Source organism: Thermus composti (genome assembly GCF_014647535.1).
GTDB classification, from domain to species: domain Bacteria; phylum Deinococcota; class Deinococci; order Deinococcales; family Thermaceae; genus Thermus; species Thermus composti.
The window spans coordinates 1-53,805 of the sequence record NZ_BMPJ01000002.1 but is presented as its reverse complement, the minus strand read 5'-3'; the positions used below and the strand labels follow the sequence as shown (position 1 = coordinate 53,805).

Below are 53,805 nucleotides of genomic sequence, written 5' to 3'. Positions count from 1 at the left end.
ACGAGCGGGGTGATGGTGGGGGAGGTGGAGGGCGAGGTCCAGTTCACCCCCCTCAAGGAGGCGGTGGAGCGGCGCAAGGACATCAACCGCGGTTTGCTGGAGCTACTTCGGGTGCTCGCCCTCTAGGCGGAGGGCCTTCCTGAGCCAGGGGGTGTTCCAGGCGATCCGGAAGGCCTCCCGGGCGAAGGGGCTCTGGGCCACCCCCTCGTAGACCGGGGTGGGGAGGTAGAGGGAGGGGTAGCGGAGCGTCCCCGCTCCCACCCGCTCCCAGGGGTAGCCGGTCCAGAGGATGAGGGCCAGGAAAAGGCCCAGAAGCCCCCCGCCAAGCCCTCCCAAGAAGGCCTCGAGGCCCCGGGAAGGGGTGGGCAGGGGAAGGCTTTTGCCCAAGAATCCCACCCCAAGCCCGATCCCCAGGGCCCAGGGCCACCCGGAAAACCCGAGCTGGGCCAAAAGGAGGTAGAGGAGCACCCCAACCCCCACGAACGCCCCAAGAAGCCCCGCCCTGAGGCCCCAGGCGATGCCCAAGGCCAGGCTGAAGAGGGCCAGGAGGTCCACCCAGGTGAGCATGGGTCCAGCTTACCCCCTTATGCTCCAGCCCCGCCCCCGCACCGCTTGGAAGACCCGCTCCATGGCCTCGTCCACCTCCTCGTCGGTGAGGGTGCGGCCCGGGTGGCGGAAGCGAAGGTGGAAGGCGAGGCTTTTCTCCCCGGGCTTCAAGGGGGGGCCTTGGTAGAGGTCAAAGAGGCTGAGGGCCTCCAGGTAGGCCCCCGCCGCCTCCCGGATGACCCCTTCCACCTCGGCGTAGGGGGTGGCCTCGGGGACCACCACCGCCAGGTCCCGGAGGGCCTGGGGGTAGCGGGAGGGGTCCTGGAAGCGGAAGGGCTTTTCCGGGAAGGGTAGGGTTAGCTCAAAGACCCAGGCCTTGGGGAGCTCCAAGGCCCTGAGCACCTCGGGATGGACCTCCCCTAAGAACCCCAGCGCCCTTCCTTCCACCAAGGCCTGGGCCGAGACCCCGGGGTGGAGGAAGGGGTAGGGGTGGGCCTCGGCCTGGAAGGCGAGGCCAAGCCGCTGGAAGAAGGCCTCCAGGAGCCCCTTAAGCAGGGGGTAGCCGGAAAGCTTCTCCCCGTGGGGAAGCCCCACCCCCTCCCCGAAGAGGAGGCCCGCCAGGTGGGTCTCCTCCTCCACCAAGGAGCCTTCCAGGCGGTAGGCCCTTCCCACCTCAAAGAGGAGGGCCCTTTGGGGGCGGTCTAGGGCCAGGTTTTCCCGGAGGACCTTGAGGAGGCCGGGGAAGAGGTGGGTGCGGAGGGCGGCCTTCTCGGGGCTTAGGGGGTTTAGGAGGCGCAAGGGGGGCGGGGAGAGGCGGAAGTGGGGGGCCTCCTCGGGGTCCGTGAAGCTATAGGTGTAGACCTCCTGGAAGCCAAGCCCCGCCAGGACCTCCTTAAGGCGCCCCTCCTTCTCGTAGGCCCGCCCCACCCCCCGGTTGTCGGGGGCGGGGAAGAAGGCGGGGAGGTCCAAGGGGATGGTCTCGTAGCCTTGGATGCGGGCCACCTCCTCCACCAGGTCCTCCTCCAGCCTGAGGTCCAGCCGCCGGCTCGGGGGAATGACCCGGTAGGGGCCTTCCCCCTCCACCCGGCAACCAAGCCGCTTGAGGATGGCGATCTGCTCCGCCTCCGGGTATTGGGTGCCCAGGAGGCGGTTGGCGTACTCGGGGCGGAAGGGGATGGGGGAGGGGGGCTTGGGGTTTCCCGCCTCGAGGATCCCCTCCGCCACCCTTGCCCCCGCCAGGGCCTGGAGGAGGCTTAGGGCCCGCCTTTGGGCGGGGATCTGGCCCAAGGGGTCCACCCCCCGCTCAAAGCGGTAGCTGGCCTCGGTGCGGAGGCCGTGGCGGCGGGCGGTCTTGCGGATGGAGACGGGGTCAAAGCAGGCCACCTCCAAGGCGATGGCCTCCGTGTCGCCCCTGACCTCGCTTTCCGCCCCGCCCATGACCCCGGCAAGGCCTACGGGGAAGCTCTCCTCCCCCCGCCACCCGGCGATCACCAGGTCCTCCTGGGAGAGGGTCCTTTCCACCCCGTCCAGGGTCTTGAGCCTTTCCCCTGGCCGCGCCCGCCGCACCAGGATCCCTTCCCCGATAAAGCGCAGGTCAAAGGCGTGCATGGGCTGGGCCCTTTCCAGCATCACGTAGTTGGTCACGTCCACCACGTTGCTGATGGGCCGCATCCCCGCGGCGAAGAGGGCCCTTTGCATCCAAAGGGGGCTTGGCCCCACCTTAAGCCCAAAGGCGTAGCCCAGGGTGAAGTGGGGGGCCCCTAGGGGGTCTTCCACCTTGAGGCCAAAGGGGAGGGGGACGGCTTCCGTGGCTAGGGGAGCCTCGGGCTCCTTAAGGGCATAGCCCAAGGCGTGGAGGTCGTAGGCGAGGCCCAGGATCCCCAGGGCGTCGGGCCGGTTCGGGGTGACCTCCAGGTCCAGGACCACCTCCTCGGGCCAGGCCTCCGCCAGGGGGGTGCCGGGGGGGAGGGCGTCCTCGGGGAACTCCAGAAGCCCCCCGCCGTACTCCCCCACCCCGAGCTCCTTGGGGGAGAGGGCCATGCCGAAGGAGACCACCCCCTGGATGACCCTTTCCCCCACCTTTTGGCCGTTGAGCTCCGTTCCCGGGAGGGCTAAGGCCACCCCGATCCCCTCCCGGGCGTTTTCCGCCCCCGAGACCACCTCTACCGCCCGGCCCATGTCCAGGACCAGGCGCTTAAGCTTGGTGCCGGGGATGGGGCTTGCCTCCAGGACCCGGGCGAAGACCACCCCTTGGGGGATCCGGAAGACCCGCTCTATCCGGTCCGTCTCAAACCCTAAGCCCGCCAGGCGCTCCTCCAGGACCTCGGGGCTTTCCAGCTCGGGCACGTACTGCTTGAGCCAGGAGAAGGGCACCCTCATAGAATCCCCCGGAATTGCTCCAAGAACTTAAGCCTGCCCCCGAAGAAGTAGCGGATGTCGGGGATGCCGTAGCGGAGCATGGCGAGGCGCTCCACCCCGAGGCCGAAGGCGAAGCCCGTGACCCCCTGGTAGGCGGGGGGAAGGCCGAGCCTTTGGCGGTAGGCGTCCACCGCCTGGAAGACCTTGGGGTGGACCATCCCCGCCCCGCCCAGCTCCAGCCACTTACCCCCCTCGGGCCACCAGAGGGCGAACTGGGCCCCGGGCTCCACGAAGGGGAAGTAGACGGGCTGGAAGCGCACCTTGGAGTCGGGGCCGAAGAGGGCCTGGGCCAGCTCGTAGATGGCCCCCTTGAGGTGGGCCATGGTGATCCCCTCCCCCACCACGAGGCCTTCCAGCTGGTGGAAGACCGCCTCGTGGGTGGCGTCCGTCTGCTCAAAGCGGAAGACCCGCCCTGGGACCACGATGCGGAAAGGGGGGGTGTGGGCCACCATGTAGCGCACCTGCATGGGGGAGGTGTGGGTGCGCAAAAGGAGCCTCCCCTCCGCCTCCTCCCCCAAGGGCCCCCGCACCCGGGCTTTGCCTTCCAGCCAGAAGGTGTCCCACATGTCCCGCGCCGGGTGGTGCTCGGGGATGTTCAGGGCGTCAAAGTTGAAGAACTCGCTTTCCACCTCGGGGCCCTCCACCGCCTCGTAGCCCAGGGCGCGGAAGATCCCCACCAGCTCCCGCTCCATCAGGGTGATGGGGTGGAGCCCCCCGGCGAAAAGGGCCACCCCGGGCAGGGAGACGTCCAGGCGCTCCTTTTCCAGGGCCCGCCTTAGGGCTTCCTCTTCCAGCTCGGCTTCCCGCCGGGCCAAGGCCTTCTCGAGGGCCTCCTTCCAGGCGTTGAGGCGCTGGCCCCGTTCCTTGCGGGCTTCCAGGGGGAGCTGGGACAGGGCCTTCATCTCCTGGGTCAGAAGGCCCTTCTTCCCCAGGTAGCGGGCCCTTAGGGCTTTTAGGGCCTCGAGGTCCGGGGCCTTGCGGATGGCTTCCAGGGCTTCCTCCAGCATCCCCTAGAGCATACAAAAAAACGCCCTCCCCAAGGAGGGCGCCTTGGCCTTGGGCTTTAGGGCTTCTCTTTGAGGAGGTCCCGGATCTCCCGGGTGTTCTCCGCCACCCTTAGGAGGGCGACGGTGGCCTCGAGGGCCACCCGCACCGCCACCGCGTAAAGGAAAAGGCCCAAGGGGGCGAGGATGAGCAGGGTGAGCACGCCGAACCCCGGCGAGGTCTCAAAGGCCCCCACCACGGCGATGAGGGCGTAGACCACCCCCGCCGCCAGGGCCAGGGCGTAGATCACCCCCACGAGCCGCACCGTGACGAAGTGCTCAAAGGAAAAGTCCAAAAGCGCCTGGAAGAACCCTTTGGCGTCCATGCTTTCCCCTCCTCCTTCAGGCTAGCACGTTTCCGCCTAAAGGGCCCGGGCCAGGAGGCGGAAGGGCTCCGGGGGCGGGGGGGCCTCGCCCCCGTCCTTCCAGGAAAACCGGAGGTCCTTTAGGGGGCCTTCCCCCACCCCCATCCCCCGGGGGAAGCGGGGCCTCAGGTCCAAGGGCTCCACCGCCTCCCCCAAGAAGCTTTCCCGGAAGCGGGCCACCTCCTTCTTCGGGCCGTAGTGGTAGGCGTAAAGCCACCAGGCCCCGCCCTCCTCGAGGGCGAAGAGGAAGCGGGGCCTTGGGGCGAGCTCGGGGAAGGTCCCGGTAAAGGGCTTCCTGAGGAAGGCGGAGGCCTGCCCGGGCCTGAGGCGCAGGACCGCCTCCAAGGGCTCCCCCAAAAGGCCAAAGCTCCCCACGAAGGGGCGCACCAGGTCGTACCCCTGGACGTTCTTCACCACCACCCCCCCGGCCCGCACCACCCGGCCCTTGGGGGTGCGGAAGGTGACCCCGAGGACCTCGGAGGGGAAGAAAAAGGTCTGGGCGAAGCCGCCCCTGAGGAGAAGCCCCCCCACCCCCCCGGGAAGCTCCACCGGGGGAAAGGGGGGGTAAAGGCCGCTTCCCTCCAGGGCCCGATAGACCTCCAGGAGGCCGGCCTCCGCCGGGGCCACCAGGTACTGGTCGGCGGCGTGGAGCCTCATGGACCCATGCTACCTAACCCCACCGCGGCTTTCGCCGCGGCGGGGACCCCAAAAGGAGCTTCCCGAGCCTCATTTCGGGCACCCCGTGTTGCGAAACCACCGTGCGGCCCCTTAGCGCACGGGGGCGAGGAGGAAGGCGAGGAGCGCAAGGCCTAGCCCAAGCCCCACCGCCAGGGGGAAGCTGTGGAGGAAAAAGGGGTAGAGGAGGCCCGCCAGGGTGCCCCCCAGGTAGAAGCTGGCCACGTAGGTCCCGCTCACCCCGGGGCCCTTCCTGCCCGCTGCCCCCGAGGCCAGGCTTTGGGCGGTGAAGAGGGCGGCCATCATCAGGACGAAGCCCCCCACCAAAAAGGGCGGGGGAAGGAGGAGAAGGCCCTCCCCCAGAAGGACCAGGGCGAAGCTTAGGCGGAAGGTGGCCACCGCCCCAAGCCTTCGGGCGAGGAACCCGGAAAGGGCGCTTCCCGGGATGCCGAAGAGGTAGGCCAGGTAGACGAGCCCCACCTGCCCCGGGCTAAAGCCCCACGCCAACAGGCGGTAGGGGAGGAGGTTGGCCAGGAAGAGGTTGAGGAAAAGGAGAATCCCCCCCACCAAATAGAGGGGAAGGGCGGAAAGGGTGTACCGAGGGGGGGCCAGGGCGGGAAGCCCTTTGGGGGAGCGGAAGACCAAAAGCCCAAGGGCCAAAGCGGGAAGGGAGAGGACCAAGAGGGCTTCCCGCACCCCAAGCCCCTCGGCCAAAAGCCCCGCCAGGACCCGGCCAAGCCCTCCTCCCAGGACGTTCCCCGCCATGTACACCCCCGCCATCTCCAAAGCCCTTTGGGGGAAGAGGCTGGGGATGAGGGCGATGGCCAAGGCGGGCACCAGGGCGGCCCCCACCCCTTGGAGGAGGCGGGAAAGGGTCCATAGAAAAAGGCTCGGGCTCAAGGCCCCCAAGACCCCTCCCGCCCCCACCAGAAGGAGGCCCACCCCCAGGACCTTTCCCGGGGGGAAGGGAAGCCTTGGGACCAGGGGGGAGAGGAGGACCAAAAGGAAGAGGGGAAGCCCCATCCCCGGCCCCGCCGCGCCGGGTGGGGCCTGGTGGAGCCTTTCCAGGAGGGGCAGGAGGGGGACCACGGCGTAAAGGGCGCTGTAGAGGGCCACGCCGGAGAGGAGGACGGCCAGGCGCATCCCCCTTATGCTAGGCCCATATGCGGGTCTTGGAGGTGGCCCTGCCCCTGCCCCTACCCCCCCTCACCTACCTGGCCCCCCTGGGGCAGGAGGCGGTGGACCCCGTGGGCCTCCGGGTGGCGGTCCCCTTCCGGGGGGAGGTGCGGCTTGGGGTGGTGGTGGGGGAGGGCGGGAGGCCTTCGCCCCACCTCCGCCACGCCATCGCCTACCTGGACGAGGCCCCTTACCTCCGCCTCGAGGAAATCCTCTTTTTGGAAGAGGCCGCCCGCTTCCTCTTCGCCCCCTTGGGCCAGGTCCTGGCCGACCTCCTCCCGCCCTTTCCCCCCTTGCGCCACCGGGTGCGCCTCTACCCGGGGGCCGACCCCAAGGTCCTCCCCCCGGGCCTTCAGGCCCTCGCCACCTGGCAGGAGGCCCGGGGGTTTGATCCGAAGCTTCTGGACCTCCTGCGGGAAGCGGGGGTGCTGGAGGAGGAGGTGGCCTTTAAGGAGGGCAAGAGGGTCCTTCTCCCCCTCCGGGAGCGCCACCCCGACCCGGCCCTGGACGGGGTTTTGCAGACCCTGAGGGCCCTAGGCCAGGCGGAAAGCCTTGCCGCCTTGGCCCGGGCCGCCGGGGTGGGGGTGGGCCGGGTGAAGCGGCTTTTGGAGGAGGGCTATGTGGGCTACGGCAGGCCCCGCCCTAGGCCCCGCCCGGCCCAAGCTCTCCCTCCCCTTCCGCCCCCCCAGGGGGTGGAGCGGGTGAACGGCGGGCGTTTCCTGGAGCGGGTGCGCCTCCTCCGGGGCCTCGTGGCCGAGGGGGAGCATCTGGTCCTCTTTCCCGAGGTGAGCCTTCTAGAGCGCTTCCTGGCCTACTTTCCCGAGGCCAGGGCCTACCACGGGGGGCTTTCCTGGGAGGAGCGGGAGGAGGTCTTCCGAAAGCCCAAGGGCCTGGTCTTCGCCACCTACGGGGGGCTTCTCCTCCCCTTCACCCCGAGGCGGCTCGTGGTGGTGGAGGAGGGAAGCGAAAGCTACAAGCTCCCTTCGGGAAGCCGGGCCTTCGTGCCCCTTTTGGCCGAGCTCCGGGCGAGGCTCCTTGGGGTGCCCTTGGTCTACCTCTCCCTGGTGCCGGCGGTGGAGGTGGTGGACCGGCCGGGGAAGGTCTTTCCCGTGCCCAAGCCCAGGGCGGTGGTGGTGGACCTGGGGGCGGAGAAGGGCTACCCCCTCTCGGGCCGGGCCTGGGCCCTTCTCCGCCAGGTGGAGGAGCGGGGCCGCCAGGCCTTGGTCCTCTCGGCCCGCAGGAGCTATAGCGCCTTTCTCCTTTGCGCCGACTGCCGCTTTAAGCCCACCTGCCCGGACTGCGCCCTCCCCCTTCGCTACCACAAGGAGGAGGGGGTCCTCCGCTGCCACCAGTGCGGCCACCAGGAGACCCCGCCTCCCCTTTGCCCCCGGTGCGCCTCGCCCCTTTTGGAGCCTCGGGGCCCCGGGCTTGGCTGGCTTCAGGAGGAGCTTAAGAAGGGGCTTTCCCTGCCTGTCCTCCGCTACGCCAAGGACGCCAAGGACGACCTAGGCCCCCTCCTCGAGGGGGCGCCCGGGGTGGTGGTGGCCACCACCGCCATCCTCCGGGGGCCGGTTTTGCCGGAGCTCGCCCTGGTGGTGGTGCCCTACGCCGAGGGCTTTTTCCTGGAGAGCGACTTCCGGGCGGCGGAGCGCTACCACCGCCTCCTTTGGGCCCTCACCGAGCTCAGGCCGGGCCGGAGGCCCCTCCTCCTCCTCCAGACCTACCACCCCCACCACCCCGCCCACCGGGCCCTTTTGCAGGCGGACGTGGAGGCCTTCGTGCGGGAGGAAAGGGACCTGAGGGAGCGCCACCGCTACCCCCCCGCCCTCAGGATGGTGAAGCTAGAGGTGGCCCACCGCCGGGAGGAAAAGGCCCTGGAGCAGGCCTTCGCCCTCCTGGAGGCCCTTCAGGGGGTGGCCGGGCCCGAGGAGGTCCTGGGCCCGGCCCCCGCCCCCGTGCCCCGGGTGAAGGGGCTTTACGTCTACCACCTCCTCCTTCGGGGAAGCACCGAGCGGCTTCGGGAGCTCCTCGCCCCCTTGGACCGCCGCCGCTTCAAGCTGGACCCGGACCCCCACCGCTTCGTGGGGCTTCTGGAGGACTAGGCTGGCCCCGGCGCCCCTGCAGAAACCCCCGCACGTAGATTTCCAGGTCCACGGGGGGAACTTGAGGTGGGCAAGCTCTCCCACCAGGAACTGGGCTAAAAGGGGACCCACGAAGCTTAGGGCCAGGCGCTCCGGGGACTCCTCCCTCCAAAGCCGCCCCGCCTCCTGGTGAGCCTTGAAGAGGGCGATGACCTTAGGATAGGAAGGTGGAGGAGCGGGCCTGGATGGAGGTGGACCTCTCCGCCCTCGAGGCCAACCTGCGCCTTCTCCAAGAGAGGGCCAAGGGGGAGGTGATCCCCGTCCTCAAGGCGGACGCCTACGGCCACGGGGCCCTTCCCCTGGCCCGCTTCCTCTTCCAGAAGGGGGCGCGGCGGGTGGCGGTGGCCACCTTGGGGGAGGGGAGGGTTTTGAGGGAAGGGGGGGTTAAGGGGGAGGTGCTCCTTTTGGGAAGCCTCCACCCCCTGGAGGCGGAGGAGGCCCTAAAGTGGGGGCTTACGCCAAGCCTTTCCACCCTCGAGGCGGCGGAGGCCCTGGCCCAGAGGGCCAAGGCCCTAGGCCTCGCCCCCAGGGCCCACCTCAAGGTGGACACGGGGATGAACCGGGTGGGCTTTCCCTGGGAGGAGGCGGTTTCGGCCCTTAGGGCGGTGGAGGCCCTAGGGGTGAGGGTGGAGGGGGTCTACAGCCACCTGGCCACCGCCGGGGAGGACGCGGCCTTCGTGGAGGTGCAAAGGCGCCGCTTCCAGGAGGTGCGAAGGGCCTTGGGGGAGGGGTATTTCTACCACCTGGAAAACTCCCTGGGCCTCCTCCTCCACGGGGGGGAGAACGTCCGGGTGGGGCTTGCCCTTTGCGGCCTCGTCCCCGGCATTGGCCTTAGGCCCATCCTTCGGATTCTCGCCCGGCCCACCCTGGTGAAGCGCCTGAAGGCGGGGGACCGGGTGGGCTACGGGGGGGAGTACGTGGCTCGGGGCGGAGAGTGGCTCGCCACCCTGCCCGTGGGCTACGCCGACGGGCTTCCCCGGGGGGCGGTGCGCTGGGTGCGGGGGCCGGACGGGGCTTTGCTCCCCGTGGCCGGGCGGCTTTCCATGGACCAGACCACGGTGCGGCTAAGGGGCCCCGTGGACCTGGGGGCGGTCTTTGAGATCCTCTCCCCGGACTTCGGCCCCACGGGGCTCCTCGCCTGGGCTGAGGCCCGGGGCACCATCCCCTACGAGGTGGCGGTGCACCTTTCCCGGAGGCTTCCGAGGCTTTACCTCTGGGAAGGAGAGGTCTTCGCCCGGGTAGGCTAGGGGCGTGGAGGCCATCCGGCTTTTCCAGGGCTACCTCTGGCACCCCAAGGAGGCCCCTTGGGACCTCAAGGCCCTTTTGCCTCAGGAGGTCCTCGGGGCGAGGCTTCTTCTGGACGAGGTCCCGCCCCCCACCCCCTTCTTTGAGGACGGCACCCCCACCCACACCCAGCGCTTTTTTCAGCTCACCCTCCTCCTCCTCACGGAAGAACCCCCGGAGGCCCTAAAGCCCCTGGCCGAGGAGGCGGCGAAGGCCCTCGAGGAGGTTTTAGAGGGCCTTCCCCCAGGGGTGGGCTGGCTCCTCTTGGAGGACCTCCGCCCCCTTTAAGTACCCCGCCGCGGCCAAAAGGAGCTTCCCAGGCCGCCCCCCTGTTGGGGCCCCTTAGCGCCGGAGGAGAAAGGCCAGAAGCAGGGAGACCCCGCCCAGGGCGAAGGCCAGAAGGCTTTCCCGGCGAAGGGCGAACCCTTTCCTTGCCGGCTGGAGGACGCCGGTCTCGTAGGCCCGCACCTGGTCTGAAGGCTTTTCCGCCAGGAGGTCCACCACGGGGGGGCTTCCCGGGGGGGCGGCCAGGGTCCAGGGCCCCCCCTCGGGGCTCGAGGGCCTCAGGTAGAGGGGGGCGAAGGGGTCAAAGAGGCCCACTGCCCCGTAAAGCCCGTATCGCCCCGGGGGAAGCCCCGTGTCCAAAACCACCCACTCCCCTTCCCGGAAGGCCCGCACGGGGGTCTTTTCCCCTTTTGGGGTGCGCCTTTCCGCCCCGAAGCCCGTGAGGAGGAAGGCTTCTTCCCAGCCCTGGCCCTCCGGGGTCCTTAGGCCTGGGAGGAGGGTTTCCTCGCCCCCTTCCGCCGTGTCCAGCCAGAGGAGCACCGTGGCCAGGCTGAAGCCCAAGGGGCCCTCGAGGGGGTTGGGGTAGCGGGCGAGGCGCACCTTGAGGAAAAGCCGCCCCTCCCGCGCCTCCCCCGCCACCGCCAATAGGTCGGCGTACCCCTCCCCCGCCTCCCGGTAGAGGGCCGCCTGGGGGTAGAGGTAGGCGAGGCCGTGGTCGTCGCCCAAGGGGTCTTGGAAGAGGAAGAGCACGCCCACCTTTATACCAGGCCGAGGAGGGCCTGGACCACCTTCTTGGGGTCGTGCTGGGCCAAGGGCCCCTCCTCCCGGAAGTCCCCGGTGAGGACCCGGACCCCGTCTACGGCGAAGGGCCTGGGGTCAAAGGCCACGGGGTAGCGCCCCTCCTCGGCGTAGCGCCTTCGCACCGCCTCGGGGATGGGGGCGGTGTGGACCAGGACCACGTCGGGCCTCCGCCCCAGGTGGTAGGCCACCGCCTTGTAGTGCTCGTAGGCGGTGTACCCGTCCGTCTCCCCGGGCTCGGTCATGAGGTTCACCACGTAGACCAAAGGGGCCCGGCTCTTAAGGATGGCCTCCCGCAGGGGCTTAGGAAGGAAGCTGGGGATCACGCTGGTGTAGAGGCTTCCCGGCCCCAACACCAAAAGCTCCGCCCGGCTAATGGCCAGCAGGGCCTCCGCCATCACCTCCTTGGGCTCGGGGACCAGAAAGACCTCCCGGACCCTCCCCCCCTTGGCCCTTAGCGCCTCCTCCCCTTCCACCTCGCTCCCGTCCTGGAAACGGGCCCTAAGCCGCACCGCCTCGGGGGTGGCGGGGAGGACCTGGCCCCTCAGGTTCAGGATGGCGTTGGCCTGGCGGAGGGCCTCGGCGAAGCTTCCCGCCGCCTCGTGGAGGGTGAGGAGGAAGAGGTTGCCGAAGGTGTGGCCCCCGAACTCCCCTCGGCGGAAGCGGTAGGCCAGAAGCTCGGGGAGGGCGGGATGGTCGGAGAGGGCGGCGAGGCAGTCCACCAGGTCCCCCACCGCGGGAAGGCCGTAGGCGGTCCTGAGCTTCCCGGTGGAACCCCCGTCGTCGGTGACCGCCACGATGGCGGTGAGGTTGGCGGTGTGCTCCTTAAACCCCTTAAGGACCCGGGAAAGCCCTGTTCCCCCGCCGAAGGCCACCACCCTGGGCCCCCGTTCCAGCCGGCGGCGCACGTAGACCCTTTCGGGCACCTCCTCGGGCTCGGTGAGGACGGCCAGGATGCTCCGGTTCATGCTCCTCAGGGCCAGGACCCCAAGAAGGCCTCCCCCGAGGAAAAGGCCCCACGCCAGGCCTGGGGGGAGGTCCAAGGGGGGAAGGAGGCCCGCAAGGCCCACCGCTCCCGTGAGGAACCCCAAAGCGGCGGCCAGGGCGTAGCGCTTCACCCGCATTCCCGGGTAGAGCCAACGGAGGGCCTTAGGCTTCCCGTTCCACATCCCGGTGGCTCACCTCCACGGTAAACCGGCCCGAAAGGTCCTCGGCAAGCCGCTCCGCCACGGCCACGCTCCGGTGCCTTCCCCCGGTGCAGCCGATGGCGATGGTGTAGAAGGCCCGGCCCTCCTTCCTCGCCCCCTCGGCGGAAAGCCCCGCCAGGGTGAGGAGGGCCCGGTAGTGGGCCTCGGTCTCCCCCTGGAAGACGTAGGCCCGGACCTCGGGGTCCAGCCCGGTCTTGGGGCGGAGCTCGGGGTCGTAGTGAGGGTTGGGGAGGGCCCGCACGTCCAGGACCAGGTCCGCCTCCTGGGGCGGGCCCCATTTGAAGCCGAAGGAGAGGAGGCGCACCCGGAACCCCGCCTCCTCCCCGAGAAGCCGGGCCAGGGCCTCTCTAAGGGCCCGTGGGGAGAGGTCCGAGGTGTCCAGGATCAGGTGGGCCTTCTCCCGCAAGGGGCTTAGGGCCTGCCGCTCCCGTTGGATCTCCCGGGTGAGGTTGCCCGTGCCCAAGGGGTGAAGGCGGCGGGTGAGGTTGTAGCGCCGCAGGAGGATCTCGGGGCGGGCCTCCAGGAAGACCACCACCGGGTGGAGTTCCTTGAGGGCCGCCTCGAGGTCCCCGAAGAAGTCCAGGGCCCGGGCGTCCAGCACCACCCCGGCCCGGTCCTTGCCGTGGGCCGCGAGTTCCTCCAGGAGGGGTTTCCAGAGCCTTGGGGGGAGGTTGTCCACCATGAAGTAGCCCAGGTCCTCCAAAAACCCCTTGGCCGTGGTCTTGCCCGCCCCGGAAAGCCCAGAGAGCACCAGGAAGCGCATCCCTCCTGACTATACCCGCCGCCTAAGCCAGAGGTTGAAGAGGGCCATGAGGAAAAGCCCGGGAAGCCCCACCACCCCCACGAGGAAGTCGTGGGTCCTTTCCACCGCCAAAAGGGACACCCCGGCCACGGCGTTCAGGGTGCCGTGGAGGAGGGCGGCCGCCAGGATGGACCCTCCTTTTTCCCGGGCGTAGAGGAGGGCGGGGGTTAAGAGGAGGGTGAAGAGGACCATCATGGGCACCCCCAGGAAGGGTTCCCGGGGGTAGTTGTGGCCGGCCAAGACCAAAGGGGCGTGCCAGAGGCCCCACCAGAACCCGATCTCCAAGCTGGCGGGCCAAAAGCCCCGTTCCCTAAGCTTTTCCCAAAGGTACCCCCGCCACAAAAGCTCTTCCCCCAAGGCGGCCAAAAGGTTCACCGTGGCCCCCGCCCAAAGCCCCTGGAGGAGGAGAAGGAGCCAAAGGACCCCCTCGGGAAGCGCCGGGGCCTCCGGGGGAAGGAGGTCCTTTAGGCCCTTCCAGACTCCGAAGGGAAGGCTTAAGGGGATGGAAAGGAGGGTAAGGGCCACGGGGAAGAGCCAGGCGAAAAGCCAGTACCGGTTGGGCCTAAGGGAAAGGGGAAGCCTAAGGCCCTCTTTCCGGGCGAAGAAGAGGGCCACGAGCCCGGGGACCCACATGTAGAGGACGCCGAAGAGGAGGCTTCCCCAAGAGGGGCTTCCCCACTTTCCCCCAAGGAGGTAGTAAAGGAGGAAAAGCCCAAAGGAGAGCCCCAGGGTCCAAAGGAGGGCCCCCGTGAGCCCCTTAGCCTTCCCCTCGTTCTTCATCCTTCCACCTCCCCGCCTTCTTGGCCGCCTCCTTGAGGAGGAATTCTATCTGGGCGTTGACGCTTCTCAGCTCGTCTTGGGCCCACTTCTCCAGGACCCGGTAAAGCCTCGGGTCCAGCCTCAGCAGAAAGCGTTTTTTTTCCTCCTTCTTCACGCTTGGCCTTTAGGTGTAGAGGGTGCCCACGTTCACCACCGGCTGGGCCTCCTTTTCGGAGACCAGGGCCACCATGAGGTTGTTGATCATGGCCGCCTTGCGCTCCTCGTCCAGGGCGAGGCCCCGCGCCTCGAGGCCCCTAAGGGCCTCCTCCACCATCCCCACCGCCGCCTCCACGATGAGGCGGCGGGCCGCCACCACCGCCAGGGCCTGCTGGCGGCGGAGCATGGCCTGGGCCACCTCGGGGGCGTAGGCCAGATGGGTGAGGCGGGCCTCGAGGACCTCCACCCCCGCCACCTTGAGCCTTTCCTGGACCTCGGCTCTGAGCTCCTCGGCGATCTCCTCGGGGCTTCCCCGCAGGGACTTCCCCTCGGCGTCGTAGGGGTAGCGGCTCGCCAGGGCCCGGAGGGCGGCCTCCGACTGGATGGCCACGAAGGTCTGGTGGTTTTCCACCTGGAAGAGGGCCTTGGCGGTGTCCACCACCCGCCAAACCACCACGGCGGCGATCTCAATGGGGTTGCCGTGGGCGTCGTTCACCTTGAGCTTGTCCGAGGTGAAGTTGTGCACCCGCAAGGAGACCTTTTTCCGCTGGGCCAGGGGGTTGGCGAAGTGGAAGCCCTCCTCCCGCACGCTCCCCGCGTACCTCCTGAAGAAGACCAGGACCGCGGCCTCGTTGGGTTGCACCGTGAAAAGCCCCGCCGCCAAAAGCCCGGAGGCGAGGAGGGCCGGGAGGAGGTGCCAGAGGTAGAGGGCTTCCCGCTCCCGGAGGAGGCTGTACCCCGCCCACCCCAGCCAGGCTAGGGCGAGAAGGAGGAGGAAGAGGGCCAAAAAGCCGCTGATCCGCCACGCCAAAAACTCTTTTACCTCGCGCATACCCGCTCCTTTCCTAGTTCCGGAAGACCACCTCTTCCCGGGCGAAGACCCGCACCGCCCCGAGGAGGGCCAGGAGGGCGTAAAGCAGGGTGGACCCCCAGGTGAAAAGGGCCATAGATGGGGTGGCGGTGCCCTTGAAGAGGGCGTCCATCAGAAGGGCCACGTTGACGATGGGGAGGAGACTGGTCCAGGAGGGCACCTCCACGAGGCCCCGGAACTGCAAAAAAAGGAGGGGAAGGATGGCGAGAAGTTGCAAGGGGGCCAGGTAGCTTTGCGCCTCCTTGAAGCTCCGGGCGTAAAGGCCCAAGGCCACCATCACCGCTCCCATGAGGAGGGCGAGGAGGAACGCGGAAAGGAAAAGCCCTAGAAGGCTCCCCCCGTCCACGACCACTTGGCCTCCCAGGGCGGCGCCTCCCTGGGCCAGGAGGTCGGGGGCGAAGCGGCGGGCCCAGGCCCCACCCAGGGCCAGCCCCGAAAGCCCCGCTACCCCCGAGAGAAGGGCCATGGCCACCGCCGCTAAGGTCTTGCCCAACGCCAGGTGGAAAAGGGGCACCGGGGCTGTGAGGAGGGCCTCGAGGGTTCCCTTCTCCTTCTCCCCCGCCGTGGCGTCCACCGCCACCACCTGCCCCCCGGAGAGGATGAAGATCACCAGAAAGAAAGGCAGGAGAAAGCCCAGAAGCCCCGAGGCCTTTTCCCGCTCCGTGGCGGTGTCCACCGCCTCCACCCGGAAGGGGCTTAGGACCTCCAGGGGCACCCCCCTTTGGGCCAGGGCCTCGGCCACCTTCCTTTCCTTAAGGGACTGCAGGGCGTTTTGCACCTTGCCCGCCACCACCTGGCCCTCGGTGATCCCCCCGGAAAGGCGGGCGTAGACCCGGTAGACCCCGTCCTGGTAGGCGATGCCCGCAGGGTACCTCCCTTCCCGCACCAAAGCCTCAGGGTCCTGGACGGGGACCGGGACCAGATGGGCTTCCTCTAAGGCCTTTAGGGCCTCCTCCGGCACCCCGGCCACCGCCACTTCCTGGCGCTTTTCCGCCGTCTTTTGGACCACCCGCTCCAGAAGCAGGGTGGGCCCGAACATCAAAACCGGCATGAGCAGGACGGGCAGAATCAGGGTGGAGAAGACCAGCTTCCGGTCCCTAAAGACCTGGACCAACTCCTTCCACGAGACGCGAAGAACCGAGTCCATCGGAATCCTCCTAGGCGGCTTCCCGTATGGTCCGAACGAAGGCCCGCTCTAGGCTCCCCTCGCCCAAGGCCAAAGCCTCCTCCTTGGAGGCCTCGTAGACCAGCCGCCCCCGGTGCAAAAAGCCCACCCGGTCCGCCACCTCCTCGGCCTCGCTCATCACGTGGGTGGAGTAGAGGATGGCGTTCCCCAGGTCCCGGTAGGCCTTCACGAAGTCCAGAAGCGCCCTGCGGGCGAAAATGTCCAGCCCCGCCGTGGCCTCGTCCAGGAGGAGGACCGGGGGGCGGTGGAGGATGGCCCGGGCGATGACGATCTTCTGCCGCATGCCCGTGGACATCTCCATGACCCTTTTGTCCAGGGTCTCCTCCAGGGAAAGGAACCCCGCCACCCAGTCCAGGGCTTCCTGGAAGGCCTTTCCCTTGAGGCCGTAAAACCCGGCGAAGAACTCCAGCACCTCCCGCCCCGTGAGGCGGTCGTAGACCCGCATGCCGCCATTCACCAGGCCCAGCTTGCGGCGCACCCTTATGGGTTCCCGTCCCACGTCCAGCCCACCCACCCGCGCGGTGCCCGCCGTGGGCCGCACCAGGGTGGCGAGGACCCGGAGCGTGGTGGTCTTGCCCGCCCCGTTGGGTCCCAGGAGGGCATAGACCTCCCCCGGGTTCACCTGGAAGGAAAGGTCCTGCACCGCCTTCTGGGTGCGGTAGACCTTCGTCAGCCCCACGACTTCAATCATATAGCATTATGATATCATACCTCCCTCCCCCGTCAACCCCCATAATGGGAACATGAAAGCCCTGACCTTCTGGGTGCGGCCTCGAGGCTCCCTCGAGGCCCTCCCCGAGGCCAAGGATCTGGTCCAGGACCTCCTGGAGCTTTTCTACGAGTACTTCCCCGAGTACGAGGGCTGCTTGGGCTTTTCCCAGTCGCCTAGAAGGCCCCGCTACCTCTTCCTCTACATGGAAGGCCCCTGCGGAGGCCTTCTGCCCTCGGCCACCGCCTTCTTGAGGGAACTCCTGGAGACCGCCTTCCCGGAGGCGGAGGTGCGGGTTTACGGCAAGCCCTGGCCCTAGCGCCTTTTCTTCACCAGCCAGCCCTCCTCCTTCACCCCTTCCCGGGCGTTCACCACCCGGGCCAGGACGAAGAGGAGGTCGGAAAGGCGGTTGAGGTAGCGGAGGACCTCGGGGTTTACCGGCTCCTCCCGGCTTAGGGCCACCGCCTTGCGCTCGGCCCGGCGCACCACGGTGCGGGCCAGGTGAAGCGCGGCCGCCGCCGGGTGCCCCCCGGGAAGGACGAAGCCCCGAAAGGGGGGGCTTTCCTCGGCGTAGCGGTCAATGGCCTTCTCCAGGGTCTCCACGTCCTCGGCGTCTATGCGGGCGATGTTCTTCTCGTAGGGGCTTCCCAGGCGGGTGGCCAGGTCCGCCCCCAGGTCAAAGAGGGCGTTTTGCAGGCGTTCTAGGAGGTTGTGGAGGTCTATATGCTCCTTGGGGAGGAGGCTTCGCGCCAGGCCCAGGGCGCTATTGGCCTCGTCCACGGTGCCGTAGGCCTCCACCCGGGGGTGGGCCTTCACCACCCGCTCGGCCCCGTAGAGGCCGGTCTCCCCGGCGTCTCCCGTCTTGGTGTAGATCTTCATGGCCCCATTCTATGGGGTAAAGCAAAGCCCCCTGGGAGAACCCCAGGGGGATCCGGCCTTTGGCGGGCCCGGGAGGACTCGAACCCCCGACCTGCTGATCCGTAGTCAGCCGCTCTATCCAGCTGAGCTACGGGCCCAAGCCGAAGCTTAGGGTATCATGGTGGGGTAGGCTTGTCAAGCATGAAGCCGGGGCAAAAACGCCGTCTGGAAGCCCAAGTTTTGGCCCTGCTCCGCACGCCCATGTCCTTGGAGGAACTCCACGATAAGCTCGCCCCCTTCCACCCAGGGCTGCGCAAGGCCACCCTCTTCGCCCTTCTGGTGCGGCTTCGCCGGGAGGGGAAGGTGGTGTACCGAGAGGGTAGGTTCCTAGCGGGGGCGGTGGAGGAGGAGAACGTTTAGCCCGTCCATGAGTTGGATCTCCCAGGTCCCACCGGGAGGCAGGCCCTCTAAGGGGAAGCGGGCCACCCCACCTTCCCGCCAAAGCCCTAGCGTGGTGCGGGTGCCGTCTTCCGCCAGGTGGATGAGGGACAGGTAGGGATAGCCCGTCCAGCGCGCCTCGAGGACCCTCCCTTCCTCCCGCAGGACCACCTCTGCCTCCCCTTGGGGGCGGAGGGGGGCCTGGACCTCTTTCAAGAGGCGGCCTTCCCGGTAAAGGGCAAGCCTCCCCCACGTCCCCACGGGGGCCAGGGCCTGGAAGTGGAGGGTTCCTTCGGAGTCCATGAAGGTGAAAACGGGCACCTCGAGGCCGTCCACCAGCAAGCGAAGGGAAGAGGGTTTCCCTTCCGGACGGGCCCTAAGCCGGATAGGGGGGTTGAAGAAGACCTCCTCACCCCGGATCCTCCCCGAGAAGAGAAGGCCCTCCGAGGGAAGGGACTGGGGCAGGGGTGGTTTTTGCTCCAGGAAGCTTTGGACCGCCTCGTAGGTGTAGTCGGAGACCCATAGGGGACCGCAGTAGCTCATTAGGTCGTAGTACGTTTGGGGGTCTTTCAGGGTGCGGGCGGCGAGGTCGTACCCCAAAACGCCGATGCTTCCATCTGGGTAAGGGTAATCGGGGTCGCCCGAGGTCCCGCAGGGAGCATGGTAGCGCCCAAAGTTGTGTCCCAGCTCGTGGGCCATAACGGCTGGTGCGGAGGGAGGCTCGTCCCACCCCACGGCCACGGGATAGCCGATATACCCTATGCCGGCGATGCCCGAAGGGTAACTCACGTGGACAAACCCGTAGTAGTAGCGCCCGCTTCCGTCCGTCTGGCGGAGGATCCGAAGTTCGTCCAGAAGCTTTGCCCAGGTGTTGCCGTCGGTAGAACTGAGGGTACCGGTGAAGGTGTAGGGGGCCCGGGTGGTGTAGAGCACCTTCTTAAGGGGCCAGACCCGCCAAAGGGTCTGGGCGAAGTCGGGCACGGTGGCGGTCTGGCCCTGGTACACCACGGGCACTACGGTGAGGTGGAGCACGGTGCCCGCTCCCACAGGAGGCGTCAAGGTCAGGGCGTTGTCGTTCTCGTCGGTCTCCGCCACCCGGTTTTCGGGGTCCAGGCGAAGCTCCACCCGGAGGCCCGGGGCCACCCAGTCCTCCTGTACCTGGGCGTTGCAGGTGGTGGCGAGGTCCCCGGGAAGGGTGGAGGTGGGGAGGGGGTTAGGACAGCTGAAAGAGAGGTTGCCCACGAAGGCGCTTCCCAGGTAAGCTGCCCCGGAAAGGGGGTTGCTTAGGGACACGGGGGAGGAGCTTGCCACCGCATGCACCCGGAGAAGGGCGGGCTTACCTTCCACCAGGCGGAGGTTCTCCTTAAGGACGGTCTGTCCCCACTCCGCCTTGAGGAAGCGCAGGTTTTGGGTGGGGGTGGCGCTCACTTGGAGGGTAAGGGGTGCCTCCCGAACCAGGCCGCCCCCAACGCCTCGGACCTTGAGGGAATGGCTCCCGGGAGCCAGGTCCGGAGAGGCGCGAAGCTCCAGCATGGGGGCTGAGGGCACAGGGGTGGAGGTGGGGGAGAGGCTTACCTTGGGAAAGGGGTTGCCTTGAAGGTCTACCAGGGAAAGGGAGACCGTGCCCGAATAGGTGCCGCTTACGGGAAGACGCACGTAGGCGCTACCTCCCTGGGTGAGGGAGAGGGAGCTTGCCTCCAGGGTTAGTTGAAAATCTCCACTGGGAACCTGGTTCACCGTCAGGGTGAGGTTCGCCTCCTTGGTGAGGCTGCCGCTGGTGGCCCGGACCTTCAGGTTGTAGGTCCCCGCCGCCACGCTGGAGGCCACGCTGATCGTGAGGTTCTGGCTCACCGGGCTAGAACCGTTCACCGTGAGGCTGGTGGGGGAGAGGGTGATCCCCGGAACGGAGTTCCCGCCCCCGCCCACCAGGGTGAGGTTCACCGTCCCCGTGAAGCCGTTCTGGGGGGTGAGGGTGAGCTGGGTGGTCTTGCTATCCCCTTGGATCACCGTGAGGCTCGTGGGGTTCAGGCTGACGGTGAAGGTGGCCTCGAGGGGTGGGGTGCAACCCACCCAGGCGGCGAGGCCCAAGAGGAGGAGAAGCCCTAGCCGCTGCACCTTCTGAACCTAGCAGGAAACCGAACGCAGGGGATGAGAGGTGCTATCCTGGGCCTTAATGCGGCCTGGCCTTTCCGCCAAGCGGCTGGTGGTGAAGGTGGGGAGCGCGGTCCTTGCCGGGCCCGGGGGGCTTGACCGGGAGGTCTTTCGGGAGCTTGCCCGCCAGGTGGCGGCCTTGAGGGGAGAGGGGCGGGAGGTGGTCTTGGTCTCCTCGGGGGCGGTGGCGGCGGGGATGGCCCATATGGCGCTTCCCAGGCCCCAGGACATGCCCTTGAAGCAGGCTTTGGCCGCCATCGGCCAGCCCCTCCTCATGGCCCTCTGGGGGGAGGCCTTGGGGGCGTGGGGCCTTAAGGCGGCCCAGGTCCTCCTCACCGCCGAGGACCTCTCCTCCAGGGAGCGCTACCTGAACGCCAAGGCCACCCTTAAGGCCCTTTTGGAGCTCGGGGTGGTCCCCGTGGTCAACGAGAACGACACCGTGGCCTTCCAGGAGATCCGCTTCGGGGACAACGACCAGCTTTCCGCCCGGGTGGCGGCCTTGGTGGAGGCGGGGCTTCTCGTCCTCCTTTCCGATGTGGACGCCCTTTACGAGGAAGACCCGAAGAGAAACCCCGAGGCAAAGCCCATCCTCGAGGTGGCCGACCCCGGCTCGGTCCTCTCCCACGCCGGGGAGGGGAACCCCTTGGGAAGCGGGGGGATGCGGTCCAAGATCCTGGCGGCCCGGCTTGCGGGGCGGGTGGGGATCCCCACCCTTCTCCTGCCCGGGAGGCGCCCCGGGGTCCTCCTGGAGGCCTTGGGGGGAGCGCCCCTTGGCACCTACTTCCACGCCAAAAGGCGCTACCGGGGGGAGAAGGCCTGGCTTTACGGGCTTCTTCGGCCCAAGGGGGAGCTCGTTTTGGACCAAGGAGCGGTCCTCGCCTTGAGGAAGCGGGGGGCGAGCCTCCTTCCCGCCGGCATCAAGGAGGTGCGGGGGCGGTTTGGCCGGGGGGAGGCGGTGCGCCTCCTCTCCGAGGGGGGGGAGGAGGTGGGGGTGGGCCTCGCCAACTACGCCTCCGAGGAGATTGCCCGGATCAAGGGGAAAAGAAGCGCGGAGATTGAGGCCCTCTTGGGGTACCGCTACACCGAGGAGGTGGTCCACCGGGACCACCTGGCCTTGAAGGAGGAGGCATGACCGACCTTAAGGACCTGGCGCAGCGAGCCCGGGAGAGGCTTCCTGAGATCGCCAAGGGAAATCGGGACAAGGCCCTTTTGGCCATGGCCAGGCTTCTGGAAAGCCGCTGGGAGGCGGTCCTCGAGGCCAACCGGGAAGACCTAAAGGAGGCCGAGCGCCTGGGGCTTTCCCGGGCCAAGCTGGACCGGCTGGCCCTGAAGGAAAAGGACCTCAAGACCCTCACCGAGGGCCTGAGGCAGATCGCCGCCCTCCCCGATCCCCTAGGGCGGATAGAGGGCCTTGTGAAGCGGCCCAACGGCCTTAGGGTGGGCAGGATGCGGGTGCCCCTGGGCCTCATCGGCTTTATCTACGAGGCCCGGCCCGGGGCCACGGTGGAGGCGGTGGCCGTGGCCTTGAAGACGGGCAACGCCATGCTCCTTAGGGGCGGCAAGGAGGCCTTCCGCTCCAACCGGGCCCTGGTGGCCCTTTGGCACGAGGCCTTGAAGGAGGCGAGGCTTCCCCAGGAGGCGGTCACCCTGGTGCCCACCACCGACCGGGAGGCCATCCTGGAGATGTGCCGCCTGGAGCTCCTGGACCTCCTGATCCCAAGGGGGGGAGAGGAGCTCATAAGGCTCGTGCAGCGGGAGGCCCGGGTTCCCGTCCTGGCCCACGCCAAGGGGGTGAACCACCTCTATGTGGACGAGCGGGCGGACCTTTCCATGGCCCTCCGCCTGGCCCTAAACGGCAAGACCCAGCGCCCGGCGGTGTGCAACGCCCTCGAGGCCGTCCTGGTCCACGAGAAGGTGGCGGAGGCCTTTCTCCCCATGCTGGAAAGGGCCATGCGGGAAAAGGGGGTGGAGCTAAGGGCCTGCCCTAGGGCCCTTCCCCTCCTCAAAGAGGCGGTCCTTGCCCAGGAGGAGGAGTGGGACCGGGAGTACCTGGACCTCATCCTTAGGGTGAAGGTGGTCTCGGGCCTGGAGGAGGCCCTGGCCCATATCGTCCGCTACGGCTCCCGCCACACCGAGGCCATCTGCACCGAGGATGCCCGGGTGGCCTGGCGCTTTTTGGAGGAGGTGGACGCAAGCCTCGTCCTCTGGAACGCCTCCACCCGCTTCAACGACGGGTTTGAGCTGGGGCTTGGGGCGGAGATCGGCATCAGCACCTCCAAGCTCCACGCCTACGGCCCCATGGGGCCCATGGAGCTCACCACCCTGAAGTGGGTGGCTTTGGGGGAGGGGCAGGAGCGCGCGTGAGGCGGGAAGAGGAGGGGGTAGCGGGCCTTGCTTAGGCGCTTCTACCGCCTCTACCAGGAGGCCCACGTCCCCTTCTTCGCCGCCGCCCTCGCCTACTACGCCCTCCTTTCCCTCATGCCCCTTCTTCTCCTCCTGGTGGGGGGGTTCGGGCTTCTCCTTTCCGGGAACCCCCTCCTTCAGGCCCAGGTCCTGAAGGCCCTGGAGGAGTTCACCCAGGCCCTTTTCCCCGCCCGGCCGGAGCTCGCCCAGGACCTCCTCCGCTTCCTCACCCGAAGCGCCTTTCCCCTCACCTTGGGAAGCGCCCTTCTCCTCCTCTGGTCGGGGAGCAACTTCTTCGCCGCCCTAAGCTACGCCCTGGGTCTCATCTTCGGGCGGCCTTTGGCGCGCCACCGGCTTTTGGGGCTTCTCATGCCCTTTCTCTTGGGGATAAGCCTCATCCTCCTCGCCCTCTTGGGGCTTCTTTTGGGCTTTCTCTTCCGCTTCCTCCCCCGGGGTGTTTGGGCCCCCCTCGAGGCCTTCCTCCCTTTGAGCGCCGCCTTTCTCCTCTTCCTCCTCACCTACGCCTTCTTCCGGGGGGCGAGGCGCCTTAAGGACCTCCTTCCCCTAAGCGCCGGGGCGGCGGTGGCGGCCCTCCTCTTTGAAGGGGTGCGCCTCGGGCTTCCCAGGCTCCTTCCCCGCTCCCAGTACGAGCTCCTTTACGGGCCTTTGGCGGGGTTCGTCCTGGCCCTTTTGGGGCTCTACCTCCTTCTCCTCGCCCTCCTCCTCGGGGCGGTGGTGGCCCGGGCCCTGGAGGCCTAGCGCCTTTTCGCCGGGGTGCGGAAGGGAGTAGGATAGGCCTATGTGCCGGGCCAGGCTATGCCCCTAGGGTGGGGAGGGGCCTGGCCGTCCCTTCCCGAAGGGGAAGGGGCTTTTTTGGGGAGGAAGGGCATGGAAAGGTACAACCCCCACGCCATAGAGCCCAAGTGGCAGCGCTTCTGGAAGGAAAAGGGCTTCATGCGGGCCAAGGACCGGCCCGAGGGCAAGAAGCAGTACGTCCTCGTCATGTTCCCCTACCCCTCGGGGGACCTGCACATGGGCCACCTGAAGAACTACACCATGGGGGACGTCCTGGCCCGCTTCCGCCGGATGCAGGGCTACGAGGTCCTCCACCCCATGGGCTGGGACGCCTTTGGCCTCCCTGCGGAGAACGCCGCCCTCAAGTTCGGCCTCCACCCCCGGGACTGGACCTACCAGAACATCCGCCAGGCCAAGGAGAGCCTGGAGCTCATGGGCATCCTCTACGACTGGGACCGGGAGGTGACCACCTGCGAGCCCGAGTACTACCGCTGGAACCAGTGGATCTTCCTCAAGATGTGGGAGAAGGGCCTGGCCTACCGGGCCAAGGGCCTCGTCAACTGGTGCCCCAAGTGCCAGACCGTCCTCGCCAACGAGCAGGTGGTGGAGGGCCGCTGCTGGCGCCACGAGGACACCCCCGTGGAGAAGCGGGAATTGGAGCAGTGGTACCTGCGCATCACCGCCTACGCCGAGAGGCTTTTGGAGGACCTCGAGGCCCTGGACTGGCCCGAGAAGGTCAAGGCCATGCAAAGGGCCTGGATCGGCCGCTCCGAGGGGGCGGAGATCCTCTTCCCCGTGGAGGGGAAGGAGGTGAGGATCCCCGTCTTCACCACCCGCCCCGACACCCTCTTCGGGGCCACCTTCCTCGTCCTCGCCCCGGAGCACCCCTTGACCCTGGAGCTCGCCGCGCCCGAAAGGCGGGAAGAGGTCTTGGCCTACGTGGAGGCCGCCAAGCGCAAGACGGAGATTGAGCGCCAGGCGGAGGGGCGGGAGAAGACCGGGGTCTTCCTGGGGGCCTACGCCCTGAACCCCGCCACCGGGGAGAGGATCCCCATCTGGACCGCCGACTACGTGCTTTTTGGCTACGGCACCGGGGCCATCATGGCCGTGCCCGCCCACGACCAAAGGGACTACGAGTTCGCCAGAAAGTATGGCCTACCCATCAAGAAGGTGATTGAGCGGCCCGGTGAACCCCTCCCTGAGCCTTTGGAAAGGGCTTACGAGGAGCCCGGGGTCATGGTGAACTCGGGGCCCTTTGACGGCACGCCGAGCGAGGAGGGGAAGAAGAAGGTCATCGCCTGGCTTGAGGAAAAGGGCCTGGGGAAGGGCCGGGTCACCTACCGCCTCCGGGACTGGCTCATAAGCCGCCAGCGCTACTGGGGGACCCCCATCCCCATGATCCACTGCGAGGCCTGCGGGGTGGTGCCCGTCCCCGAGGAGGAGCTTCCCGTCCTCCTCCCCGACCTCAAGGATATAGAGGACATCCGCCCCAAGGGGAAAAGCCCCCTGGAGGCCCACCCCGAGTTCTACGAGACCACCTGTCCCAAGTGCGGTGGCCCCGCCAAGCGGGACACCGACACCATGGACACCTTCTTTGACTCCAGCTGGTACTACCTCCGCTACACCGACCCCCACAACCAACGCCTCCCCTTTGACCCCGAGAAGGCCAACGCCTGGATGCCCGTGGACCAGTACATCGGCGGGGTGGAGCACGCCGTACTCCACCTCCTCTACAGCCGCTTCTTCACCAAGTTCCTCCACGACCTGGGGATGGTGGCGGTGGAGGAGCCTTTCCGGGGCCTCTTCACCCAGGGCATGGTCATGGCCTGGACGGACTTTGGCCCCGTGGAGGTGGAGGGAGAGAGGGTGCGCCTCCCCGAGCCCACCCGCATCCAGCTGGAGATCCAAAAGAGTGAGCTTTCCCTGGAGGAGGTGAGGAAGATGGGGGCCGAGCTCCGCCCCCACGAGGACGGCACCCTCCACCTCTGGAAGCCCGCCGTCATGAGCAAGTCCAAGGGGAACGGGGTCATGGTGGGGCCCTTCGTGAAGGAAGAGGGGGCGGACATCGCCCGCATCACCATCCTCTTCGCCGCTCCCCCTGAGAACGAGATGGTCTGGACCGAGGAGGGGGTCCAGGGGGCCTGGCGCTTCTTAAACCGCATTTACCGCCGGGTGGCCGAGGACCGGGAGGCCCTTTCCGGGACGAGCGGGGTCTTCCAGGCGGAGGCTTTGGAGGGGAAGGACCGGGCGCTTTACGTCAAACTCCACGAGACCCTGAAGAAGGTGACGGAGGACCTCGAGGCCCTCCGCTTCAACACCGCCATCGCCGCCCTCATGGAGTTCCTGAACGCCCTCTACGAGTACCGCAAGGACCGCCCCGTCACCCCGGTCTACCGCACCGCCATCCGCTACTACCTGCAGATGCTCTTCCCCTTCGCCCCGCACCTGGCCGAGGAGCTTTGGCACTGGTTCTGGCCCGATAGCCTCTTTGAGGCGGGCTGGCCCGAGCTGGACGAGAAGGCCTTGGAGAAGGACGTGGTGGAGGTGGCGGTCCAGGTGAACGGCAGGGTGCGGGGGACGATCAGGATCCCCAAGGACGCCCCCCTGGAGGTGGCCAAGGCCGAGGCCCTTAAGGTGCGGAACGTAAAGGCCCACCTCGAGGGCAAGGAGGTGGTGAAGGAGATCTACGTCCCGGGGAAGATCCTCAACCTGGTAGTGCGGGGGTAGGAAGGGCGAGGCGGGTGGCCTCGAGGCGGGCCACCTCCCCCTCCACCGGGGTGAGGAAAAGCCCCTCGCCTGCCCCATAGGCCAGAAGCCGCCCGTAGCCCAGGAGAAACCCCTCGGGGTCCAGAAGGGCGTAAAGCCTTTCGGGCCTCGGGGAGCCCTCCAGGGGAAGGACCCGGGGCCTTGCCTCCTGGAAGTGGGCGAGGAGGCGCCTTAGGCGGTTTTCCCGCCTTTCCCGTGGGGTCTTGCGCCGGGCCCCAGGCAAGGGGGGGAGGAGGCGCGCCTTTAGGTCCTTCCGCCAGGCAAGGGCCCGGAAAAGCCCCTCCGCCCCCAGGACCAGGATCTCCACCGGGGCCAGGGCGTCCACCTGGAGGAGGCGGTAGGCGGGGTCCAAAAGCCCGTCGGTGTCGGCCACCGCCGGGCTTCCCGGGGGGATGAGGCGGGCCAGGCGCAAGGCGGCCACCAGGGCCTTCGCCTCCACCCCCATGGGGGAGAGGGCCCCGAGGAGGGTCCGCCGCACCAGGGCCAGGCGGCCTTTTTGGTAGTGGAAGAGGGAGAAGGCCCCGGGCAAATTCCCCTGCCCCGGGTCCAGGTCCAGAAGGAAGGCCTCCCCCGCCCGCTCCAGAAGCCTTTGGGCCAGGGTGGACTTGCCCGCGTCCGTGGGGCCCAGGAGGAGGAGCATCGGCCCCAATCTACCACCCTGTAGTCCAACGCCTTTTTGCATGGGGGAAGGAAAGTGATATACTCGGGGCACCATGGCCCTTTGGTTTGAGGAAAGCCAGGAGGAAAGGCAGGTCCTGGGGCCCTTTAGGGAGTTTTTGAAGGCCGAGGTGGCCCCTGGGGCGGCGGAGCGGGACCGGACGGGGGCCTTCCCCTGGGACCTGGTGCGGAAGCTGGCCCAGTTCGGCGTCTTCGGGGCGGTGGTGCCCGAGGCCTATGGGGGGGCGGGGCTATCCACCCGGCTTTTCGCCCGCATGGTGGAGGCCCTCGCCTACCACGACGGGGCCCTCGCCCTCACCGTGGCCAGCCACAACTCCCTGGCCACGGGGCATATCCTCCTCGCGGGGAACGCAAGGCAGAAGGAGACCTTTTTGCCCAAACTGGCTTCGGGGGAGGCCTTGGGGGCCTGGGGGCTCACGGAGCCTGGCTCGGGCTCGGACGCCGCCGCCCTCAAGACCAAGGCGGAGCCGGTGGCGGGGGGGTGGCGGCTCAACGGCACCAAGCAGTTCATCACCCAGGGGAGCGTGGCCGGGGTTTACGTGATCATGGCCCGCACCGACCCCGCCCCTTCCCCCGAGAGGAAGCACCTGGGGATCTCCGCCTTCGCCTTCTTCCGCCCCGAGAAGGGCCTAAGGGTGGGGAGGAAGGAAGAAAAGCTTGGCCTCAACGCCTCGGACACGGCGCAGCTCATCCTGGAGGACCTCTTCGTGTCCGAGGAGGCCCTTTTGGGGGAAAGGGGCAAGGGGTTTTACGACGTCCTAAGGGTCTTGGACGGGGGCCGGATCGGCATCGCCGCCATGGCGGTGGGCCTGGGCCAGGCGGCCTTGGACTACGCCCTTTCCTACGCCAAGGGCAGGGAGGCCTTCGGCAGGCCCATCGCCGAGTACGAGGGGGTCTCCTTCAAGCTGGCGGAGGCGGCCACCGCCTTGGAGGCGGCGAGGCTCCTTTACCTCAAGGCGGCGGAGCTGAAGGATGCGGGGAGGCCCTTCACCCTCGAGGCCGCCCAGGCCAAGCTCTTCGCCAGCGAGGCGGCGGTGAAGGCCTGCGACGAGGCCATCCAGATCCTGGGGGGCTACGGCTACATCAAGGACTACCCCGTGGAGCGCTACTGGCGGGACGCCCGCCTCACCCGGATCGGGGAGGGGACCAGCGAGATCCTGAAGCTCGTCATCGCCCGGCGCCTTCTGGAAGCGGTGTGAGGGCCTTGGGGGTCTTCAGGGCCAGCTGCCCGCAGGCCGCCCCCACGTCCTGGCCCCGGCTCCACCGTATGGAGACGGGCACCCCCAGGCGCCTAAGCGCCTCGGCGAAGGCTAAAACCCCCGCCTTGGGCGTCCCCGCCACGGGGGCCCCTTCCCAGGGGTTGAAGGGGATCAGGTTCACGTGGGCGCTTAGGCCCTTGAGGAGCTTGGCGAGGAGCCTGGCCTGCCAGGGGTGGTCGTTCACCCCTTTGAGGAGGGTGTACTCAAAGGTGACCCGGCGCTTGGTCTTGGCGTAGTAGTGGCGCACCGCCTCCATGATCTCGGCGATGGGGTAGCGGTGGGCGGTGGGAATGATGGCCTTGCGGGTCTCGTCGTCTGGGGCGTGGAGGGAAAGGGCGAGCCGCACCCCCAGGTCCTCCTCCGCCAGGCGGTAGATCCCCTTGGGGATGCCCACGGTGGAGAGGGTGATCCGCCTCGGGCTCATGGCCAGGCCCTGGGGGTGGAGCAGGATGCGGATGGCCTTGAGGACGTTCTTCAGGTTGAGGAGGGGCTCCCCCATGCCCATGAGGACCACGTTGCGGATCTCCCGGGGGGAGATCCCCTGGTGGTGGGCGATGGCAAGGAGCTGGCCCAGGATCTCCGCTGCGGTGAGGTTCCGCCCGAAGCCCAAGGCCCCGGTGGCGCAGAAGGTGCACCCGGCGGGGCAGCCCACCATGCTGGAGAGGCAGACCGTCTTGCGGTTTTGGTAGGGCATGTAGACGGCCTCGGTCCTTTGGCCGTCCAGGAGGGTGAAGAGGTACTTGACGCTCCCGTCTTGGCTCGGGTAGGCCTGGACCAGGCTGAACTCCAAGAGGCGCCACTCCCTGGCCAGGGCTTCCCGCAGGGCCTTGGGGAGGTCGGTCATCTCGGCGAAGTCCTGGACGCCCTTGGCGTAGAGCCAGTGGGCGATCTGGGCCTTGCGGTAGCCCTCGCCCGGAAGCTCTTCCGGTAGGAGTTCCAGAATGGATTTCGTGGGCGTTTCCGGGGAGGCCTGCCCGGTCATCCCTCCATTATAGCTAGCGGAGGCGGCCATACCCCAGGAAAAGCCCGAGGAGGAGGAGAAAAAGCCCCAAGGGCCTGGGCCGGGCTAAAAGCCCGAGGAAGGCCCCGAAGAGGAGAAGCCCCAAGGCCACCCGGCCGCGGCCTTCCCGGTAGGCCCGCCCCGAGAGGTAGCCCAAAAGGAGGGGAAGGGCGAAGAGAACGAGGAGAAGAAGGGCGGCGATGAAGGTGAAGGAGGTCAAAGCCTAAGGTCCTCCGGGGCGAAGCCCTCCACCCAGAAGCTCCCGTCTTTGCGGTACTCCTTCTTCCAGACGGGAAGGATCTGCTTCACCCGGTCAATGGCGTACTGGCAGGCGGCGAAGGCCTCCTTGCGGTGCCGGGCCGAGACCACGATGGCGATGGAGGCCTCCCCCGGGTCCACCCGGCCTAAGCGGTGCCAGAGGGCGATGCGGCCCAAGGGCCAGCGGGCGCGCATCTCGGCCAGGATCTCCGCCATCACCTTCTCCGCCATCTCCGGGTAGGCCTCGTACTCCAAAAAGGCCACCTCCTCCCCCCGGTTGGGGCTTCGGGTGGTGCCCAGGAAGCTCACCACCGCCCCGTACTCGGGGGCGGTGGCCCAGGCCACCAGGGCTCCCAGGTCCAGGGGGGCTTCCGTGAGGCCAAAGGAGTCCTGCCCGCCGGATACCGGGGGAAGAAAGGCCACCTCGTCCCCCTCCTTCAAGGGGGTCTCCGCCCCCGCCAGGGCCTGGTTCACCGCCGCCATGCCGCCCTCGAGGCGGAGGCCCGGGAAGAGGCCCTCCAACGCCTCCTTAGCCTCCCGCACCCGGGCCCCCTCGGGGAGGTCCAGGGCGAGGCGGTCCGTCCCCGCCTGTTCCCGGTAGAGGGCGAAGAGTCTAACCTGGACCCGCATGGCCCTCAGTATAGACTTGGGAGAGGCTGTAGGCCACGGAGAGGGCCTCCGGGTAGCGCATGCGCATGGGGCCTAAGAGGATGATCTCCCCCAGCCACTCCCCCCGGGCGAAGCCCGCCTGCACCTGGGCCAGGCCCTCCACCTCCCCCACCCGCACGTCCACCCGGCCCGGGGGGGTGAGGACGTCTTCCCCCCCTGCCTCGTAGAGGCGCACCAGCCGCTCCAGAAAGCCGGGGTCTTGGGCCTCGGGTTCTTTTAAGGCCTCGGAAAGCCCTTCCCGGTAGGAGAGGGAAAGCCCCGAGGCGAGGGCCCGGGAGAGGTGGGCGAAGAGGTCCTCGAGGCCCTTAGGGGCCGGGGGCAAGGCCGTGAGGGGGCCTGAGAGCACCTCCTCCGCCTGCCGGAGCTTCTCCGGGGAGAGCCTGAGGGGAAGCCGCGCCTCCTTCACCCGGCCTCCCTCCAGGACGAAGACCGCTAGCGTCTCCCCTTCTAGGAGGGAGAGGTGGACCTGGAGGACCCTAGGGGTTCTCCGGGGCCGGAGGCGCAGGAGGGCGGGGTAGCCGGAAAGCCCCACCGCCATCTTCACCAGGAAGGCCTCGGGCTCCCTGGCCCCCTCCAGGGCCCTTTCCAGGCGTTCCCGGGTGGCCTTGGGCAGGGGCTTTGGGGGAAGGAGGGAGAGGGAGTACTGGCGGAAGCCCTGCCGGGTGGGCACCCGCCCCGCCGAGGCGTGGGGCTTGGTGAGGTAGCCCATCTCCTCGAGGGCGATGAGCTCGTACCGGGCCAGGGCGGGGGAAAGCCCAAGCCCCTCGGCGATCCTGGCCGAGGGTACCGGGGCTTTGGTTTTGATGTGCTCCTCCACCAGGAGGTGGAGAATGGCCCGCTGCCTGGCCGTCACACCCCTATTGTACCGGGGTGACGGCGGCCTCGTCCTCCTCCCCGGTGCGGATCCGGTAGACCTTCTCCACGGGAAGGACGAAGATCTTCCCGTCCCCCACCTCCCCGGTGCGGGCCGCCTTGAGGATGGCCTCCACCGTGGGCTTGACGAAGGGCTCGCTGACCCCGATCTCCAGGCGCACCTTCTCCTGGAGCTCCATCTTCACCGTGGTGCCCCGGTAGGTCTCCACCCGCTCCGTCTCGCCGCCGTGGCCCTGGATCCGGCTTAGGGAAAGCCCCCGCACCTCCGCCTTGAAAAGGGCCTCCAGCACCTCGTTGAGCTTCTCCGGGCGGATGATGGCCACGATGAGCTTCACGCCTCACCTCCCTTGGGCTTCAGAGCGGGGACGGAGGGGCTTCCCGAGAGGACCAGGATGGCCCCTTCCCCGCTGGTGTAGGCCTCCTCCCCGTGCTGGGTCACGTCCAGGCCCAGGCCCTCCTCCTTTGGGCTTGCCCGCAAGGGGGTGAGGAGGGCCACGAGCCTGAGGAGGAGGAAAGTGCCCAGGGCCGAGTAAAGGATGGCCGCCAGGACGGCCACCGCCTGGACCCAAAGCTGCGTGGGGTTGCCGAAGAGGAGCCCGTCCGCCACCCCGTTCCAGGCCTTCTCGGCGAAGACCCCGGTGAGGAGGGCCCCGGTGATCCCGGCGAGGCCGTGGCCCCCGAAGACGTCCAGGGAGTCGTCCAGCCGGGTCCTGGGCCTATAGAGGAGGAAGAAGTAGCTGGGGAAGGCGGCCACCGCCCCCAGGACCAATGAGGAGAGGGGGGAGACGAAGCCCGCCGCCGGGGTGATGGCCACCAGGCCCACGATGATGGCCGTGGCCAGACCCACCGCCGTCACCTTGCCCGTGCGCAACAGGTCCAGAACCGCCCAGGCCACCACCGTGGCCATGGGGGCGAGGAGGGTGTTCGCGAAGGCCAAGGCCGCCCCTTCCCCGGAGGCCAGGGCGCTACCCCCGTTGAAGCCGAACCAGCCGAACCAGAGGAGGGCCGCCCCCAAAAGGGTGAAGGGAACGTTATGGGGCAGGATGGCCTGCCGTCCGTAGTCCTTCCGGGTGCCCAGGACCAAGGCCCCCACCAGGGCCGCCACCCCGGCGTTGATGTGGACCACCGTCCCCCCGGCGAAGTCCAAGGCCCCTAGAGCCCCCAAAAACCCCCCGCCCCAGACCCAGTGGGCGATGGGGGCGTAGACGAGAAGCCCCCAGAGGGTGAGGAAGAGAAGAAGAGCGGGAAAGCGCATCCTCTCCACCAGGGCCCCCGTGAGGAGGGCGGCGGTGAGGATGGCGAAGGTGCCCTGGAAGGCCATGAAGAGGAGGTGGGGGATCTCCCCTTTGGCCTCGAGGCCCACCCCCTTGAGGAGGGCGTGCCCCAGGCCCCCAAGCCAAGGGCTCCCCTCGGCGAAGGCCAGGCTGTAGCCGAGAAGGGCCCAGCCCACCCCCACGAAGCCCAAGGCGGCGAAGCTCATCATCATGGTGTTCAGGACGTTCTTGGCCCGCACAAGCCCCCCGTAGAAGAAGGCCAGGGCCGGGGTCATGAGGAAGACCAGGGCGGTGGAGACCAAAATCCACGCCGTGGCCGCCCCGTCCACCCCTTCCGCCAGGGCCAGTCCCGATAGGCCTAGGGCCGCTATACCTTGGAGGGTTTTCTTCCGCATCCTCGCACCCCCTTGGGGTCTAGGGTAGGGCGGGGTGTGCGATTTGTCAAGCTATCCTTTGACATCGGACAACTTATTGCCGGACAAACTGCACAGATTGCCCGACTTAGCATGCTGCATGTTAGGGAATAAAAAGCGTATTGTGCGGCTAATGCTGTACAGAACTGAGATTGAGGGTCACCTTCTTCCCCCGGGGCCCTCCCGTAAACTGGACCCCGTGACGTGGTCCGAGCTCCTGGAGCGCCTGGCCCGGGGCCAGGACGAGCGCACCCTTTTCCTTCCGGCGGAGGTCTCCCCGGAGGAGCTGGCCCGCTACGCCGCGGGCCTCGCCAACCACAAGGGGGGGCTTCTCCTTTTGGGGGTGAGCCGGGAGGGGAAGGTCCTCGGGGTGGGGGAGCTTCACCCCTTGCAGGTGACCCACGCCCTCTTTGAGCTCACCCAGGGGCTTCTTCTCCCTTACGTGGAGGCGTTGGAAGGCCCGGAGGGGCGGGTTTTGGCCCTTTACGTCCCCCAAAGCCCGGCGGCCATCGCCGTGGGGGCGGGGCGGGTCCCCTTTTGGGACGGGGCGCGGCTTACGGAGCTCCGGGTGGGCCAGGCCCTCCCCGAGCCCGACTTCACCGCCCAGGTCCTCCCCCAGGCGAGCCTTTCCGATCTGGACCCCATGGAGGTCCTGCGCCTAAGGCGCATCCTCGAGGAAAGGGGTAGCGCCTTGGCCGCCCTGCCGGATTTGGAGCTCCTTTTCGCCCTGGGGCTTTTGGAGCGGGTGGAAGGGGAGGCGCGCCCCACGGTGGCGGGGCTTCTTCTGGCGGGGACCTCTTTGGCCCTCAGGCGGCTCCTCCCCCAGGCGGAGGTGAGCTACTACTACCACGAGGGGGAGGAGGGGTATAGCTTCCGGGAGGACCTCCTTAGGCCCATCCCCGCCCTCCTGGAGCGCCTGAAGGAGCTCATCCAGGCCCGGAACCGGGTGCGCTACCTCACCGTGGGGCTTTTCCGCCTCGAGGTCTGGGACTTTGACCAGGAAGTCTACCGGGAGGCCCTCCTCAACGCCCTGGTCCACCGGGACTGGCAGAGCAAGGACGCCGTCCAGGTGCACCACCATAGGGACCGCCTGGAGATCTCCAACCCCGGGGGCTTCCCTCCCGGCATCACCCCGGAAAACGTCCTCCGCCACCCCCCCAAAAGGCGGAACCCCCGCCTGGCCGAGGCCCTCTACCGCCTGGGCTACGTGGAGCGGGCGGGAAGCGGGGTGGACAAGATGTACCGCCTCCTCCTCAAGTATGGCAAGGAGCCCCCGGAGTACCGCCTCTTCCCCGAGGCCCTGACCCTCGTCCTCTACAACCCCGAGCTGGACGAGGCCTTCGTGCGGGAGATCGCCGAGGCCCAGGAGCGCTTCGGGGCCTTCAGCCTGGACCACCTCATCGCCTTGGGCCACCTCTTCCGGGTGGGGGAGGCCTCCTTGGGGGAGCTGGCCCGGGCCCTGCAGCTTCCCGAGGGGGCCTCGAGGCGGGTCCTGGCCCGGCTGGAGCGGATGGGGCTCGTGCGCAGGGAGGGAGGGCGGTACCACCTGGTCCGCCAGGACCCCCTGGCGGAAAGGGCCCTGGCCCTTCTCAAGACCCCAAGGCGCCGCCGGGAGGTGGAGGAGGCCTTGGGGCTTTCCCGGGGGGCGGCCCTCAAGCTCCTAGGCCGCCTCCTCCGGGAGGGCCGGGTGGAAAGGGTGGGCCGGGGGGCGGCCACCCGCTACCGGAGGCGGTGATCCCGAAGCATGGCGCTCCACCTGGTTCTCTACCAGCCCGAGATCCCCCAGAACGTGGGCAACATCGCCCGCACCGCGGCCGCCTTGGGGTGGCCCCTCCACCTCATCCGCCCCTTGGGCTTCCTCCTCTCTAGCCCCAAGCTCAAGCGGGCGGGCCTGGACTACTGGCCGCACGTGGACCTGCGGCTCCACGACACCTGGGAGGATTTCTTGAAAACCCTCCCTCCCGGGGCCCGGGTCTTCGCCTTCAGCGCCCGGGCGGAGGCCTCCCTTTATGAGGCCGCTTTCCGGGAAGGGGACTACCTCCTCTTCGGCCCCGAGAGCCGGGGGCTTCCCGAGGAGGTCCTGGCCCGGTTTCCCGCCCTGAAGATCCCCATGCCGGGGCCGGTGCGCTCCTTGAACCTGGCGGTGGCCGTGGGGGTGGCGGCCTACGAGGCCTACCGCCAGCTTAGAGGGTGAGGAGGGCGTAGCCCTGGGCGTGGACCACCTCCACCCCCAAGGGGGTGCGGTGGTGCCTTTCGGGGTTGGCCCCGAGGAGGGGGGTGTGGCCGTGGACGTGGAGCCTGGGCCGGTAGAGGCGGTGGAAGAGGAGGAAGGCCCCTGCCCCCCGGTGGGCGAAGTCCTCCCCGGCGGTGGGCCCCGGGGGCGGGGCGTGGGTGAGGAGGACGTCCACCCCGTGGCCCAAAAGGAGCCTCCGGGGGAAGGCCAGGGGAAAGGGCTTTAGGGCGAGGCGCAAAAGCTCCCCTTCGGAAAGCTGCCCCTCCCCTTCCCTATAGCGGGGCACCCCGCCGATCCCGTAGAAGAGGAGGCCCCCGTGGCGGAAAAGCCGCCCGTGGAGGTTCACCACGCCCCCGGGCCGCCTCTTCCGCCCCGCCTCCCATACCCACTCCTCCCCGTGGTTTCCGGGCACGTAGAGCACGGGCACCCGGACCTTGGTGGCCACGTACTCCAGGTACGCCCCCGGCAGGTCCCCCGCCGCCAGGACCAGGTCAAAGGGGGGGAGGTTCTCGGGGAAGCGGGGGGAGTGGACGTGGGGGTGGACCTGGTCGGAGAGGAGAAGGAGGCGCACGCTCCTTTTCATTCTGGCAAAAAGGCGTAAGGATAGGGGCGTGCGGGCCTACACCACGGCCCACCTCTCCCTGCCCCTGCCCGAGGGCCACCCCTTTCCCCTCTACAAGTACGCTGGGGTGGCGGAGGCCCTAAGGGGGCTTCTTCCCACCCTCCCCGCCCCCGAGGTGCCCCGGGAGGCCCTTTTCCTGGCCCACGAGGCCCCTTACCTGGAGAAGCTTTTCGGGGAGGGGCTTAGCCGGGAGGAGTCCTTGCGGCTTGGCCTTCCCTTTAGCCGGGCCCTCCTCACCCGCGCCCTCCACGCCGCCGGGGGGACCTTGGCCGCGGCCTTAGACGCCCTCGAGGCGGGCCTCGGCCTGAACCTCGCCGGGGGCACCCACCACGCCTTCCCCGGCCGGGCCGAGGGGTATAGCCTCTTCAACGACGTGGCCGTGGCCATCCGTTGGCTTCGGGCCAAGGAGGGGTTTTGGGGCCGGGTTTTGGTGGTGGACCTAGACGCCCACCAGGGGAACGGCACCGCCTTCTTCTTCCGGGAGGACCCCACGGTCTACACCCTCTCCCTCCACGGGGAGCGGAACTACCCCCTGAAGAAGGAAAAGAGCGACCTGGACGTGGGCCTTCCCGACGGCAACGAGGACGAAGCTTACCTCTGGGCCTTGGAGGAGGCCTTGGAAAGGGCCCTCGCCTTCCGCCCGGAGTTCGTCTTCTACAACACCGGGGTGGACGTCCTAAGGGGGGACCGGTTCGGCCGCCTCGCCCTCACCCCAGAAGGGGTAAGGCGGCGGGACGAAAGGGTCTTCCGCTTCGTGAAGGCCTTGGGGGTGCCCCTGGTGGTGGTGATGGGCGGGGGGTACAACCGCGACCCCCGCCTCACCGTGGCCGCCCACGCGGAGACCTACCGGCTTGCCCTAAGCTCCTTGGCGTAGGTGGCCACGGCTTCCTCGAGGCTAAACCCCAAAGCGCGGTAGAGCTCCAAAGCCCCCTGTTCGTGGTGGTGGGCCCGGACCCGGAGGAGGCTTGCCCCCTTCCTTTGGGCGAGCCGGGCGGCTTCGGAGAGGAGGGTGCGCCCGATCCCCTTCCCCCGGGCCTTGGGGACCACGCCGATGTAGGCCACGCTGGCCTCTTTTCCTTCCAGCTCCACCTCGGCCATGCCCACGGGCACCCCTTCCAGGTAGGCCACCAGGAGGTGGACGGCGGGGTCCTGGAAGTGCTCCTCAAGTTCCTCGTCCGTCCAGCGGAGGCGCAGGGCCCAGCTCTCCTCGCTTTCCCGGTAGAGCTCCCGGTAGACCTCGGCCCCGGGGAAGCCCTCCTCCACCCGCACGCCCTCGGGGGCGGGGTAGTCCAGGCCCTCGGGGTCCTTGACGAAGAAGTAGGTCACGTGGAGGAGGCCAAAGCTCCTTTCCTCCAGGGCCCGGCGCAGGACCCGGTTTTCCTCCCGGGGGAAGGCGTAAAGCCTTTCTGGGGCGAGCGCTTTGGCCCGCCCTTCCGCCGCCTCCAGGAGGAGGGGGAGGTCTTCCTCCCGGTAGGCCAAAGGCCCCTCCAAAGCGGCCCCGTCCCAGAAGGGGTAAAGCCCCACGTACCCCACCACCTCCCCTTCCCGGAGGAGGACGAGGCCGTCCTCCAGCTCCTCGGCCAGGCCCTCGAGGTCCCGGGCCTCCGGGGCCAAGACCCCCCTTTGGGGGCTTTCGTCCATGAAGCGGAGGAGCTTTAAAAGCCCCGGGAGGTCCTTGCGGGCCACGGGCCGGATCATGGTCTAAGTGTACTCCCGCGGGCGCTTTCCTCGCTAGGGACAAGGGTCCAGGTTCAGGGCCTTCACCACCCCCTCTTCCCCGTAGAAGTCCACCACGGAAAGCCGGGCGTAGTCCTGCTCAAGCCTTAGGCCCTCCTCCGGGGGTAGGGGCAGGGCGAGGCTTAGGGCGGCCCGGTTCAGGGTGCAGTTCCCCACCACGAGGAGGGCCTGGCCCAGGTGCCTCCTGAGGAGGCCCCGGACCGCCCGCCTCCCCCGCTCCCAGGCTTCCCTTACGCTTTCCCCCCCGGGCGGGGCGAAGCCCGCCTCGTCCCTTAGCCAGGCCGCCACTTCCTCGGGGAAGCGGGCCTCCACCTCGGCGAAGGAAAGCCCCTCCCAGGCCCCCCAGGACCTTTCCCGAAGCTCGGGGAGGAGGGTGTGGGGCACCCCCAGGGCCTCGGCCAGGAGCCGGGCGGCCTCGGCCTCCGCCAGGCTGTCGGCGGCGTAGACGTGGGCCACGGGGTGGCGGCGAAGAAGGGGGAGGAGGCCTAGGAGGGCCTTCCTCCCCTCCTCCGCCAGGAGAAGGCCCGGGTGGCTATAGAGGACGTGGTGGGGGTTTTCCACGGGGCCCGCCCGGGTGAGGAGGAGGGTGGTCTTTTTGTGAGGGCCCTTCAGGAAATGGCCGAGAAGCCCCATGCCCGTAGAATACGGGGGTGGAAAGGTGGGTGATCGTAAACCCCGCCGCGGGCCGCGGCAAGGTGGGGAGGCTTTCCGGGGCCATCCTAAAGGCGGCCCGGGAGAGGGGGGCCAAGGCCTTCCTCACCGAGGGGCCGGGGCACGCCACGGAGCTCGCCCAAAAAGCTCCCGAAGGGGCCCGGGTGGTGGCCGTGGGGGGGGACGGCACGGTGCACGAGGTTTTGAGGGGCCTTGCGGGTACGGAGAAGACCCTGGGGGTGGTGCCCATCGGAAGCGGGAACGATTTCGCCCGGATGCTGGGCCTTTTGGGGCTTCCCTGGCCCAAGGCCCTGGAACACGCCCTCTTCGCCCCCGAGGAGGCGGTGGACCTGGGGTGGGTGAACGGGGAGCCCTTCGGGGCCTCCTTGGGCATCGGCTTTGACGCCCTGGTGGCCAAGAAGGCCCTCTCCGCCCCCCCCTTCCTCCGGGGGATGCCCCGCTACCTCTACGCCCTCTTTGGGGTGTTAAGGGAGCTTAGGCTCCCCGAAGGAAGGGTTCTTTTGGACGGGGCTTTGGTCTACCAGGGCCCCCTTTTGCTCCTCGCCGTCATGAACGGCCCCGCCTACGGCGGGGGGATCCCCATCGCCCCCATGGCCGACCCCCGGGACGGGAGGCTTTCCGTGGTCCTGGCTCGGCGCTTCTCCCGGCTCGGGGTGGTCCTCATCCTGCCCCGGCTCCTTTTGGGCCGGCACCTCTCCCACCCGGAGGTGGTGGCCCTGGCGGGCCGGGAGGTGGCCGTGGACTTCCCCCACCCCGTGCCCGCCCACGCCGACGGGGAGCTTTTGCCCGAGGCCGCCTCTTACCGGGCGGAGGTGGTCCCCTTGGGCCTTAGGGTGGTGGGGAGGCGGGCTTCGGTCAAGGGCGAGGTCCCCGCCCTAAGGCCTGCGGGGACTTAGGGGCTTTCCTTAAGGGCCTTTAGGAGATCCTGGAAGCGCTTGAGGGCCTCGGGGAGCCGGGCGTAGATGCTTTCTGCCAGGGTTTCCTCGTAGGGGTGGGCGGTGAGGTTGCGGAGTTCTAGCATCTCCAACCAGAAGGGATCCTCGGAGAGCAGGCCCACCTGGAAGGCGCCCCGGATGGCGGATCTGGGGAAGGGCCTCGAGGCCCTGGAGCTCCAGGTAGGTTTTGAGGGTCTTCCACGCCGTATACTGACCCTATGCGCGGCCTTTCCCAAAGGGTGCGGTCCATGAAGCCCTCGGCCACGGTGGCGGTGAACGCCCGTGCCTTGGAGCTAAGGCGCCAGGGGGTGGACCTGGTGGCCTTGACCGCCGGGGAGCCCGACTTTGACACGCCCGAGCACGTGAAGGAGGCGGCGAGGCGGGCCCTTTCCCAGGGCAAGACCAAGTACGCCCCCCCTGCGGGGATCCCCGAGCTAAGGGAGGCCTTGGCGGAGAAGTTCCGCCGGGAAAACGGCCTTTCCGTCACCCCCGAGGAGACCATCGTCACCGTGGGGGGGAAGCAGGCCCTCTTCAACCTCTTCCAGGCCATTTTGGACCCCGGGGACGAGGTCATCGTGCTTAGCCCCTACTGGGTGAGCTACCCGGAGATGGTGCGCTTTGCCGGGGGGGTGGTGGTAGAAGTGGAAACCCTTCCCGAGGAGGGCTTCATCCCCGACCCCAAGCGGGTGGCCCGGGCCATCACCCCAAGGACCAAGGCCCTGGTGGTGAACTCCCCCAACAACCCCACGGGGGCGGTCTACCCCAAGGAGGTCCTGGTGGCCCTGGCGGAGCTCGCCCAGGAGCACGACTTCTACCTGGTCTCCGACGAGATCTACGAGCACCTCCTCTACGAGGGGGAGCACTTCTCCCCGGGGCGGGTGGCCCCCCACCACACCCTCACCGTGAACGGGGCGGCCAAGGCCTTCGCCATGACCGGCTGGCGCATCGGCTACGCCTGCGGGCCCAAGGAGGTGATCCAGGCCATGGCCTCCGTCTCCAGCCAGTCCACCACGAGCCCCGACACCATCGCCCAGTGGGCCACCCTCGAGGCCCTCACCAACCAGGAGGCCTCCCGCGCCTTCGTGGAGATGGCCCGAGAGGCCTACCGCAAAAGGCGGGACCTCCTCCTGGAGGGGCTTTCTTCCCTCGGCCTAAAGGCGGTGCGCCCCCAAGGGGCCTTCTACGTCCTCATGGACACCTCCCCCATCGCCCCCGACGAGATCCAGGCGGCGGAGAGGCTTCTTGAGGCGGGGGTGGCGGTGGTCCCGGGGACGGACTTCGCCGCCTTTGGCCACGTGCGCCTTTCCTACGCCACCAGCGAGGCGAACCTGAAGAAGGCCCTGGAGCGCTTCGCCCGGGTGCTGGGGCGCGCCTAGGCGGGGTTTTCTGGAGTATCGTCTAGCGGCGCGGGGTGGCCCCGCGTCCTGGGGGTCTTTATGAGCGTGGTCCTCCTCGGCTTAGGCCGGTACGTGGAAGAGATCGTGGAAGTGGTCTCCGCCATCGCCGACGTGGTCCTGGTGGAGCGGGACGAGGCGCGGCTTCGGGCCTTTTTGGAGAAGGCCCCCGTGGCCAACCTTCGGGCCCTCCCGGGGAGCGCCACGGACGTGGGGCTTTGGAAGGAGGTGGACCTCGAGGCGGTGGAGGCCGTCATCTCCTTCCTCTCCGTGGAGGCCACCTTGGACGTGGCCCGGCTTCTGCGCAAGGCCCTGGGCTACCGGGGCAAGATCGTCCACGTCTCCAAGGCCCGGCCGGACCCTCAGGCCGTGCGGGAGCTGGACCTGGAGGTGGTCTCCATCCCCGAGATCCTGGGGGCCATCCTGCGCAACCTCCTCCAGGGGCAGGGGATCGTCCGCTACCCCGTGGGTATTGGCTTGCGGAAGGGGGAGGTGGTGGAGGTCCTCATCACCGAGTCCTCCCCCGCGGTCTACGCCCGGCTCCGGGAGCTTCGCCAGCCGGGGGCCCGGGTGGCCTTGGTCTACCGGGAAGGGAACCCCCTCCTGCCCCGGGCCGACTTCCGGGTCCAGCCGGGGGACCGGCTCCTCGTGGTGGGCGACCCCCGGGGGGTGGAGATCTTCGTGGGGGCGGTGATCCGGGGCGAGCCCTCGTTCCCCCGGCGCTTCGGGAGCGTGGGCGCCCTTTGCCGGGTGGAGGGGGAGGAGGCCCTTTACCTCAAGGAGCGCCTCAGGGTGCGGGACTGGGTGGAGGCCTGCGAGGACCCGAAGGGGGTGGCGGAGCTGGGGGTCTTCCTGGCCCGGGACCGGGACTGGGTACGGCGGGTCTTCCAGGAAGGGTACCCCTTCCCCTCCTTCCACCTCCGGGGGACCCACCCCTACCGGAGCATCCTCGTTTCCGCCAACACCGAGGCCCTGAGCCCCCTCCTGGCCTCGGCCATGGACCTGGCCCGGATCTTCGGCGGCGAGGTCCACGTCCTCTTCGTGAGCCGGGTGGAGGCCTTCATGCCCCCTGAGGAGAAGGAGTTTCTGGAGAACCTAAAGCTTCTGGTGGAGCGGGCGCGGAAGACCTCGGGCCTCGAGGTCCACCTCATCCGCAAGGAGGGCAACCCCGTGCGGGAAACCCTCCGGCTCCTCAAGGGGAAGTTCAATCTCCTGGCCCTGGGCTACACCCCGGGGCGCCGCACCGCCTTTTTCCGCCCCTACGTCCCCCAGCTCCTGGCCCAGGCGAGCCCGGTGTCCACCCTCTTGGTGCCGGAGGTCAACCTTGAGCGGTAGCCTTCTTTTGCTCTTCGTCTTTCTGGCGGCCTTCCTGGCCCCGCCCCTATCCCGTCTCCTCAGGATGCCCGTCCCCGTGGGGGAGCTGGTCATCGGCCTCCTCCTCGGCCACTTCCTCGCCCAAGGGGTGGCCCTCCCCGAGATCCTGGGGTTTTTGGCGGACTTCGGCTTCCTCCTCCTCATGTTCCTCGCGGGGCTGGAGGTGGACTTCAACCTTCTCCGCCAGCTGGAGCGCCGCCACTTCGCCTTCTACGCCCTTTACGTGGTGGGCATGTTCCTCAGCGCCGGGCTTCTTGCAGGCTTTTTGGGCGTGGGGCTCGCCCAGGCCCTGATCCTCGCCCTGGTTTCCATCGGCCTCATGGTGGCTACCCTGAGGGACATGGGCATCCTGGGCCGGGCCTTCGCCAAGCGGGTCCTGATCCTGGGCGTCCTGGGGGAGGTGGCGAGCCTCTTCGGCCTCACCGCCATGGAGAAGGCGGCCCACTACCAGGGCCTCCTCCCCTTGCTGAAGGAGGTCGGGGTCATCGCCCTCTTCTTCCTCCTCCTCTTCCTCGCCTTCCGCCTGGCGGGCCTCTTCCTCTGGTGGTACCCGGAGGTGGGCCGCAGGCTGGTCTACGAGGAGGACCCGAGCGCCATGGGCATCCGGCTGAGCCTGGCCCTCATGTTCGCCGCCGCCGTCATGAGCGGCCTGGTGGGGCTGGAGAGCGTTCTCGGGGCCTTCCTCGCCGGGATGATCCTCTCCTACTTCCTGCAGAAGAAGCACGACCTCGAGGCCAAGCTCAGCGCCATGGGCTACGGCTTCCTCATCCCCATCTTCTTCATCCGCACGGGGATGGGGATGGACCTCTCGGGCCTGGACGGCCGCCTCCTCCTGGAGGTGGGCCAGGCCCTCCTCCTCATGCTCCTCGTCCGCCTCCTCCCCGCGCCCTTTCTCCTCTTGAGCGGGTTCCGCCTGCGGGAGGCCTTCCTCGCCGCCCTCCTCCTCGCCTACCCCTTCACCCTGATGATCGCGGGGACGGAGATCGCCAGGAGCGCCCACCTCCTGGACGAGCGGGCCGCCCTCGTCCTCCTTCTCGCCGCCGCCCTCTCCTCCCTGCTCTTCCCTTGGGCGGCCAAGGTGCTCCTGCGCTTCCTGCGCTAAAGGCCTTGGGGGGTCCCGCTTAGATCCAGCGCCGCCTCCGCCTCGGGGCGAGGAGGAGGAGCGCCGCCCCCAGGGTCACGCACACGTCCGCCAGGTTGAAAACGGGGAAGTGGGCGATAAGGGGGATGGAGGTCCCCAGGTCCAGGTAGTCCACCACCCAGCCCCGGCCCAGGCGGTCTATCCCGTTGCCTAAGGCCCCGGCAGTGATGAGGGAGAGGGCGAGGGTGGGGAGGGGGGGGTAGCGCCGCCTGGCGAGGAGGAGGAGAAGGCCTGCGCCTACCAAGAAGGAGAGGAGGCCGAGGAGGGAGGCCTGGCCCTGGAAGAGGCCGAAGCCCGCCCCCGTGTTCCGCACCAGGGTGAGGTAGAGGAGGTCGCCTAAGAGGGGTCTGGGCGCCGGGGAGAGGTTTTCCAGGGCCCAAAGCTTGAGGATCTGGTCCAGGGCTAAAAGCAGGGGCACGAGCACCGTGGGCATCCCCATGAGTCTACCCCAGTCCCTTGTGCTATAATCTCAAGGGTTTTGCCTTCGGGCAGGAGGGTGCCATGTCCAAGGTGTGCGAGATCAGCGGAAAGCGGCCCATCGTGGCCAACAGCATCCAAAGGCGGGGTAAGGCCAAGCGGGAAGGGGGCGTGGGCAAGAAGACCACCGGCATCTCCAAGCGGCGCCAGTACCCCAACCTGCAGAAGGTGCGGGTGAGGGTGGCGGGGCAGGAGATCACCTTCCGCGTGGCGGCAAGCCACATCCCCAAGGTCTACGAGCTGGTGGAGCGGGCCAAGGGTCTGAAGCTGGAGGGCCTTTCCGCCAAGGAGATCAAGGAGAGGCTCCTGAAGCTTCTTTAAGCTCCTGGCTCGCCTTCTAGCCCCCCTTGGGGGCCCTTTTTTTGTAGCATGGCCCCATGGCCTGGAAGCCGGGGCACTACCTTCTTTTCGCCGCCCTCCTCTACGCCTTGGTGGTCACCCTGGGCTTCGCCCTTAGGGGGCGGCAGGTGGCGGCCCTTCGCCAGGAGGTCCAAGCCTACCGGGAAAGGGCCCTCTGGGCCCCCGAGGGGTACATCCTTCCCCTTCCCGGGGCCTGCCTCCCAAGGCGCCCCGAGAACCTCCCCGGGGCCTCGAGGCCCTACCGCAAGGGGGTGAGCGCGGGCTTCGTCTTCCGCCAGGGGGACGCCTGCGTGCCCGTGGTGCGGGGGATGGGGGTGGTGGCGGCCTTTGGGGGCGAGGTGGTGAAGGTGGACCTGGACTACGAGGAGCCCACCCCGGAGGCCTTCCAGGCTCTTCTGGAGCGGGTGCGGGAGGGGGCCTCCCCAGAGGACATGGACCTCCTCCGGGGCCTCGAGGTCTGGGTTCGCCACCCGGACGGCCGCACCACCGTCTACGCCCACCTCGAGGCTCCCTACCCGGGGCTAAGGGTGGGAAGCCGGGTCTACCGGGGTGACCCCATCGGCTACGTGGGGAGCACCGGCCTTATGGGCGGGGCCCCCAGGCTCCTCTTTGAGGTCTGGGAGGGGGAGCCCGACCGGAGCCCCTTCCTCTTCCAGGGGCTAGAGGGCGAGGCGCTTCTTCGCCGGGCCGAGGCCTTTTTCGGCCTAAAATAGCCCCATGCGCGAGGCCTTCGCCCAGGTCTGGGAGAACCCTTACGTGAGGGTTCTCGTCTACCTCCTCCTTTTTTACCTGGCCTACCGCCTTTTGGTCCGGGCCTGGCCCGCCCTTTCCGTGCTCCTTTCCGCCTTCGCCTTCGCCTACCTGGTCCACCCCCTGGTCCACGCCTTGGAAAAGCGCCGGATCCCCCGGGCGGCCGGGGTGGTCTTGGTCTACCTTCTCCTGGGGTTCTTCCTGGCCCTGGCCTCCTTCCTCGCTGCCCAGACGGTGGTGGAGCTTTCCCGGCTGGCCCGGGACCTGCCTCGGTTTTTGGACCCCTTTTGGGCCTGGCTCGTGGCTCTGCCCGATCGGGCCCAGGCCGTGCCCGTCCCCGAAAGCCTAAGGCCCGTCCTCCAGGAGCTCACCCGGAACCTCCAGGGCCTCCTCCAGGGTTTTCTGGAGGCCCTCGTCCGCTGGCTCCAGGGGCTTCTGGCCCAGGGGGGGAACCTCCTCGGGTTTTTCGCCTCCCTCCTCGGCGGGGTCTTCCAGCTCTTCACCGCCCTGGTCCTCTCGGTCTACTTCCTTTACGACCTCCCCCGGCTGGCCCGGGCGGCCCTCGCCCTATTCCCCGAGCCCTACCAGCCCCTGGTCCAAGACCTCGCCGCCAAGCTCAACGCCAGCGTGGGCGGCTACGTGCGGGGGCAGCTTCTCGTGGCCCTTTGCGTGGGGGTCCTGGTGGGGGTGGGGTTTTGGCTCGTGGGGGTTCCCCTGGCGGCGAGCCTGGGCTTTTTGGCCGGGGTCTTCAACCTCATCCCCTTCGTGGGGGTGGTGGTCTCAGGGGTGCCCGCCTTGCTCCTCGCCGCCACGGGGGGCTGGCTGAAGGCCCTTTTGGCCCTTTTGGTCATGGTGGCGGTGAACCAGTTGGAGGCCCACGTCCTCGGGCCCCTCATCGTGGGCCGGGCCACCCGGCTCCACCCCATCACCGCCATCGCCGCCATCCTCACCGGGGCCACCCTTTTTGGCCTATGGGGGGCCCTTTTGGGGGTGCCCCTGGCCGCTTTCCTCAAGGTCCTTCTGGAGGACTACTACAAGGAAAGCCGCTTCTACCGGGAGGGCTAGGGGGCGTGCCCCCCGGCGGCTAGGGCCTCGCGGAACCAAAGGGGGACCTCCCGGCCGAAGCGCCTTTCGGCGAAGGCCCAGGCGAACTCGTTGTAGCGCCCTTCCCGGATGGCCTTCCGGGCCTCTTCCGTGAGCCGGTGGAGGTGGCGCAGGTTGTGGAGGGAAAGGAGGATCCCCCCAAGCATCTCCCCGGCGCGCACCAGGTGGGCGATGTAGGCCCGGCTAAAGGTCTCGCAGGCGTAGCAGTCGCACCCCGCCTCGAGGGGGCCCTTATCGTCCAGAAAGCGGGCGTTTTTCAGGTTGAGGCGTCCTTCCGGCACCAGGGCGCTCCCGAAGCGGCCCGTGCGGGTGGGATACACGCAGTCAAAGAGGTCCACCCCAAGCCCCATGGCCGCCACCAGGTCCTCGGGGTGGCCCACCCCCATGAGGTAGCGGGGCTTGGTTTCGGGGAGAAGCTCCGTGGAGAGGGCCACCATGCGGAACATGGCCTCCTTGGGCTCGCCCACGGCGAGGCCCCCGATGGCGTAGCCCGGGAGGTCAAACCGGATCGTCTCCAGGGTAGAGCGGCGCCTCAGGTCGGGCTCCGTCCCCCCCTGGGCGATGCCGAAAAGGGCCTGGTCGGGCCGGGTCTTGGCCTTAAGGCTCCGCTCCAACCAGCGGAGGGTGCGTTCCAAGGAGGCTTCCAGGTAGGCCCTGGGGGAAGGGTAGGGGGGGCACTCGTCAAAGGCCATGATGAGGTCGGCCCCCAAGGCCTCCTGCACCGCGATGCTCCTTTCCGGGGTGAGCTTGACGAGGCGCCCGTCCAAGTGGCTTTGGAAGACCACCCCTTCCTCGTCAATGCGGCGCATGTGCCCGAGGCTCATCACCTGGAAGCCCCCGGAGTCCGTGAGCCAAGGCCCCTTCCAGCCCGCAAAGCCGTGAAGCCCCCCGAGGGCCTTCACCCTTTCGGGGCCGGGCCTAAGGAGGAGGTGGTAGGTGTTGGCCAGGAGGACCTGGCTCCCGATGGCCTTCAGGTCCTTGGGCAAAAGCCCCTTCACCGAGCCCTGGGTCCCCACGGGCATGAAAAGGGGTGTCTCCACCGCCCCGTGGGGGGTGGCGAGGCGGCCCACCCGGGCCCTCCCCGAGCGGGCCTCCACCTGGAAGGCAAAGGCTTCCATCAGGCCTTGGGGGCGAAGCGGGTCTTCACGTAGTCTTCCACGAGCCTAAGGAACTCCTCGGCGATCCTTTCCCCCTTGAGGATGGTGAGGAGCTTGCCGTCGGCGTAGACCGGGGCCTTGGGCTCCTCCCCCGCCCCCGGGAGGGAGATGCCGATGTGGGCGTGCTTGCTCTCCCCGGGGCCGTTCACCACGCAGCCCATCACCGCCACCTTGAGCCCCTCCACCCCGGGGTAGCGGGCCTTCCACTCGGGAAGCTTGGCCTTCAGGTGGCGGGCCACCTCCTCGGCCAGTTCCTGGAAGAAGGTGCTGGTGGTGCGGCCGCACCCGGGGCAGCTCGTCACCTCGGGGGCGAAGGTCCTGAGGCCCAGGGCCTGGAGGATCTCCTGGGCCACCTCCACCTCCTTGGTGCGGGGCTCCCCCGGGGCCGGGGTGAGGGAGACGCGGATGGTGTCCCCGATCCCCTCCAAAAGAAGGGGGGCCAAGGCGGCGGCCGAGGCCACGATCCCCTTCACCCCCATGCCTGCCTCGGTGAGGCCCAGGTGGAGGGGGGCCTGGGTGCGGCGGGCGAGCTCCCGGTAGACCCATACCAGGTCCCGCGCCTTGGACACCTTGGCAGAGAGGACGATCTTGTCCTCCCCAAGGCCCATCTCCAAGGCGGCTTCATAGGCGCGCACGGCGCTTTCCACCAGGGCCTCCAGCACCACCTCGTGGGCGCTTTTGGGGTGGGGGCGCTTGGCGTTTTGGTCCATGAGCTCGGTGAGGAGGGCGGGGTCTAGGCTTCCCCAGTTGGCCCCGATCCTAACGGGCTTCCCCAGGTCCATGGCCATGCGGACCATCTCGGCGAAGTGCTCGTCCTTGTGGCGGCCCCGGCCCAGGGTCCCTGGGTTGATGCGGAACTTGTCCAGGGCCTCCGCCATCTTGGGGTACTTGCGCAGGAGGAGGTGGCCGTTGAAGTGGAAGTCCCCCACCAGGGGCACCTCCACCCCCTCGGCGAGGAGCCTCCGCTTGATCTCGGGCACGGCCTTCGCCGCCTCCTCGTCGTTCACCGTGATCCGGACGATCTCGCTCCCCGCCCGGTAGAGCTCCAGGACCTGGGCGGTGGTGGCCTCCACGTCCCGGGTGGGGGTGTTGGTCATGGACTGGACGGCGATGGGATGGGCCCCGCCCAAGGGGACGGAACCCACCCAGACCGTGGGGGTAGAACGCCTCATCCCCTCCATGGTAGCCCAAGGACCGGGAGGGATCAGGAGGCTAAGTGGCCGCACGGTGGCTTCCGCCACATGGGGTGCCTTGGGAAGCTCCCTTTGGGGCCCCCACCGCGGCGAGGTACTTAAAGGGCTTTTCCCGTCTCGGGATGAAAGAAGCGCACCCGCCCTTCTTTGGGCCGGAGGTAGAGGGTGGCCCCGGGGGCCGCGGCGAAGCCGGGGTCGGCCAGGGCCCGGAAGGTGGTCCCTTCCCGCTCCAAGGTGAGCTGAAGGTGGGGGCCTAGGGGCTCCACCACCAGGACCCGGGCGGCGAAGCCTCCCTCCACGGGTTCTGGGAAGACCTCCAGGTCCTCGGCCCGGATCCCGAGGAGCAGGGGGCCACGTTCCGCAGGGCTTGGGAGCCTGAGCCCGTCCAGGACCACCTGCCCCCCTTCCGCCACCACGGGGAGGAAGTTCATGGGCGGGTTGCCGATGAAGCCTCCCACGAAGGTGTCGGCGGGATGGTGGTAGATCTCCGTGGGGGTGCCCAGCTGCACGATCTCCCCTTGGCGCATCACGGCGATGCGGTCCGCCAGGCTCATGGCTTCCACCTGGTCGTGGGTGACGTAGAGGGTGGTGGTGCGGGTTTCCTTGAGGAGGCGCTTCAGTTCGGCCCGCATCTCCAGGCGCAGGAGGGCGTCCAGGTTGGAAAGAGGCTCGTCCATGAGGAGGACCTCGGGCTCCACCGCCAAAGCCCGGGCCACGGCCACCCGTTGGCGCTGCCCCCCGGAAAGCTGGGCCGGGTAGCGTTCCAGAAGCTCCTCTATGCGTAGGAGGGCGGCCACCTCCCGGACTTTTTGGCGGATCGCCGCCTCGGGGCGGCGTTTCATCCTTAGGCCGAAGGCCACGTTCTCGTAGACCGTGAGGTGGGGAAAGATGGCGTAGTTTTGGAAGACCATGGCGATGCCCCGAAGCCTTGGAGGGAGGTGGGTGACCCGCCGCTCGCCGATATAAACCTCCCCTTGGGTGGGGGTTTCCAGGCCCGCCACGATGCGGAGGAGGGTGGTCTTGCCGCAGCCCGAGGGTCCCAGAAGGACCAAGAACTCCTGGTCTTGGACCTGGAGGCGCACCCCTTTCAGGGCCTCCACCTTGCCGAAGCGCTTGACCACGTTTTCCACCCGGATGCTACCCATGGCGTTCTCCCTAGCGGTGGCTGATCCCCCAAAGGGTGAAGAGGTAGCGGCGCACCAAGAAGAGAAAGACCAAGGCGGGGACCACCAGGAAAAACCCCCCGGCGAACTTAAAGGGCAGGGGGGACTCGTCCAAAAGGGTGAGGAGGTAGGCGGTGAGGGTTTTGTTCTGGAGGGTGAGGACGCTGGCGGCGAAGACTTCGTTCCAGGAGGTGATGAAGGCGAAGATGGCGGTGGCGGCAAGCCCAGGCAGGGCCAGGGGCAGGACCACCTTGACGAAGGCCTGGGTCCGGGTGCACCCCAGGGTCCAGGCGGCCTCCTCCAGCTCCTTTGGGATGGAGAGGAAAAGGCTTGCGCTCACCAAAACGGCGAAGGGCAGGGTGAGGGCGGTGTGGACTAGGGCCACCCCCAAGGGGGTGTCGTAAAGGCCCACCCGGAGGAAGAGGACCGCCAAGGGAAGGGCCAGGACCACGATGGGAAAGGCCCGGGTGAGGATCAGAAGCACCCGGAAGGCGTCCCGCCCCGGGAAGGGGAACCGGGCCAGGGCGTAGCCCGCCGGGGCCCCCAATAGGAGGCTGAAGGCCACGGTGAGCCCCGCCACCACCAGGCTGGTGGCCGTGGCCCGCCAGACGCCTTCCACTCCGAAGAAGAAGCGAAGGGTTTCCAGGGAGAGGCTTCCGGGAAGGAAGGCCTTGGGCCAGGCGTAGACGGCTTCCCGCGGGGAGAAGGCGCTCAGGGCGATGAGGTAGATGGGAAGTAACACCCATAAGGTAAAGGCCAGGGCTAAAAGCCAGGGCCAGACCCTCATCCGTACACCTCCTCCCGCACGCGGAGCGCCTTAAGGTAAAGGAAGGTGGCGGCCAAGGAGATGCCCAGGATGAGGACGGCGTAGGCCGCCGCTACCCCGGGGTTTTGGTAGTCGGCGTACCAGAAGTAGGCCTCCCCCGCCAAGACCGGGAGGTTCCGACCGCCCAAGGCCACCACCACGGCGAAGACCTCAAAGGCCAAGACGGTGCGCAGGATCAGGGCCACCTGCAGACTCGGCTTGAGGAGGGGGAGGGTGATCCGCCAGAAGCGGACCCAGGGGGTGGCCCCGAAGACCTCGGCGGCCTCGATCAGCTCCTTGGGGATGAGCTGGAGGCCCGCCACCAGGATCAGGAGGACCAAAGGGGTGGCCCGCCAGACCTCCGCCGCCACCACGGAGAGGAAGAGGGCGGTGGGGTGCTCGTAGGTAAGCCAGCCCGTGGGGGTGTCCAGAAGGCCCAGGGCGTGGAGGAGGCTATTCAGGTAGCCCCGCTCGGTGAAGATGGCGAGCCAGACGATGCCTGCCGCCAGGTCGGAGATCCCCAAGGGGATGGTCCAGAAGTAGAGGAAAAGGTCCCGGCCTCCCCCGAGGCGGGGGAGGAGAAGGGCCATCCCCAGGGCTAGGGCCACCTGCAGGGGCACGATGACGGCGGTGAGGAGGAGGGTGTTCCGGAGAGCGTCTTGGAAGTAGAGGTCCTGGGCCATGCGCCGGAACTGCCCAAGCCCCCACCCCTCCCCTTCCCGGAAGGCCAGGAGGAAGGCGCTCAGCACCGGCCAGCCGAAAAAGAGGAGGAGGAAGAGGACGCTGGGCAGGATGAGGAGGTAGGGCAGGTATCGGGTGTTCATGTCCAGTAAAGGGCGAGGGCGGCGCTCCAGGAGAAGGCTTCTCCCCCACGGCCCTGCCCCGTGAGGGGGTCGTAGTACTCCCGGAAGCCTTCCCTTTCCATGAGGGCGAGGGCGTCCGCCTTGAGCCTTTCTGCCAGGGAAAGGAAACCGTAGTCCTTAAGCCCCTCGGCCACCAGGTAGTTCACGTTGATCCAGATCGGCCCCCGCCAGTACCGTTTGGGCTCAAAGGCGGGGCTTTCGGGGTCCGCGCTGGGAAGGAGGTAGGCCACCTTCTCCCCCCAGCGCCGGATCTCCTCGGCCAAGAACCCCGCCCGACCGGCGTGGGGGGTGCCGGCGTAGAGGGGGAGGAAGCCCGCGGAGGTCTTCACGGGGATCCGCTCCCCGGCCACCAGGTCCAGGCTGAAGTAAAAGCCCCGCTCCCGGTCCCAGAGGGCCTCGAGGCCCACCTCTCCCCGCAGGATCCACTCCTCCAGGTCCCCGGGGTCCTCCCCCAGGAGGACGGCCAGGGTGTAGAGGTCCCGGTTGGCCCGGTGGAGGATGGCGTTGAAGCCCACGTCCACCACCTTGAAGGGGCTGTGCTCGTAGATGGCCCGGGGATCGTAGCCCAACCTGCGGAAGAGGAAGAGGAGGGAAAGGTACCGGTCGTAGTCCTCCTTCTTGGGCCTTTCCTCGGGGGAAACGTGCCGCACGTCCCGGCGCTCGTAAGGAGGAAGGTCTTCCAAGGGCACCCGGCTTAGGGGCTTGTCCCAGGCGGGGCTGTTGTCCATGCCCGACTCCCAGGGGTGGACGATGGCCACAAGCCCCGTGCGCCACGGGTCCCGGGCCAGGTAGAGCCAGCGGTGAAAGGCCAGGGCCTTGGGGAAGAGGTAGCGGGCCCTTTCCCGGGCCCGCTCGCGGTCGGGGTCCTTCTCGTAGAGGTAGAGGAGGACGCTCCCCACCACGGGGGGTTGGGTGATCCCCGAGGTGGCGGGGCGGGCCAGGGCCTCCCGCCCCCAGACCTCGGGGCCCGGGAAGTAGTCCCGGCTTTGCTCGTGAAAAACGATGTGGGGAAGCATCCCGTCGGGGGACTGGCCGTAGTCAAAGAGGCAGAGGAGCTCCTGCCAGGCCCGCTCCATGTCCACCTGGGCCCAGCCTAGAGCGATGAAGCCCGAGTCCCAAAGCCACTGGTACGGGTAAAGCCCCCGCGCCGGGATGGTAAAGGCCCCCCGGCTATTGGCCTGGAGAACTTCCAGGGCGCGCACCCGGAGAGCCGTCATGGGGCTATTCTACGGGACAGGATCCCTGGCTTGGGGTGTCGGGAGGCCAGCAGGGGGCACCCGTTTCCCGGAGGATGCGGGCCAGGTTCTGAGCCTCCAGGTCCAGCGCCCGCCGGACGTTCTCCCCGCGGATCACGATCCGGGTGAAGGTGTCCCGGTAGACCTTGTTGAACTCCCCGCCCTTGTCCCCAAGCCCCACGGGGAGGAGGCTCGGCAGGGCGTCCTGGGCCGAGGCCTGGGCGCTCACCGCTTGGGCCAGGAGGCGGATCCCCTGGGGCAGGTCCTCCCCGTAGGCCACCTGGACCACGGGGAAGAAACCCACCTCCTTAAGGGTGAGGAGCTGGACCTCGGGCCGGGTCAGGTAGTCTATGAGCGCCTCGGCGGCCCGCTTGTCGGGGGCCGTCTTGGGGATGGCAAGCCCCGCCACCACCGGCATGAAGCCGCGCCCCTTGGGCCCCGCAGGGGCCGGGAAGGCCACGAAGTCCTGGGGCCGTTGTACCAGAGCGTCCTTGAGCCTGGCCGCGTGGTCCCAGGCGATCCAGACCTCCCCGGAAAGGAGGGGCTCCTGCATGAACTCGTAGGCGGTGGACCGGGGGTTGACGTAGCGCCAAAGCTCCTGGAAGTCCCGCCACATGGCCTCGGCCTCAGGGCTCTTAAAGCGGCGCACCTGGCTGCCCGTGTAGGAGGGGTAGAGGTAGCCTTGGAGGAAGCGGTGGATCAACCCCCCAGGCCCCGCCGGGAAGCCCAGGCGCCGCTGGCCCGTGGCCTCGTAGATGGCCTTGGCCCAGTTCTTCAGATCCTCGTAGGTGAGGGCGTTGAGGTCGGCCCCCTGGGGAAGGTAGCGGAGGGCCTCCTTGTGGGCCACCATTACGTAGGTGGCCTGCATCCAGGGGATGTAGAGCTGCTCCCTGGTGCCCAGCTTGCCCAACTCCACAAAGCTGAGGGGAAAGCCCCGGCCCTTAAGCCGGGCGAAGAGGCCGTCCAGGGACTCCAGAAGCCCCCGGCTCGCCAAGGGGGGAAAGTCCCCGTGGAGCCCGCCCAGAACCCCCACGGTGCCCCGGCCCGTTTGGGCTTCGGCCAGGACCCGGTTGAGCCAGACGGGGTAGTCCTCGGGGACGAACTGCACCTGGCCCGGGAAGTCCTTGAGGATCACCTGGCGCACCTTCTGCGCTTCCTCAATGGGCCTGAGCTGGGTGGAGAGGAAAACCACCCTCTGGGCCCAGGCCCCGCCCAGAAGGGCAAAAAGGGCCAACCCTAAAAGCTTCCGCATCCTTTCACCTCCCTTTAGGGAGGTTATACCGGAAAGCGTTTTAGGGTGTCAACCTAAACCTCCATCCCCATGATGTGGTACCCGGCGTCCACGTAGACCACCTCGCCGGTGATGCCGCTTCCCCAGGGGGAGAGGAGGAAGAGGGCGAGGTTGGCCACCTCTTCCTGGGTGACGTTGCGCTTGAGGGGGGCGGTCTCGGCCACCCGCTCGTACATCTTGGTGAAGCCGGGGATGCTCCTTGCAGCCACGGTGCGTACCGGCCCTGCCGAGATGGCGTTCACCCGCACCCCCTTGGGGCCGAGCTCATAGGCCAGGTAGCGGACGCTGGCCTCGAGGGCGGCCTTGGCGATGGCCATGACGTTGTACTTGGGCACCACCTTCTCGCTGGCGTAGTAGGTGAGGGTGACGATGCCGCCTCCTTCCCTAAGAAGAGGCTCGGCCCTTTGGGCCACGGCCACCAGGGAGTAGGCGGAGACCTCCAGGGCCAAAAGCCAGTCCTGGCGCCGGGTTTCTATGTACCTCCCCTCCATGGCCTCCCGGGGGGCGAAGGCGATGGCGTGGACCAGGTAGTCTAGCCCCCCGAAGGCCTCCTTCACCCCGGCGAAGAGGGCGTCAAGCTCCTCGTCCTTGGTCACGTCCGCCTGGAAGAGCAAAGCCCCGCCCAGGGCCTCGGCGAGTTTTTCCGCCTCGGGGCGGAGCCTTTCCGCCTGGTAGCTTAAGGCCACCTCGGCCCCCGCCTCCTTGAGCTTCTCGGCGATGGCAAAGCCCAGGCTCCGCTGGTTGGTGACTCCCATGACCAGGGCCTTCTTCCCGGAAAGGTCCAGGCTTAGCATGCCGGGATTATACCCGAGGGGTCCATCCCCGGCGGGCTTCGCCGGAGCGGGCCCTTGAACTCGGACAGACACATGTGAGACTGGACGAGTAAAAATGTGGGGACCACTCCAAGGGAGAGGAGGTCCCCACGGATGCAGCTTACCACGGTCGGCAAAGAGGTTTTTCGGGGCGCAAGAAAGGCCCGGGA

At 68.3% G+C, this 53,805-nt stretch carries 57 protein-coding genes and 1 tRNA gene (1 of these 58 only partly in view); 21 read left to right on the top strand and 37 right to left on the bottom strand.

The features are described from left to right. Positions 1–126, top strand: the 3' end of a protein-coding gene (pfkA, locus tag IEX93_RS01060) for a 6-phosphofructokinase (RefSeq protein ID WP_188845544.1). 843 nt of this gene lie to the left of the window's left edge; only the last 126 of its 969 coding nucleotides appear in the window; the start codon falls outside the window, past its left edge; the stop codon is at positions 124–126. On the opposite strand, the gene IEX93_RS01055 is transcribed toward pfkA, so the two are convergent. The 6 genes from IEX93_RS01055 to IEX93_RS01030 form a co-directional block, all read right to left on the bottom strand. Continuing rightward, a complete protein-coding gene (locus IEX93_RS01055) occupies positions 103–567 on the bottom strand; it encodes a hypothetical protein (RefSeq protein ID WP_188845542.1) in 465 nt (154 codons plus the stop codon). The two genes, pfkA and IEX93_RS01055, sit on opposite strands and share 24 nt — an antisense overlap. A 9-nt stretch (positions 568–576) precedes the next feature. Then, positions 577–2,925, bottom strand: coding sequence for a phenylalanine--tRNA ligase subunit beta (gene pheT / locus IEX93_RS01050; RefSeq protein WP_188845540.1), 2,349 nt, complete (start codon positions 2,923–2,925; stop codon positions 577–579). Then, complete coding sequence (gene pheS, locus IEX93_RS01045; RefSeq protein ID WP_188845538.1) at positions 2,922–3,971, bottom strand: phenylalanine--tRNA ligase subunit alpha; 1,050 nt, start codon at positions 3,969–3,971, stop codon at positions 2,922–2,924. The genes pheT and pheS overlap by 4 nt, the downstream gene beginning before the upstream one ends. Positions 3,972–4,027: 56 nt before the next feature. Continuing rightward, entirely contained in the window at positions 4,028–4,333 is a 306-nt protein-coding gene (locus tag IEX93_RS01040; RefSeq protein WP_188845537.1) for a DUF4282 domain-containing protein, read from the bottom strand. Positions 4,334–4,369: 36 nt separating this feature from the next. Next, the gene (locus IEX93_RS01035; protein ID WP_188845536.1) at positions 4,370–5,029 is read right to left on the bottom strand and encodes a DUF5639 domain-containing protein; all 660 of its coding nucleotides are present in this window, start codon (positions 5,027–5,029) and stop codon (positions 4,370–4,372) included. Between the two features lie 111 nt (positions 5,030–5,140). Next, entirely contained in the window at positions 5,141–6,190 is a 1,050-nt protein-coding gene (locus IEX93_RS01030; protein WP_188845535.1) for an MFS transporter, read from the bottom strand. A 20-nt stretch (positions 6,191–6,210) separates the two neighbouring features. Between IEX93_RS01030 and IEX93_RS01025 the strand changes: the two genes are divergently transcribed. The 3 genes from IEX93_RS01025 to IEX93_RS01015 all read left to right on the top strand — a co-directional run bounded on the left by IEX93_RS01025 (position 6,211) and on the right by IEX93_RS01015 (position 9,936). Continuing rightward, on the top strand, positions 6,211–8,325 hold the full coding sequence (locus IEX93_RS01025) for a primosomal protein N' family DNA-binding protein (RefSeq protein ID WP_188845534.1): 2,115 nt from the start codon (positions 6,211–6,213) through the stop codon (positions 8,323–8,325). Positions 8,326–8,549: 224 nt separating this feature from the next. Next, positions 8,550–9,611 carry an alanine racemase gene (gene alr, locus IEX93_RS01020; protein ID WP_188845696.1) on the top strand — a complete coding sequence of 354 codons (1,062 nt, stop codon included), beginning with the start codon at positions 8,550–8,552 and terminating at the stop codon, positions 9,609–9,611. Between the two features lie 4 nt (positions 9,612–9,615). After that, complete coding sequence (locus IEX93_RS01015) at positions 9,616–9,936, top strand: DUF3208 family protein (protein WP_188845533.1); 321 nt, start codon at positions 9,616–9,618, stop codon at positions 9,934–9,936. Between the two features lie 54 nt (positions 9,937–9,990). Here the strand turns inward: IEX93_RS01015 and IEX93_RS01010 are convergent, their stop codons facing one another. Genes IEX93_RS01010 through IEX93_RS00975 form a run of 8 tightly spaced genes read right to left on the bottom strand, consistent with a single transcriptional unit; the run spans position 9,991 to position 16,464 of the window. Next, the gene (locus tag IEX93_RS01010) at positions 9,991–10,683 is read right to left on the bottom strand and encodes a glucodextranase DOMON-like domain-containing protein (RefSeq protein WP_188845532.1); all 693 of its coding nucleotides are present in this window, start codon (positions 10,681–10,683) and stop codon (positions 9,991–9,993) included. 8 nt (positions 10,684–10,691) lie between these two features. Continuing rightward, on the bottom strand, positions 10,692–11,900 hold the full coding sequence (locus IEX93_RS01005; protein WP_229906065.1) for a gluconeogenesis factor YvcK family protein: 1,209 nt from the start codon (positions 11,898–11,900) through the stop codon (positions 10,692–10,694). After that, a complete protein-coding gene (gene rapZ, locus IEX93_RS01000) occupies positions 11,881–12,702 on the bottom strand; it encodes an RNase adapter RapZ (RefSeq protein ID WP_188845531.1) in 822 nt (273 codons plus the stop codon). Before rapZ ends, IEX93_RS01005 begins: the two co-directional genes overlap by 20 nt. Positions 12,703–12,711: 9 nt before the next feature. Beyond that, positions 12,712–13,521: a CPBP family intramembrane glutamic endopeptidase gene (locus IEX93_RS00995; protein WP_188845530.1), complete on the bottom strand. Its 810-nt coding sequence runs from the start codon at positions 13,519–13,521 to the stop codon at positions 12,712–12,714. After that, positions 13,499–13,675, bottom strand: a complete 177-nt coding sequence (locus IEX93_RS00990) for a type II toxin-antitoxin system antitoxin (protein WP_188845529.1) — start codon at positions 13,673–13,675, stop codon at positions 13,499–13,501. Before IEX93_RS00990 ends, IEX93_RS00995 begins: the two co-directional genes overlap by 23 nt. Before the next feature lie 9 nt (positions 13,676–13,684). Then, positions 13,685–14,548, bottom strand: coding sequence for an SPFH domain-containing protein (locus IEX93_RS00985; RefSeq protein WP_188845528.1), 864 nt, complete (start codon positions 14,546–14,548; stop codon positions 13,685–13,687). A gap of 13 nt (positions 14,549–14,561) precedes the next feature. After that, entirely contained in the window at positions 14,562–15,734 is a 1,173-nt protein-coding gene (locus tag IEX93_RS00980; protein WP_188845527.1) for an ABC transporter permease, read from the bottom strand. A 10-nt stretch (positions 15,735–15,744) separates the two neighbouring features. Further along, complete coding sequence (locus IEX93_RS00975; RefSeq protein WP_188845526.1) at positions 15,745–16,464, bottom strand: ATP-binding cassette domain-containing protein; 720 nt, start codon at positions 16,462–16,464, stop codon at positions 15,745–15,747. A 52-nt stretch (positions 16,465–16,516) separates the two neighbouring features. Here IEX93_RS00975 and IEX93_RS00970 point away from each other — a divergent pair, with 52 nt between their 5' ends. Next, positions 16,517–16,801: a hypothetical protein gene (locus tag IEX93_RS00970; RefSeq protein ID WP_188845525.1), complete on the top strand. Its 285-nt coding sequence runs from the start codon at positions 16,517–16,519 to the stop codon at positions 16,799–16,801. Here the strand turns inward: IEX93_RS00970 and IEX93_RS00965 are convergent. Continuing rightward, the gene (locus IEX93_RS00965; RefSeq protein WP_188845524.1) at positions 16,798–17,361 is read right to left on the bottom strand and encodes a cob(I)yrinic acid a,c-diamide adenosyltransferase; all 564 of its coding nucleotides are present in this window, start codon (positions 17,359–17,361) and stop codon (positions 16,798–16,800) included. The two genes, IEX93_RS00970 and IEX93_RS00965, sit on opposite strands and share 4 nt — an antisense overlap. Positions 17,362–17,421: 60 nt before the next feature. After that, positions 17,422–17,498 (bottom strand) — tRNA-Arg (locus IEX93_RS00960). A gap of 43 nt (positions 17,499–17,541) precedes the next feature. On the opposite strand from IEX93_RS00960, the gene IEX93_RS00955 reads away from it, so the two are divergent. Beyond that, complete coding sequence (locus IEX93_RS00955; RefSeq protein ID WP_188845522.1) at positions 17,542–17,760, top strand: hypothetical protein; 219 nt, start codon at positions 17,542–17,544, stop codon at positions 17,758–17,760. Here the strand turns inward: IEX93_RS00955 and IEX93_RS00950 are convergent. Beyond that, a complete protein-coding gene (locus tag IEX93_RS00950; protein WP_188845704.1) occupies positions 17,728–19,893 on the bottom strand; it encodes a peptidase M66 in 2,166 nt (721 codons plus the stop codon). The two genes, IEX93_RS00955 and IEX93_RS00950, sit on opposite strands and share 33 nt — an antisense overlap. A gap of 58 nt (positions 19,894–19,951) precedes the next feature. On the opposite strand from IEX93_RS00950, the gene proB reads away from it, so the two are divergent. From proB to leuS, 4 genes are all read left to right on the top strand, one after another. Beyond that, positions 19,952–21,061 (top strand): glutamate 5-kinase, encoded by a 1,110-nt coding sequence (gene proB / locus IEX93_RS00945; RefSeq protein WP_188845520.1) that lies wholly within the window; start codon positions 19,952–19,954, stop codon positions 21,059–21,061. Then, on the top strand, positions 21,058–22,293 hold the full coding sequence (locus IEX93_RS00940) for a glutamate-5-semialdehyde dehydrogenase (protein ID WP_188845518.1): 1,236 nt from the start codon (positions 21,058–21,060) through the stop codon (positions 22,291–22,293). Before proB ends, IEX93_RS00940 begins: the two co-directional genes overlap by 4 nt. Positions 22,294–22,320: 27 nt before the next feature. After that, entirely contained in the window at positions 22,321–23,091 is a 771-nt protein-coding gene (locus IEX93_RS00935; RefSeq protein ID WP_188845516.1) for a YhjD/YihY/BrkB family envelope integrity protein, read from the top strand. 129 nt (positions 23,092–23,220) lie between these two features. After that, on the top strand, positions 23,221–25,854 hold the full coding sequence (gene leuS / locus IEX93_RS00930) for a leucine--tRNA ligase (protein WP_188845514.1): 2,634 nt from the start codon (positions 23,221–23,223) through the stop codon (positions 25,852–25,854). Here the strand turns inward: leuS and IEX93_RS00925 are convergent. Beyond that, positions 25,832–26,533 (bottom strand): Clp1/GlmU family protein, encoded by a 702-nt coding sequence (locus IEX93_RS00925; RefSeq protein WP_188845507.1) that lies wholly within the window; start codon positions 26,531–26,533, stop codon positions 25,832–25,834. The genes leuS and IEX93_RS00925 overlap by 23 nt on opposite strands. A 73-nt stretch (positions 26,534–26,606) precedes the next feature. Here IEX93_RS00925 and IEX93_RS00920 point away from each other — a divergent pair, with 73 nt between their 5' ends. Next, entirely contained in the window at positions 26,607–27,770 is a 1,164-nt protein-coding gene (locus tag IEX93_RS00920; RefSeq protein WP_188845505.1) for an acyl-CoA dehydrogenase family protein, read from the top strand. Here the strand turns inward: IEX93_RS00920 and rlmN are convergent. The 6 genes from rlmN to IEX93_RS00890 are packed head-to-tail and all read right to left on the bottom strand — an operon-like array spanning position 27,739 to position 32,299. Further along, positions 27,739–28,812 (bottom strand): dual-specificity RNA methyltransferase RlmN, encoded by a 1,074-nt coding sequence (gene rlmN, locus IEX93_RS00915; RefSeq protein ID WP_188845502.1) that lies wholly within the window; start codon positions 28,810–28,812, stop codon positions 27,739–27,741. The two genes, IEX93_RS00920 and rlmN, sit on opposite strands and share 32 nt — an antisense overlap. 13 nt (positions 28,813–28,825) lie before the next feature. Further along, positions 28,826–29,050: a hypothetical protein gene (locus IEX93_RS00910; protein ID WP_188845500.1), complete on the bottom strand. Its 225-nt coding sequence runs from the start codon at positions 29,048–29,050 to the stop codon at positions 28,826–28,828. Further along, positions 29,047–29,718, bottom strand: coding sequence for a molybdenum cofactor biosynthesis protein (locus IEX93_RS00905; RefSeq protein ID WP_188845498.1), 672 nt, complete (start codon positions 29,716–29,718; stop codon positions 29,047–29,049). The genes IEX93_RS00910 and IEX93_RS00905 overlap by 4 nt, the downstream gene beginning before the upstream one ends. Further along, entirely contained in the window at positions 29,702–30,610 is a 909-nt protein-coding gene (locus tag IEX93_RS00900; RefSeq protein WP_188845496.1) for a LexA family protein, read from the bottom strand. The genes IEX93_RS00905 and IEX93_RS00900 overlap by 17 nt, the downstream gene beginning before the upstream one ends. 4 nt (positions 30,611–30,614) lie before the next feature. After that, a complete protein-coding gene (locus tag IEX93_RS00895; protein WP_188845494.1) occupies positions 30,615–30,965 on the bottom strand; it encodes a P-II family nitrogen regulator in 351 nt (116 codons plus the stop codon). Further along, a complete protein-coding gene (locus tag IEX93_RS00890) occupies positions 30,962–32,299 on the bottom strand; it encodes an ammonium transporter (RefSeq protein WP_188845492.1) in 1,338 nt (445 codons plus the stop codon). The genes IEX93_RS00895 and IEX93_RS00890 overlap by 4 nt, the downstream gene beginning before the upstream one ends. Positions 32,300–32,516: 217 nt before the next feature. Between IEX93_RS00890 and IEX93_RS00885 the strand changes: the two genes are divergently transcribed. Further along, positions 32,517–34,052: an ATP-binding protein gene (locus tag IEX93_RS00885; RefSeq protein ID WP_188845490.1), complete on the top strand. Its 1,536-nt coding sequence runs from the start codon at positions 32,517–32,519 to the stop codon at positions 34,050–34,052. Positions 34,053–34,061: 9 nt separating this feature from the next. Next, positions 34,062–34,511: a tRNA (cytidine(34)-2'-O)-methyltransferase gene (locus IEX93_RS00880; protein ID WP_188845488.1), complete on the top strand. Its 450-nt coding sequence runs from the start codon at positions 34,062–34,064 to the stop codon at positions 34,509–34,511. Here IEX93_RS00880 and IEX93_RS00875 read toward each other — a convergent pair. Then, positions 34,501–35,133, bottom strand: coding sequence for a metallophosphoesterase (locus IEX93_RS00875; RefSeq protein ID WP_188845486.1), 633 nt, complete (start codon positions 35,131–35,133; stop codon positions 34,501–34,503). The two genes, IEX93_RS00880 and IEX93_RS00875, sit on opposite strands and share 11 nt — an antisense overlap. 28 nt (positions 35,134–35,161) lie before the next feature. Here IEX93_RS00875 and IEX93_RS00870 point away from each other — a divergent pair, with 28 nt between their 5' ends. Continuing rightward, positions 35,162–36,046, top strand: coding sequence for a histone deacetylase family protein (locus IEX93_RS00870; protein ID WP_188845484.1), 885 nt, complete (start codon positions 35,162–35,164; stop codon positions 36,044–36,046). Here the strand turns inward: IEX93_RS00870 and IEX93_RS00865 are convergent. Together IEX93_RS00865 and IEX93_RS00860 are read right to left on the bottom strand one after the other, a co-directional pair. Next, positions 36,016–36,870 (bottom strand): GNAT family N-acetyltransferase, encoded by an 855-nt coding sequence (locus IEX93_RS00865; RefSeq protein WP_188845482.1) that lies wholly within the window; start codon positions 36,868–36,870, stop codon positions 36,016–36,018. The two genes, IEX93_RS00870 and IEX93_RS00865, sit on opposite strands and share 31 nt — an antisense overlap. A 33-nt stretch (positions 36,871–36,903) precedes the next feature. Further along, the gene (locus IEX93_RS00860) at positions 36,904–37,542 is read right to left on the bottom strand and encodes a histidine phosphatase family protein (protein WP_188845480.1); all 639 of its coding nucleotides are present in this window, start codon (positions 37,540–37,542) and stop codon (positions 36,904–36,906) included. A gap of 17 nt (positions 37,543–37,559) precedes the next feature. On the opposite strand from IEX93_RS00860, the gene IEX93_RS00855 reads away from it, so the two are divergent. After that, positions 37,560–38,477: a diacylglycerol/lipid kinase family protein gene (locus tag IEX93_RS00855; RefSeq protein ID WP_188845479.1), complete on the top strand. Its 918-nt coding sequence runs from the start codon at positions 37,560–37,562 to the stop codon at positions 38,475–38,477. On the opposite strand, the gene IEX93_RS00850 is transcribed toward IEX93_RS00855, so the two are convergent. After that, positions 38,474–38,638, bottom strand: a complete 165-nt coding sequence (locus tag IEX93_RS00850; protein ID WP_229906064.1) for a nucleotidyltransferase substrate binding protein — start codon at positions 38,636–38,638, stop codon at positions 38,474–38,476. The genes IEX93_RS00855 and IEX93_RS00850 overlap by 4 nt on opposite strands. Positions 38,639–38,734: 96 nt before the next feature. Here IEX93_RS00850 and aspC point away from each other — a divergent pair, with 96 nt between their 5' ends. From aspC to IEX93_RS00835, 3 genes are read left to right on the top strand one after another with little or no spacing between them, the layout of a single operon-like run. After that, positions 38,735–39,892, top strand: a complete 1,158-nt coding sequence (gene aspC / locus IEX93_RS00845; RefSeq protein WP_188845477.1) for an aspartate/prephenate aminotransferase — start codon at positions 38,735–38,737, stop codon at positions 39,890–39,892. Between the two features lie 60 nt (positions 39,893–39,952). Beyond that, a complete protein-coding gene (locus IEX93_RS11685) occupies positions 39,953–41,245 on the top strand; it encodes a TrkA C-terminal domain-containing protein (protein ID WP_188845475.1) in 1,293 nt (430 codons plus the stop codon). After that, complete coding sequence (locus IEX93_RS00835) at positions 41,235–42,386, top strand: cation:proton antiporter domain-containing protein (protein ID WP_188845473.1); 1,152 nt, start codon at positions 41,235–41,237, stop codon at positions 42,384–42,386. Before IEX93_RS11685 ends, IEX93_RS00835 begins: the two co-directional genes overlap by 11 nt. A 19-nt stretch (positions 42,387–42,405) precedes the next feature. Here IEX93_RS00835 and lspA read toward each other — a convergent pair whose 3' ends face one another. Then, entirely contained in the window at positions 42,406–42,858 is a 453-nt protein-coding gene (gene lspA / locus IEX93_RS00830) for a signal peptidase II (protein WP_188845471.1), read from the bottom strand. 68 nt (positions 42,859–42,926) lie between these two features. Here lspA and rpmB point away from each other — a divergent pair, with 68 nt between their 5' ends. Genes rpmB through IEX93_RS00815 form a run of 3 tightly spaced genes read left to right on the top strand, consistent with a single transcriptional unit; the run spans position 42,927 to position 45,077 of the window. Next, on the top strand, positions 42,927–43,223 hold the full coding sequence (gene rpmB, locus IEX93_RS00825) for a 50S ribosomal protein L28 (RefSeq protein WP_188845469.1): 297 nt from the start codon (positions 42,927–42,929) through the stop codon (positions 43,221–43,223). A gap of 56 nt (positions 43,224–43,279) precedes the next feature. Next, a complete protein-coding gene (locus tag IEX93_RS00820) occupies positions 43,280–43,975 on the top strand; it encodes a M23 family metallopeptidase (protein ID WP_188845467.1) in 696 nt (231 codons plus the stop codon). A 4-nt stretch (positions 43,976–43,979) separates the two neighbouring features. Continuing rightward, positions 43,980–45,077, top strand: coding sequence for an AI-2E family transporter (locus IEX93_RS00815; RefSeq protein WP_188845465.1), 1,098 nt, complete (start codon positions 43,980–43,982; stop codon positions 45,075–45,077). Here the strand turns inward: IEX93_RS00815 and tgt are convergent. From tgt to IEX93_RS00775, 8 genes are all read right to left on the bottom strand, one after another. Then, positions 45,074–46,234, bottom strand: coding sequence for a tRNA guanosine(34) transglycosylase Tgt (gene tgt, locus IEX93_RS00810; protein WP_188845463.1), 1,161 nt, complete (start codon positions 46,232–46,234; stop codon positions 45,074–45,076). The two genes, IEX93_RS00815 and tgt, sit on opposite strands and share 4 nt — an antisense overlap. After that, complete coding sequence (ispG, locus tag IEX93_RS00805) at positions 46,234–47,445, bottom strand: flavodoxin-dependent (E)-4-hydroxy-3-methylbut-2-enyl-diphosphate synthase (RefSeq protein WP_371863139.1); 1,212 nt, start codon at positions 47,443–47,445, stop codon at positions 46,234–46,236. The genes tgt and ispG overlap by 1 nt, the downstream gene beginning before the upstream one ends. 119 nt (positions 47,446–47,564) lie before the next feature. After that, positions 47,565–48,611: an ABC transporter ATP-binding protein gene (locus IEX93_RS00800; protein ID WP_188845459.1), complete on the bottom strand. Its 1,047-nt coding sequence runs from the start codon at positions 48,609–48,611 to the stop codon at positions 47,565–47,567. 10 nt (positions 48,612–48,621) lie between these two features. Further along, positions 48,622–49,416, bottom strand: coding sequence for a carbohydrate ABC transporter permease (locus IEX93_RS00795; RefSeq protein WP_188845457.1), 795 nt, complete (start codon positions 49,414–49,416; stop codon positions 48,622–48,624). Next, positions 49,413–50,258 carry a carbohydrate ABC transporter permease gene (locus IEX93_RS00790; protein WP_188845455.1) on the bottom strand — a complete coding sequence of 282 codons (846 nt, stop codon included), beginning with the start codon at positions 50,256–50,258 and terminating at the stop codon, positions 49,413–49,415. The genes IEX93_RS00795 and IEX93_RS00790 overlap by 4 nt, the downstream gene beginning before the upstream one ends. After that, positions 50,255–51,499, bottom strand: coding sequence for an MGH1-like glycoside hydrolase domain-containing protein (locus IEX93_RS00785; RefSeq protein ID WP_188845692.1), 1,245 nt, complete (start codon positions 51,497–51,499; stop codon positions 50,255–50,257). Before IEX93_RS00785 ends, IEX93_RS00790 begins: the two co-directional genes overlap by 4 nt. 19 nt (positions 51,500–51,518) lie before the next feature. Further along, the gene (locus IEX93_RS00780) at positions 51,519–52,784 is read right to left on the bottom strand and encodes an ABC transporter substrate-binding protein (protein WP_188845453.1); all 1,266 of its coding nucleotides are present in this window, start codon (positions 52,782–52,784) and stop codon (positions 51,519–51,521) included. A gap of 53 nt (positions 52,785–52,837) precedes the next feature. Further along, positions 52,838–53,617 carry an enoyl-ACP reductase FabI gene (locus IEX93_RS00775; RefSeq protein ID WP_188845451.1) on the bottom strand — a complete coding sequence of 260 codons (780 nt, stop codon included), beginning with the start codon at positions 53,615–53,617 and terminating at the stop codon, positions 52,838–52,840. Between the last annotated feature and the right edge of the window lie 188 nt (positions 53,618–53,805).

Coding starts and splice junctions, on each gene's coding strand:
- IEX93_RS01055 (WP_188845542.1), bottom strand. CDS start 567: ATGCTCACCTGGGTGGACCTCCTGGCCCTCTTCAGCCTGGCCTTGGGC.
- pheT (WP_188845540.1), bottom strand. CDS start 2,925: ATGAGGGTGCCCTTCTCCTGGCTCAAGCAGTACGTGCCCGAGCTGGAA.
- pheS (WP_188845538.1), bottom strand. CDS start 3,971: ATGCTGGAGGAAGCCCTGGAAGCCATCCGCAAGGCCCCGGACCTCGAG.
- IEX93_RS01040 (WP_188845537.1), bottom strand. CDS start 4,333: ATGGACGCCAAAGGGTTCTTCCAGGCGCTTTTGGACTTTTCCTTTGAG.
- IEX93_RS01035 (WP_188845536.1), bottom strand. CDS start 5,029: ATGAGGCTCCACGCCGCCGACCAGTACCTGGTGGCCCCGGCGGAGGCC.
- IEX93_RS01030 (WP_188845535.1), bottom strand. CDS start 6,190: ATGCGCCTGGCCGTCCTCCTCTCCGGCGTGGCCCTCTACAGCGCCCTT.
- IEX93_RS01025 (WP_188845534.1), top strand. CDS start 6,211: ATGCGGGTCTTGGAGGTGGCCCTGCCCCTGCCCCTACCCCCCCTCACC.
- alr (WP_188845696.1), top strand. CDS start 8,550: ATGGAGGTGGACCTCTCCGCCCTCGAGGCCAACCTGCGCCTTCTCCAA.
- IEX93_RS01005 (WP_229906065.1), bottom strand. CDS start 11,900: ATGTGGAACGGGAAGCCTAAGGCCCTCCGTTGGCTCTACCCGGGAATG.
- rapZ (WP_188845531.1), bottom strand. CDS start 12,702: ATGCGCTTCCTGGTGCTCTCTGGGCTTTCCGGGGCGGGCAAGACCACG.
- IEX93_RS00995 (WP_188845530.1), bottom strand. CDS start 13,521: ATGAAGAACGAGGGGAAGGCTAAGGGGCTCACGGGGGCCCTCCTTTGG.
- IEX93_RS00985 (WP_188845528.1), bottom strand. CDS start 14,548: ATGCGCGAGGTAAAAGAGTTTTTGGCGTGGCGGATCAGCGGCTTTTTG.
- IEX93_RS00980 (WP_188845527.1), bottom strand. CDS start 15,734: ATGGACTCGGTTCTTCGCGTCTCGTGGAAGGAGTTGGTCCAGGTCTTT.
- IEX93_RS00975 (WP_188845526.1), bottom strand. CDS start 16,464: ATGATTGAAGTCGTGGGGCTGACGAAGGTCTACCGCACCCAGAAGGCG.
- IEX93_RS00970 (WP_188845525.1), top strand. CDS start 16,517: ATGAAAGCCCTGACCTTCTGGGTGCGGCCTCGAGGCTCCCTCGAGGCC.
- IEX93_RS00965 (WP_188845524.1), bottom strand. CDS start 17,361: ATGAAGATCTACACCAAGACGGGAGACGCCGGGGAGACCGGCCTCTAC.
- IEX93_RS00955 (WP_188845522.1), top strand. CDS start 17,542: ATGAAGCCGGGGCAAAAACGCCGTCTGGAAGCCCAAGTTTTGGCCCTG.
- proB (WP_188845520.1), top strand. CDS start 19,952: ATGCGGCCTGGCCTTTCCGCCAAGCGGCTGGTGGTGAAGGTGGGGAGC.
- IEX93_RS00940 (WP_188845518.1), top strand. CDS start 21,058: ATGACCGACCTTAAGGACCTGGCGCAGCGAGCCCGGGAGAGGCTTCCT.
- leuS (WP_188845514.1), top strand. CDS start 23,221: ATGGAAAGGTACAACCCCCACGCCATAGAGCCCAAGTGGCAGCGCTTC.
- IEX93_RS00925 (WP_188845507.1), bottom strand. CDS start 26,533: ATGCTCCTCCTCCTGGGCCCCACGGACGCGGGCAAGTCCACCCTGGCC.
- IEX93_RS00920 (WP_188845505.1), top strand. CDS start 26,607: ATGGCCCTTTGGTTTGAGGAAAGCCAGGAGGAAAGGCAGGTCCTGGGG.
- rlmN (WP_188845502.1), bottom strand. CDS start 28,812: ATGACCGGGCAGGCCTCCCCGGAAACGCCCACGAAATCCATTCTGGAA.
- IEX93_RS00905 (WP_188845498.1), bottom strand. CDS start 29,718: ATGCGGGTCCAGGTTAGACTCTTCGCCCTCTACCGGGAACAGGCGGGG.
- IEX93_RS00890 (WP_188845492.1), bottom strand. CDS start 32,299: ATGCGGAAGAAAACCCTCCAAGGTATAGCGGCCCTAGGCCTATCGGGA.
- IEX93_RS00880 (WP_188845488.1), top strand. CDS start 34,062: ATGGCGCTCCACCTGGTTCTCTACCAGCCCGAGATCCCCCAGAACGTG.
- IEX93_RS00875 (WP_188845486.1), bottom strand. CDS start 35,133: ATGAAAAGGAGCGTGCGCCTCCTTCTCCTCTCCGACCAGGTCCACCCC.
- IEX93_RS00865 (WP_188845482.1), bottom strand. CDS start 36,870: ATGATCCGGCCCGTGGCCCGCAAGGACCTCCCGGGGCTTTTAAAGCTC.
- IEX93_RS00860 (WP_188845480.1), bottom strand. CDS start 37,542: ATGGGGCTTCTCGGCCATTTCCTGAAGGGCCCTCACAAAAAGACCACC.
- aspC (WP_188845477.1), top strand. CDS start 38,735: ATGCGCGGCCTTTCCCAAAGGGTGCGGTCCATGAAGCCCTCGGCCACG.
- IEX93_RS11685 (WP_188845475.1), top strand. CDS start 39,953: ATGAGCGTGGTCCTCCTCGGCTTAGGCCGGTACGTGGAAGAGATCGTG.
- lspA (WP_188845471.1), bottom strand. CDS start 42,858: ATGCCCACGGTGCTCGTGCCCCTGCTTTTAGCCCTGGACCAGATCCTC.
- rpmB (WP_188845469.1), top strand. CDS start 42,927: ATGTCCAAGGTGTGCGAGATCAGCGGAAAGCGGCCCATCGTGGCCAAC.
- IEX93_RS00820 (WP_188845467.1), top strand. CDS start 43,280: ATGGCCTGGAAGCCGGGGCACTACCTTCTTTTCGCCGCCCTCCTCTAC.
- IEX93_RS00815 (WP_188845465.1), top strand. CDS start 43,980: ATGCGCGAGGCCTTCGCCCAGGTCTGGGAGAACCCTTACGTGAGGGTT.
- tgt (WP_188845463.1), bottom strand. CDS start 46,234: ATGGAAGCCTTTGCCTTCCAGGTGGAGGCCCGCTCGGGGAGGGCCCGG.
- ispG (WP_371863139.1), bottom strand. CDS start 47,445: ATGAGGCGTTCTACCCCCACGGTCTGGGTGGGTTCCGTCCCCTTGGGC.
- IEX93_RS00800 (WP_188845459.1), bottom strand. CDS start 48,611: ATGGGTAGCATCCGGGTGGAAAACGTGGTCAAGCGCTTCGGCAAGGTG.
- IEX93_RS00795 (WP_188845457.1), bottom strand. CDS start 49,416: ATGAGGGTCTGGCCCTGGCTTTTAGCCCTGGCCTTTACCTTATGGGTG.
- IEX93_RS00790 (WP_188845455.1), bottom strand. CDS start 50,258: ATGAACACCCGATACCTGCCCTACCTCCTCATCCTGCCCAGCGTCCTC.
- IEX93_RS00780 (WP_188845453.1), bottom strand. CDS start 52,784: ATGCGGAAGCTTTTAGGGTTGGCCCTTTTTGCCCTTCTGGGCGGGGCC.
- IEX93_RS00775 (WP_188845451.1), bottom strand. CDS start 53,617: ATGCTAAGCCTGGACCTTTCCGGGAAGAAGGCCCTGGTCATGGGAGTC.